Raw genomic sequence first — 45,798 nt, forward strand, 5'->3', positions numbered from 1 at the left:
ACCCTATCAGGCCACCGACAGTAAACAGGATCTCTTTATCCTGCTCGATGCCACCTGGCAGGAAGCGCGGAAAATGGTCCGCAAAAGTCCATGGCTGGCTCAGTTGCCACGCCTGAGCCTGACCCCAACGAAAGAATCCGGCTACCAGCTCAGGCGCAACCAGCAGGAAGGCAACCTGTGCACCTGTGAAGCGGGGATAACCCTGCTTGAGCTGACCGGGCATCAACCACAAGCAGCGGCACTTCAGCACTATTTCGATGCTTTCATCGACACCTTCCATGCAGATAAGAGCGGCCACGCCCGACGCTGATTTTATCGACTATACTTAAAACCGACTGACTGGTCGGTTGAAAAGGAAACCGCCTCGGGAACACTGGCAGCGAAGGAGAAAGGCCATGACCGCAGCAGAGAACTTCACCCCGGAAAGCCTCGACAGTGCCATTATGGAGAAAACCCTGCAGGAGCAACGGGACAGCTTTATAGCTGAGCCTATGCCTTCACTGCAACAGCGGCGTGACAAGCTCAACACCCTGAAGCGCAATCTGCTGGCAATGAAAGAGCCGCTATGTGAGGCTCTCAGCCAGGATTACGGCCAGCGCAGCCATCATGACAGCCTGATGGCCGATGTCCTGCCCTGTGTCATGAATATTAACTACAACCTCAAGCACCTGAAAAAGTGGATGAAACCGTCGCGCCGCCATGCCGGAATCCTGCTGGCACCAGCGAAAGTCGACGTCATTTACCAGCCGTTAGGGGTGATCGGTATTGTGGTGCCGTGGAACTTCCCGGTCATGCTGAGCATCGGACCGCTGATCTCAGCGATTGCTGCCGGTAACCGGGCAATGATTAAGCTCAGTGAATTCACCCCGAACACCAACCAGGTGCTGCGCCAACTGGTGGCCGAGACCTTCAGCCATGATGAGGTCGCGGTATTCGAAGGTGAAGCCGATACCGCCGCAGCCTTCACGAAACTACCGTTTGACCACCTGTTGTTTACCGGCTCCACTACCGTCGGCCGCCATGTCATGCATGCTGCCGCCGACAACCTGACGCCGGTAACCCTGGAGCTCGGCGGCAAAACCCCGACCCTAATCGCCCCGGATATACCACTCGAACTGGCAGTTGAACGAATGATTTACGGCAAGAGCATGAATGCCGGGCAGATCTGTGTCGCTCCGGATTATGTGCTGGTTCCCGAAAAGAAAGTCGATGATTTTGTGGCGGAATACCAGAAACAGTTCGGTGCAATGTACCCGGACGGCGTGGCCAGCTCCGACTTTACTTCTGTCGTCAATAAGCGGCAGTACCAGCGGCTGCTTGACTGGCTCGGCGATGCAGAAAACAAAGGTGCCAAAGTCATTCCCTGTCACAAGCAAGCCCGCAATGACCGCCAGCACCGGATGATCACCCACCTGGTTCTAAATACCAGTACCGATATGACGCTGATGCAGGAAGAAATCTTCGGGCCACTACTTCCGATCGTCCCGTATAAACAGCTCGACCAGGCCCTGGACTATATTCGCCAACGCCCTCGTCCGCTGGCTCTCTACCTGATGAGCCTGGATCCGGCCCTGCAAAAGAAAGTCACCGAAACAACCCATGCCGGCGGGATGTGTATCAATGAATCCCTGTTCCATGTTGCCGCTGATGATGCCCCCTTCGGCGGTATCGGTCATTCCGGCATGGGTCACTACCATGGCCGGGAAGGGTTTGAAACCTTCTCGAAGGCAAAAACTGTGCTCCGCCGCGGTAAGTTCAGCACCGGGAAGCTCGTTACCCCGCCATACGGCAACTGGATCCAAAAACTGATGCTGGCGATGTTCCTGCGTTGATTCAGTCGGCCCCGGTAGCCGGGGCCACAAAACCTTACCGGACAGGCACGATGGAAAAGAGCAAAAAACAGCGCATCCTCGACAGTGCTCTGGAGCTGTTCGTAAACCAGGGGATCCAGTCCACATCTACCGCCAGCATCGCCAATCTGGCCGGGGTTGCAACCGGTACCCTGTTTCACCATTTTTCCAGTAAGCAGGCACTGGTCCTGTCCCTTTACAGTAACATCAAACAGGAACTAAGCGGTGCCATGCAGATGCGCCAGCCGGGATTGAATGCTCAGGAAAAAGCCATTCAACGAAAGCAAGAGCGTCAACAGAAACAAAAGCTGAAACAGTGCAGCCCTCAAGCCCTCCGCGGTCAGGTACAAGATTACTGGCAACAGGCGCTGAGGTGGGCTCAAACCAATCCGGATAAGCTGAAATTCCTACAGCAAATCCCCCTGGACCCGCAATTTGACGCCAGTCAGCACCGGGAGCTGATGATGGCAACCATGGCTTTTCTGGTCGATCTAATTAAACAGGGTCAGGAACAACACCTGCTGGCTCCATTGCCGCTGGAGCTGGTGCTGTCGTTCTGCCACAGCCATTTCCTGACCTGCGCCGGTTTGTTTGCCGAACAACCGGAGCTGGCCGAACAATCAGACTATCAGAACGGTGCATTCCAAATCCTGTGGCAGGGGCTGTCTCCGCAAACAGACACAGAGTTCAGCACATATAAAACCGGCTCCTAAAACACTCTCCCAGAATAAATACCCAAAAGCGGGAGACCAGCTCCCGCTTCAGCAATAACACTGTGCTCTAACTGGCTTACGCCAGGTTATCGGCATACTGGCTCAATTCGTCCAGGTTAACCGCAGAAATAAACTCACCATCTAGGTAAAAATTCACCACCTCACCGGCTTTCTCACCTCGCAGCACGGCAGTACCACCATTACGATAAGCTACTGTCATTTCAAGTGTCTTGTCATCCAACTGACGAAAACTGGCTGATTCAATGTCGCTGTTCTTAACGCTGGCCAGCGGCACGGTTGTCATCGACTTATCCAGCTTACTGTTGACCTTAAAAATGGCATCAACCGGCTGATCGGCCACCGCCGGGGACTTGCCGGTGATCGGGTTCTTACCAGTCCAGAATTCAATGGTGTTGAAGATGAACAGATCAGCGGTCGCCGCCAGGCCATACACCGGGCTCAACAGCACAAACAGACCGGCACGACCGTAGCGGTTATCCACCGCACTCAGATTAGCTTTGGTCACTAGCTGAGAAGTCCCCATCTGGCCAATACAGCCAGACAGCGAAGTGACAAGTACTGCCACTGCGGCAATTTTCAAAGAGGTTGTTTTCATATCCGGCTTACTCCAGGAATGGGATTGGTAAAAAAGCCTGCGGATTATAGAGATTTCCACCACGCCGAAAAGAGGGGTTTTCTATGAAATTTTCTGAATTTTCACTGATGTTCGCAGCCTGTTCATTCATGGTGAAAGCACGGTAAACACCATCCTGAAAACCGTATCAATCCGCTTCACTCTCATTCACTCAACAGATACAAAAACGGCGCCTAAGGCGCCGCTTGTGACTTTTTCAGCTTTTTTTAGTTATGCCGAAACAGCTATCAGGCGTTCTGACCAGCAACATAACCTGAGCTCCAGGCCCACTGGAAGTTATAACCACCCAGCCAGCCGCTGACGTCCATCACCTCTCCGGCAAAGAACAGACCCGGTACTTTCTTCGCTTCCATCGTCTTGGAAGACAGCTCATCCGTATCTACCCCGCCCAACGTCACTTCCGCGGTTCGGTAACCTTCGGTGCCGTTCGGCGCGATCTGCCACTGATGGAAATAGGTTGCCATAGCGGTAATTTCTTTCGGGTTGAACTGCTTCAACGGCTTGTCATGGATGTCACCACGGGCAATCAGAACTTCAATCAGACGTTTAGGCAGCAGACGGGACAGTGAATTCTTCAGGCTTTGGTTCGGGTGCTTCTCTCGCATCGTCGTCAGCGTTTCCGCCAGTTCCAGATCAGGCAACAGGTCAATCGTCACCTTCTGACCCGGCGTCCAGTACGAAGAAATCTGCAGGATCACCGGCCCGGACAGGCCGCGGTGGGTAAACAGCAGATTTTCTTTAAATGTAGTGCCGTCTTCTGCTTCCACTACCGCAGGGAAGGCAATGCCTGACAGTTCAGCAAATGCCTCTTTCTCTTCCTTATGCAGGGTAAACGGCACCAGACCGGCAGTGGTCGACACCATCTTCAAGCCAAATTGCTCGGCAATCTGATAACCGAACGGTGTCGCCCCCAGTTTAGGCATCGACAGACCACCGGTCGCCACCACCAGGGATTCACACTCCACGGTGTCGGTATTGAGTGTCAGGCTGAAACCGGAGTCAGTCTTGCGGATATCATGAACATCGCAACGGTAACGCTGCTCCACTGTCGGCGAGTCACACTCAGCCAGCAGCATGTTAACGATATCTTTGGCTGAATCCTCACAGAACAGCTGACCATGCTCACGCTCTTCATAGGCAATATCATGTTTGGCAATCATCGCTATGAAATCCCACTGGGTGTACTGGGACAGTGCCGATTTAACAAAATGCGGGTTACGGCAAACATAGTTATTGGCATCCACATCGTAGTTGGTGAAATTACAGCGCCCGCCACCTGAGATCAGGATCTTACGCCCCGGTTTCTTGCCATGGTCAACCACCAGCACCGAGCGCCCCCGCTTGCCGGCTTCTGCCGCACACATCAACCCGGCGGCACCTGCCCCTATAATTACCACATCAAACTTGTCTGCCATCTCTGTACCGTTTTTGCTAAACCGTATGTCAAAACGCTTTTTGCTAAGCAATGAAAAAGGGATGCCAGGACCGACTGGCCTGCATCCCTCTAAGCCCGGCTATTCTACCTACCCGGACGCCGAACACCAAACGAAATCCCGCGACAAGCTAACCGATATCGCAGGTTACATATTTAGTATGCCACCCAACCCACCGAAAAATGCCAGATGGAAAGTAGAGCCGCTTGGATATCTCAAATACCGAGATAAGCGACGACAAAAATCGATACAAAAAAGACCATCAGGTAAGTGCTGGCCAGAACAAACAACTTCCGAACCTTCACGCACTTTTGCATGAATACCGGATCATGGTGGTTCTGGTACTGCTGACCACGGATGTAGTGAAACAGGCGGATCTGCTTGGAGACATTACCATGAGAGGTAAAAAATCCCGGACCGTCGACCTGTTGGTAGAGAAGTGGGTCACATTCACGCATTACCGCCAGTAACGTACGCAAAGTACTGACATAACGTGAAACATTAATGACTGCGACCAGAAAGAGAGCGAATAGAAGTGCATCACCACTAATCATAAACAACCCCCGAAACTAAGCTGCTGGCAGGGTCATTGGGGGGCGTGCCCGGCACGCCCTTCACCATGATTAGCCAGCCTGTGTATCCATAACCGATGTAGACTCAGCTTTTGCCATCTCGGCAAGATCTTTATCGATGAAGAACAGAGCCTTGCCGTCTTCACCCACCAGTTCAATCTTATCTAGAATGCCTTTAAATAGTTTTTCTTCTTCATGTTGCTCTGCCACATACCATTGTAAGAAGTTAAATGTTGAGTAGTCCTGGGTAGTAAACGCAACATGAGCCAGCTTGTTGATCTTGTCGGTAATAAACTGCTCGTGTTCATACGTTTCGCGGAATACTTCACCCAGTGATGCGAACTCATGCTTCGGCGCTTCAATCGAACCCAAAATCGGCATCGCACCGGTTTCGCTGACATAAGTAAACAAACGCTGCATGTGTTCCATTTCCTCAACGGCATGAGCGCGCAGGAATGCTGCGGCTCCCTCGAAGCCCTTGTCTTCACACCAGGCACTCATTTGCAAGTAAAGGTTTGAAGAAAAGAACTCCAGGTTGATTTGCTCGTTAAGTTTTTCAACCATTGCTTGAGCTAACATCGCACTACTCCTATTTATTTTAGTTTATACCAATCTCAAAAATCGGTATGAGATCGCTGATAAGTCATTGTCACCGCGCAAAATTGAGAATGCAACTTAAAGGAATCACCGGTTTAAAATATCCGGCTCACCCTCCCATTTTGCGCATCAGCGCCACTCTAGCCGCTTTTCGTTAAGAATTTGACCTGCCTCCTGAACCTGATACTGAAACGCTGCCAGGATGGGATCTGAGCGATATTATTCGGGAAAACTCAGTGCTAGCATGAAAGTTATAAAGAATAAGGATTTAAGGAGCAAAAGGTATGGCATATAAACACATTATGGTCGCTATCGACCTCTCAGATGACAGCTTTGTCCTGGTCAGAAAAGCGGCGGATCTTGCCCGCAAACTGGATGCCAAACTATCCCTTATCCACATTGACGTTAACTACGCCGAGCTCTACACCGGGCTGATCGATATTAACCTGTCCGATGCCCAGCATCGGATGGCTGAAGATGCCCAAAAACAGCTTCAGGCCCTGGCTAACCAAGCCAACTATCCGGTCTCCCATACCCTGGTTGGCAGTGGCGACCTCAGCGACGAAATCTGCCACGCGATCAATGACATTGATGTCGAACTGGTTGTTTGTGGCCATCATCAGGACTTCTGGAGCAAAATCCTGTCTTCAGCCAAGCAGTTACTCAACCAGACCCCTGTCGATTTACTGATGATCCCGCTGAAATAAACACCCATAAATCATCTTACGCTTCCTGACCGGCCGGCGATCACAGAACTGATCGCCGACAGACTCCCCCGACCACCAATACCCACACCCGTTATCCATATTTCCCCGCAGCGAATTCCGGTAAACTACGCCAAATTTTGAATGGATGTTAACTGGTTATTGATATGGGATATTTATCTGCTGTCACCCTGCTCTGGGCCTTTTCTTTCAGCCTGATTGGGGTTTACCTGGCAGGCCAGGTTGATGCCTGGTTTTCCGTGCTGACCCGGGTTGTCCTGGCGGCTCTGGTTTTCCTGCCGTTCCTGCGCAAGCAGCACCTGCACCCGAAACTCGCAGTTAAACTGATGATAGTCGGCGCCCTTCAGCTCGGGCTGATGTACTGCTTCTACTACCAGTCGTTCCTCTACCTGAGCGTCCCGGAAGTGCTGCTGTTTACAATATTCACCCCGATTTATGTCACCCTGATCTACGATCTGCTGCATCGTCAGTTCTCGGCCTGGTACCTGCTGACGGCTGTTATCGCGGTAATTGGTGCTGCGGTGATCAAATTTGAAGGCATCAATGAAGACTTCATCATCGGCTTCCTGATTGTTCAGGGCGCGAACCTGTGCTTTGCCATCGGTCAGGTCGGCTATAAGCGAACCATGGAGCAGGAAAAAGCCCAACTGCCGCAGCATACTGTTTTCGGCCTGTTCTACCTCGGGGCGATCTGCGTTGCGTTGCCAATGTTCCTGCTGTTCGGCAATGTCGATAAACTGCCGACAACCAACACCCAATGGGGGATCCTGATCTACCTTGGCACCATTGCCTCAGGGCTTGGTTACTTCATTTGGAACAAAGGGGCGACCATGGTCAACGCCGGTGCCCTTGCCATTATGAATAATGCCCTGGTCCCGGCCGGCCTTATCGTCAACATCGTGATTTGGAACCGTGATGTCGACTACCCGCGCCTAATCATCGGCGGAGTGATCATCATGGCATCACTATGGGTTAACGAAACCTGGGTGAAAAAGAAGGTCGAGATGACGAGAGCTTAGTTTCTGAAACCTGAGACAAAGAGCCAGAACCGAGTTACAGATAGAACAAAGGCGAGCTCAATGAGCTCGCCTTTCGCATCTAACAACTTAACAGTAAGCCATTAATTTCAGCAATTAGATAAACGCAAACGCGTCAGCAAACATCCGCTCGCGCTCAGCACCTTTTTCAGCCGTGAATTGCTCACGAGCCGCCCCGGCCATTTCAAAACGGCCGCACAGGTAAATATCGTAAGCCGACAGGCTGACGAAATCTTCATTCACCGCTTCCAGCACATTGCCAGTTTTGCCCTGCCAGCCTTCCGGTGCACTTTCTACAACTGGCACATAAGTCAGGTTACTGTGTTTGCCTGCCAGCGCCTGCAGCTCTTCATGGGCATACAGCTGGCACAGGTCACGGCCGCCCCAGTACACAAAAATCGGCTGGGTCACGCCACGGCTCAGGCAGTTATCCAGGATACTGCGAACATAAGAAAAACCGGTTCCGCCGGCAATCATCAACAACGGCTTGTCGCTGTCTTCACGCACCCATGCCTCACCATGCGGCGCTTCAATTTCAAACTGACGGCCGTCCTGCATGGCGGCTTTCATGGTTTCTACCACTTCAATCGCATACGGGTTATGCTCGGCCGCACCGATATGGAGCTCCAGCTCGCCGTCACGGCAAGGACTACTGGCAATTGAGAACGGGCGCTTGTCGCTCTCTCCCATCACCGCCAGCAGGTACTGACCCGCTTTAAATTCAATTTTTTCCTCGGGCTGCAGCAGAATACGGTAGGTATTGCATGCCAACGGTTCTACTGACTTTACTTCACATTTGATGGACATTGTCTTCCTCTAGTCTAACTCCAGCACCAGATCACTCCTGGCCGTCGCCTGACAGGTAAAGATCCAGCCTTCAGCCTGCTCCTGTTCAGTAAGCATAGGCTCAAGATGATAACTTATCTCGCCAGACAGTTTGCGGCACAGGCACATGGCACAAGCCCCGACCTGACACCGGTTAGGAAATGCGACGCCTGCGTTGAGCGCAGCCTGCAGCACGGTTTCCTGCTCTGAGGCAGAAAAAGTGATGTCATGGGGCAACAGGCGTATTTGATGCATGTTAGGTTCTCATTATGCCGGGCGATAATGCAGCCCGGCTTGGTTTTTATCGGACTAACTCAGGTAGATTACCCCAGAATTTGCAGCTGGTCCCAGATGGCATCGACCCTGGCGACCACATCCGGTTCTTTAGTGATCGGCGTACCCCATTCGCGCAGGGTTTCACCCGGCCACTTGTTCGTCGCATCCATCCCGATCTTAGAGCTTGTCTCCGTCACAGCGACATCACCAGAATCATCTCGGGCCGGGTTAACCATCAGGGTATCCCGGCTCGGATCCATCCGGGTGGTCACCGCCCAGATCACGTCATTCCAGTCACGGGCATTGATATCATCATCACAGACGATGATGAACTTGGTCTCGGTATGCGGTTCCAGCAACGCCCAGATGCCGTCCATCACCTGCCGGGCATGGCCCGCAGCGGTTTTCTTGATGGTCACAATGGCCATACCGCCAGCTGCCGCTTGCGATGGCAAATAGCAATCTACAATCTCCGGAAACGCATCCAGAACAGAACGGGTCAGCGCTTCGCGATCCGGTTGTCCTGCTGACAGGCTCACCGGCTCCTGCGTATTGGCAGTTTCAGCTTCCCACTTCATGGTGGCATCCAGACCCATCTTGGAGCCCAGCCCCACCACCGGCGAAGCAAAGTCCAGCGAGTCAATCGGCGTATTATCAATCATCACCGTATCGCGCACCGGATCCATGCGAGTAGTCATGGCATGGATGACGCTGTTCCAATCCCTGGCGTTGACATCATCATCACAAACAATCACGAACTTGGTGTACATGAACTGCCGCAGGAAGGACCATACTCCCATCATCACCCGCTTGGCATGGCCCGGATACTGTTTCTTCATCGTCACCACAGCCATGCGGTAGGAACACCCTTCCGGCGGCAGGTAGAAATCCACAATTTCAGGGAATTGCTTTTGCAGGATCGGAACAAATACCTCGTTCAGCGCCACGCCCAGCACAGCTGGCTCATCGGGCGGACGACCGGTATAGGTGCTGTGATAGATGGGTTCCTTGCGCATCGTAACGTGAGTAACGGTAAACACATGGTGGCGCTCGACCTCGTTGTAGTAACCGGTGTGGTCACCATACGGGCCTTCATCGGCAAATTCATTCGGGTCGATATAACCTTCCAGTACAATTTCGGCACTGGCCGGCACTTCCAGATCATTACTGATGCTCTTGACGACTTCAGTCTTGCTGCCACGCAACAAGCCGGCAAAAGCATACTCCGACAGCGTATCCGGCACCGGCGTTACCGCGCCGAGGATAGTCGCCGGATCTGCACCGAATGCAACAGATACCGGGAAAGGCTCACCCGGATGGGTTTCCATCCAGTCACGCAAATCCAGCGCACCGCCACGGTGAGCCAGCCAGCGCATAATGATCTTGTTCTTGCCCAGCTTCTGCTGGCGGTAGATCCCCAGGTTCTGGCGCTTCTTGTGCGGACCTTTGGTAATCGTCAGGCCCCAGGTCAGCAGCGGAGCCACATCCCCCGGCCAGCAGCTCATCACCGGGATCTTATCCAGGTCGACGGCATCACCTTCCCAGACAATCTCCTGGCACGAAGCCTTGCGCAGGCGTTTCGCTGGCATATTCAGTACCTGCCTGAATACCGGCAGCTTATCCAGTGCGTCACGAAAGCCACGCGGCGGTTCAGGTTCTTTCAGATACGCCAGTAACTTACCGACTTCACGCAGCTCACGGACATCCTGCCGGCCCATCCCCATCGCCACCCGCTCAGGGGTGCCGTACAGGTTAGCCAACACCGGCATGTCATAACCCACCGGGTTTTCAAACAACAGGGCCGGACCGCCCGCACGCAGTGTCCGGTCACAAATCTCGGTTATTTCCTGGTTCGGATCGACAGGCTGCTTTATGCGTTTGAGCTGACCTTCCTGCTCCAGGTAGTCAATGAACTCTCGCAGATCCTTAAATTTCATAGGCTCGTTGTTATCCACTCTGCAGAACGCGACAATTCCCGGCTGATCACATAACCTGCCGGGAAATTTAGAAAAACAGAATCATTATAACGAGTTGTTAACCTGAGAACACCGTAAAATCAGTGAGGTTTCTATTATGGAGCAAGGGCCTGTACCGCCCTGAAGTTATTCTGTAAAACCTTGCTGTGACTGGCTGATGCCAGCTGCTCCAGCCAGTCGAGATACCCCTGCTGCGCCAACTCCAGTGCCACCATCTGACCGTCATCGACCTCTCCGAGCTTCTGGATCAAAAACTCACGGGCAGTAACTGGCAACGGCTTGAGATTTATCAGTGCTTTATACGCACGGGACTTAAGAGAGGGGTTTTGGGTGGCCGCCATCAGCTGGGCAACCGCCTCCGGTGCCGGAGCCAATGCTGCCAGACGGTTCAATTCCGCTAGGCTGAAAGCATCGGTACGGCGCCGCCATAGCAGGCGATAAAGCTCCTCATCTCCGGAGACTGCCGCCAGATGAGCAATGACTGCATTGTCCGGGAGCCACATTAGTTTGGGATCAGAGACAAACTGCGCCACCAGGTTTTCAACCGCCGCATCAGACAATTTCGGTAACTGGCTGATGAAGATATCCCGACGGGTTGTCTGAGTTTGAAGATCGCCAGCCAGCCAGGAAGAAAGTTTCAACTTGTCGCCTTCAGCCAACACCAGCATTTCTCCCGCCAGCAGATGTTGCTGCCATTTCGACACCATCCCACGGGCCTTGGCGCCATAGTAGAAGGCAGATTTTGTAACCAGGTAGCCATCACCCTGTTCAATCACGGTAAATTCCGGCTTACGCTCAGCTTGCGCCTTTAGCCAGTCGGCTTTGGCCTGGTTCAGCTCGCTGCTTTGTACCGCGTGATCCACCAGCAAGGTACGGATGGCTTCCTGCTCTAATCGAGGTAATTGGGAAAGATTGAACTCTAGTGCGCGAAAGTCACTTTTGTCATAAAGGGTCTGAAGTGCCGAGGCCCGCAACCGAACCTGAGGAGAAGAGACAGCCTGAGCTACCTGTTGTTCCGTCACTTCTGCCGCCGATGCCGGATTCCAGGCCATCGCCAGCAGCAATATCAGCATGCACCATCCTTGTCGCATGTCACCTCCTTATGGTGAAAACCTGCTTTCCGCAGTCACGCCCCGTCCTGGTTAGCTAAACACTGCGGATTCAGTGTCACGGCCACACACAATGTAATCGTGTTCCGAATGATATGTTAATTAAATATTATTTAACTCAATTATGCAGAAACCAACGCCAATAAAAAACGCCACACAAGGTGGCGTTTTCAAAAACTGTGACGTTATACCAGCAAATTTTTACGACTTCTGGCGACGCATCGCATCGAAGAACTCGTTGTTGGTCTTGGTCATCGACAGCTTATCAATCAGGAATTCCATGCTATCAGTTTCGCTCATCGGGTGAACAATCTTACGCAGGATCCACATCTTCTGCAGTTCATCCGCTTTCGCCAGCAGTTCTTCACGGCGAGTACCTGAACGGTTGAAGTCAATCGCAGGGAAGACACGCTTCTCAGCAATCTTACGAGACAGGTGCAGTTCCATGTTACCTGTACCCTTGAATTCTTCGTAAATCACTTCGTCCATCTTCGAACCGGTATCAACCAGTGCCGTTGCGATGATTGTCAGGCTGCCGCCTTCTTCAACGTTACGTGCTGCACCGAAGAAACGCTTAGGACGGTGCAGTGCGTTAGCATCCACACCACCAGTCAGTACCTTACCTGATGAAGGAACCACTGTGTTGTAAGCACGCGCCAGACGAGTGATGGAATCCAGCAGGATAACAACGTCTTTCTTGTGCTCAACCAGACGCTTAGCCTTCTCGATAACCATTTCTGCAACCTGTACGTGACGGGAAGCTGGTTCATCAAACGTTGAAGCAACAACTTCACCTTTAACCAGGCGCTGCATTTCTGTTACTTCTTCCGGACGTTCGTCGATCAGCAGAACCATCAGCTCACACTCAGGGTGGTTGTGGGCAATGCTCTGGGCAATGTTCTGCAGCAGCATAGTTTTACCCGCTTTCGGCGGTGCTACGATCAGACCACGCTGGCCTTTACCAATCGGTGATGCCAGATCCAGTACGCGAGCGGTAATGTCTTCAGTTGAACCGTTACCACGCTCCATGCGCATGCGAGAGTTAGCATGCAGCGGCGTCAGGTTTTCAAACAGGATCTTGTTACGGGCGTTATCTGGCTTGTCGTGGTTAACTTCGTTAACTTTCAGCAGGGCAAAGTAGCGCTCGCCATCTTTAGGAGGACGGATCTTACCGGCAATGGTGTCACCAGTACGAAGGTTGAATCGGCGGATTTGGCTAGGAGAAACGTAGATGTCGTCTGGGCCGGCAAGGTAAGAACTGTCTGCAGAGCGAAGGAAGCCGAAGCCATCTTGAAGGATCTCTAGAACACCATCGCCAAAAATGTCCTCACCACTTTTTGCATGTTGCTTGAGAATGGAAAAGATAATGTCCTGTTTTCTCAAGCGCGCTAGGTTTTCTAATCCTAAGCTTTCGCCAAGCGCAACCAACTTGGAAATAGGTTGGTTTTTAAGTTCAGTAAGATTCATAGTGGTGGGTTTCTTGTCAGTCAAAATCGGGGTTCTATGTTAGGTTGAGATAGAATCGACCAATGGGGCTGGTCAAGGAATGAACAAATATACAATTTACGTGCAATAAGTTAGCACTAAACATTTCTTCCGTCTAGCATAGACGGAAGTAAAACCATGCACAACTGAGAAATTGCGCACGGTTCGGGAAAAAGCTTGCTTACAGGTTCGCGTCCAGGAACTCTTTCAGCTGGCTCTTAGACAATGCACCTACCTTAGTAGCTGCCACTCCACCGTCTTTGAACAGCAGTAGTGTAGGAATACCACGGATACCGAACTTAGGCGGTGTCGCTGAGTTCTGATCGATATTCAGCTTGCCGATAGTCAGCTTGCCTTCGTACTCGTCCGCGATTTCGTCAAGAATTGGGGCAATCATTTTGCAAGGACCACACCATTCAGCCCAAAAATCTACTAGTACAGGGCCAGCAGCATTGATTACGTCGCTATCAAAAGTTGCGTCTGTAAGCTGCACAATCTTGTCGCTCATCTTCCACTCCAATGGTTGATTTTCTTGGCTGATTTTATTTTAACCAGCAAATCGTTGCCCTATTTGAATGGAATCCGTTTCGTAATGCAACCCTAAGCTGATATTCTATACGAATGAAGACGACTCACATCACAGAGCAGAAATTTGCCGACCTGGGTTTACACCCTAAGGTTTTACAAGGCCTGGAAGCCAAAGGTTTCCACAATTGTACACCGATCCAGGCCCTGGCATTGCCGGTAGTGCTCACCGGCCGAGACATTGCAGGTCAGGCCCAAACTGGTACAGGGAAAACCCTGGCGTTCCTGACTGCGACTTTTAACCATTTGCTGCTGACTCCGCCTGCGGAGGATCGCAAAACTAACCATCCCCGTGCCATCATTATGGCACCTACACGTGAACTGGCAATCCAGATTTACAATGATGCTAAGCCGCTGATTGAAAGCACCGGTCTGACCGCTGGCCTGGCTTACGGTGGTGAAGCCTACGAGAAGCAGCAGAAAACACTGGAAGCAGGTGTAGACATCCTGATCGGTACCTGTGGCCGTATCATCGACTTCTACAAACAGCGCGTTATCGACCTGCGTTCGATCCAGGCTGTTGTACTTGATGAAGCTGACCGTATGTTCGATCTGGGCTTTATCAAAGATATTCGCTTCCTGTTCCGCCGCATGCCAACGCCAAAGGCACGCCTGAACATGCTGTTCTCTGCCACGCTGTCCTACCGCGTGAAAGAACTGGCTTTCGAGCACATGAACAACCCGGAAAGCGTAGTTGTCGAGCCGGAACAAAAAACCGGTCACCGTATCCGTGAAGAGCTGTTCTACCCGTCCAACAAGGACAAGATGCGCCTGCTTCAGACTCTGATTGAAGAAGAATGGCCGGATCGCGCTATCGTGTTTGCCAACACCAAGCACCGCTGCGAAGACATCTGGGCACACTTGGCCGCCGACAACCACCGTGTTGGCCTGCTGACCGGGGATGTACCGCAGAAAAAACGCGTCCGTATCCTGGAGCAGTTCACGCAGGGCGACCTGGATATCCTAGTGGCGACTGATGTGGCAGCCCGTGGCCTGCACATCCCGCAAGTAACCCATGTCTTCAACTACGATCTGCCTGATGATGCCGAGGACTATGTTCACCGTATCGGCCGTACCGGTCGTGCCGGTGCAAGCGGTCACTCTATCAGCTTTGCTTGTGAAGAATACGCCATTAACCTGCCAGCGATCGAAACCTACATTGAGCATGCGATCCCGCATTCCAAGTATGATGCTGATGCTCTGCTAGACGATTTGCCTGCACCGGTAAGTGTACAACGCGCACCACGCCAGGGCGGCAACCGTCGCAGCAACTCATCGCGCCAGGGCCAATCACGCCAGCGTGGCCGCCGTCGTCCGCAGCAACCAAAGCCGCAACAGAAGCAGAAACAGCAATAAATTATGCCTATGGAAAGAACAGTATCTCCCCTGTACGCCGCGATTGATTTAGGCTCAAACAGCTTTCACATGTGGATCGTGAGGGAAATTGCCGGCAGTGTGCAGACACTGGCTAAAATCAAACGCAAAGTCCGACTTGCCGCGGGCCTCAACAGCCAGAACGAGCTGAGTGAGGAAGCCATGCAGCGTGGCTGGGACTGCCTGAGCCTGTTTGCCGAGCGCCTACAGGATATTCCGGCTGATAACATCCGGATTGTCGGCACCGCAGCACTACGTACAGCGGTTAATTCCGATGCTTTTCTTTCCAAGGCCCGGGAAATCCTCGGCCACAGCGTTGAAATCATTCCCGGCGAGGAAGAAGCCCGTATCATCTCCCAGGGTGTAGCCCATACTTCCGGGGGCTGCGGCAAGCGACTGGTCGTGGATATCGGCGGAGCCAGTACTGAAGTCATTATCGGTGAAGGATTTGATACCAGCGCACTGACCAGCCTGAAAATTGGCTGTGTGACCTGGTTGGAACGCTACTTTAAAGATCGCTGCCTGACCGAAGAAAACTTCAATGCGGCCATCAATGCAGCCAAAAGCGCCATTGAACCAATTATTGAAGACTACCTCAAACTGGGCTGGGAAACCTGTGTCGGTGCCAGCGGCACGGTACAGGCCCTGCAAGAAATCATGTTGGCGCAGGGAATGGATGAAATCATTACCCTGCAAAAACTGAAGCGGATGCAGCGCCAGGCCATGCAGTATGAGCGCCTGGAAGATCTGGATATTGAAGGGCTGACCTTAGAGCGAGCCCTGGTATTCCCGAGCGGCCTGTCAATTCTGATCGCCATCTTCGAAAGCCTGGGAATTGAGTCAATGACCCTGGCTGGCGGTGCCCTACGCGAAGGCATGGTCTATGAGATGATGACCCAGATGCGCCACAATGATGTTCGTGAGCGTACCCTGATGAGCCTGCAATCCCGCTTCCTGCTCGACAGCCAGCATGCTGATAACGTCGCCCAAACGGCCCTGTCACTGCTCGACAGCTGTGACCAGTCCTGGCAATTGGAACCACAGGCAAAATATCTGCTCCATGCCAGCGCGTCACTGCATGAAATCGGTACTACCATCGAATTCAAAAAGAGCGGTGAACACGCGGCCTACCTGATCCAAAACAGTGATCTGCCAGGTTACACCCGCGCCCAAAAGCACCTGATCGCCGAGCTGCTGCGTCGTTTCCGCGAACAGCTCACCAGCCTGCCGGAGCAACACGCCCTGTCGGCACACAGCGCCACCCGCCTGCTGCGCCTGCTTCGCCTGGCCGTGATCCTGTGCCATCGCCGCGACCATAACCACCAGCCGTCATTTGCTATCACTGCCGATGACAATACGCTGACCCTAAGCCTGTCGACCAGCTGGCTCAATGCCAACCCGCTAACCAAAGCAGAGCTGCAACAGGAAGCAACCCGCCAGACAGATATGGGCTGGCCACTGATAATTGCCGAAACCGACTAACCCGGCAAAACCACCTATTGCAACAAATTAATGCGATCAAAAAAGGCTCCCCAAGGAGCCTTTTTTATTTTCACGACTGCGCATCTATGGCGCTGGACTTTCATTTCATAGCTAAGAGGGCGCGCAGAGTGGATAAGTATCAATGAGCCCCCCTTATGTTCACGAAGCCCTAATTGGCAATTCAAACGCCGGAATTTAGCCCGGATTCAAAGAGAAAGCGCAGAGTTGATGGTAATCAATGAGCACTTTCGATGCAGAAGCAGGGCTAAATCACCAGTTTGAAAACCAATTAACCAGTGATGCCGGAATGACGAAGCAACGCATCAATCTGCGGCTCTCGACCACGGAAACGCTTGAACAGATCCATCGGCTCCTCACTGCCACCGCGCTCGAGGATGCAATCCAGGAAGTCGGCTCCGGTTTCGGTATTGAAGATCCCATCTTCCTCGAAACGTGAGTAGGCATCGGCTGACAATACTTCTGCCCACAGATAGCTGTAGTAACCGGCACTGTAGCCACCGGCAAAGATGTGGCTGAAGCTGTGCGGGAAACGTCCCCATTCAGGGCTTGGCACTACAGATACGCGCGATTTGATGTCGTGCAGGGTTTCCAGCACCTGGGCTCCGGCTTCCGGATCGTAGTTGGTGTACAGAGTGAAGTCGAACAGGCCGAACTCCAGCTGACGCAGAATCGCCATCGCGGACTGGAAGTTTTTCGCCGCCAGCATCTTATCAAGCATTTCTTTCGGCAGCGGCTCTTCGCTTTCATAATGACCGGAGATAAACGCCAGCGCTTCTTCTTCCCAGCACCAGTTTTCCAGGAACTGGCTTGGCAGCTCAACCGCATCCCACGGCACACCATTGATACCGGATACAGCCGGTGCATCCACTTTGGTCAGCATATGGTGAATACCATGGCCGGTTTCGTGGAACAGGGTAACCACTTCATCATGGGTGAACAGTGCCGGCTTGTCACCGAGCGGTTTGTTGAAGTTACAGGTCAGGTAAGCCACCGGCTTCTGCAGGCTGCCGTCCTGACAGGTACGGCGCACAATGCACTCATCCATCCAGGCCCCGCCGCGTTTATTTTCACGGGCATACAAATCCAGGTAGAAGCTACCGCGCAATTCGCCGTCTTTGTCGAAGATATCGAAGAATTTCACCGACTCATGCCAGGTATCAACACCTTCTCGCTCTTTCACATCCATACCAAACACACGTTTGATCACTTCAAACAGGCCGGATATCACCTTGTGCTCGGGGAAGTAAGGACGCAATTGTTCATCTGAAATGCTGTAACGGTGCTGCTTCAGCTTCTCGGCATAGTAGGCAAAATCCCACGGCTCCAGTGACTCGGCACCGTATTCTTTGGCCGCGTATTCGCGCAGCTCAGCAACTTCGCGCTCACCCTGCGGCTTGGCCCGGGTTGCCAGATCATTCAAAAAGCCCAGTACCTGCTCCGGCGTTTCTGCCATTTTGGTTGCCAGCGACTTTTCACTATACGTGTTAAAGCCCAGCAGGCGAGCAAGCTCGTGGGTCAACTTCAGTTTTTCGGCAATGATATCGGAGTTATCCCACTTGCCGGCATTCGGGCCGCGATCTGAAGCACGGGTCACGAACGCTTCATACATTTCATGGCGAAGCTCACGATTGTCACAGTAAGTCATCACCGGCAGGTATGACGGGATTTCAAGGCTGAACAGGTAACCTTCCACTGATTTTGCCTCAGCGGCGGCTTTGGCAGCCTGCAGTGCAGATTCAGGCAGACCACCCAATTCAGCTTCATCGGTGATCTGTTTGGTCCAGCCCATCGTGGCATCCAGCACATTATTGCTGAACGTTGATGACAGCTCAGACAGACGCTTGCTGATCTCGCCATAGCGCTTCTGCTCAGCCGCAGGCAGGCCGATACCGGACAGCTCGAACTCTTTCAGCGCATCGGTAATGGTTTTCTGCTCCGCCTTACTCAGCGAGCTAAAGCTCTCATCATCTTTGATTGCCTTATAAGCTTCGTACAAGCCTTTGTGCTGGCCAACCCAGGTACCGTAATCCGACAGCAAAGGCAGGCAGCTTTCATATGCCTTACGCAGAGCGTCGCTGTTTTTCACGGCATTGAGATGACCAATAGGCGACCAAATGCGGCTCAAGCGATCATCGCTTTCTGCCAGCGGCGCACAAATCGTTTCCCAACTCGGCGCTGCCTCGTTAGCCAAGACGGCTTCGACTTGTGCACGGCAATCTTCAATCGCCTGCTCCACCGCAGGCTTGACATGTTCAGGCTTGATCTGGGAGAACGGAGGCAGATCCGTCATTGATAGTAATGGGTTCGACATGTGCTAATCCTTAATTCGTTTATCCTTTATTAAATGTGTCTTGCCGCTCGTAAATTCAATCCCTTAACGGGGATTTTGCGAAGGCTTATCCCTATAGTCTAAACGTTGAAAGCGTCTGTTCCGATTAAAGTTCATACCGCTTTCTGGATATTCGCCAGCAATTCGCCATAATATGCCCCCTATCCCAACATTGACTACCTGTAGAGACCGCATTCATGCTGAGCTACCGCCACAGTTTCCATGCCGGCAACCATGCCGACGTGGTAAAGCACATTGTACAAAGCCTGATCCTTGATGCCCTGAAGCAAAAAGAGAAGCCTTTTGTCTACCACGATACCCACTCAGGCGTAGGACGTTACGATCTACAGGACGAGCGCAGCGAAAAAACCGGCGAATTCAAGCAAGGCATTGCCCGTCTGTGGTCCCGGGATGATATTCCGGCAGAAATTGCATCTTACATTGAAGCAATCAAAACCCTGAATGACGGTGACGAGCTGCGCTATTACCCAGGCTCGCCGAAAGTGGCCCGCGCCCAAATCCGCGAGCAAGACCGTATGGTTCTGACCGAGCTGCACCCGGCTGACTTTCCGCTGCTGCTGCAGGAGTTCCGTGGTGACCGCCAGGTGCGTATCTATAAAGAAGATGCGTTTGCCCGTCTGAAAGCCAGCCTGCCACCGAAAGAACGCCGCGGTGTGGTACTGATCGACCCGCCTTACGAACTCAAGCATGAGTACATGGACGTGGTCAAAGCGATCAAAGAAAGCTACAAGCGCTGGGCAACAGGTACTTATGCGATTTGGTATCCGGTGGTTTACCGCGAAAACATCGATAAGATGCTAAAAGGACTGGAAGATCTGGGGATCCGCAAAATCCTGCAAATCGAACTGGGCGTAGAACCAGATACAGAAGAGCGTGGCATGACCGCATCAGGCATGATTGTGATCAACCCGCCATGGAAGCTGGAAAGCCAGATGAAAACTATCCTGCCATGGCTGCAACAGGTAATTGCACCGAACCATGGCCACCACACAGTTGAGTGGGTTGTGCCGGAGTAAGCCGACAGCTTTGCTTAATGCGATTACGTTACCAAGGCGGCCTCTGTGCCGCCTTATTCTTTCCCGCTATTTTAACGTCAATAAGTTATTCCGAATCCGTTTCTGTTTCTCGATCACGCCCACTCGTAAGTCGCCACATTCTTGATTACACTAGGTCGAGCTAAATAAATCGTAAAATAAGCGGAGAAAGTCATGGCTAAGCATTTTGATTACATTTGTATCGGTGGTGGCAGCGGCGGTATTGCATCGGCAAACCGTGCTGCAATGTATGGTGCCAAAGTTGCGCTGATTGAAGCCAAGGCGCTGGGCGGTACATGTGTGAACGTCGGTTGTGTGCCTAAGAAAGTGATGTGGCACGGCGCGCAGATTGCTGAAGCCATGCATCTGTACGCCAAAGATTACGGTTTCGACGTTGATGTGAAAAAGTTCGACTGGAGCAAGCTGGTTGAAAGCCGCGAAGCTTATATTGGTCGTATCCACACCGCCTACAACAATGTATTGGGCAACAACAAAATTGAAGTTATCAATGGCTTTGCCCGCTTTGTCGATGCCAAAACGGTTGAAGTAGACGGCGAGCACTACACCGCCGATCACATCCTGATCGCCGTCGGCGGCGAACCAACAATCCCAGCGATTCCGGGTGCCGAGTACGGTATCGATTCCAACGGCTTCTTCGAGCTCACCGAACAGCCAAAACGCACCGCTGTTATCGGTGCTGGTTACATCGCAGTTGAAATTGCCGGTGTCCTGAATGCCCTGGGTACCGAGACTCACCTGTTCGTCCGTAAAGAGTCGCCGCTGCGCAGCTTCGACCCGATGATCATCGAAACCCTGGTTGAAGTGATGGATGCCGAAGGGCCGACTCTGCACACCCACTCGATTCCAAAAGAGGTGGTTAAAGAAGCTGACGGCTCAATCACCCTTCACTTCGAAAACGGTGAATCCCACAATACCGACGTCCTGATCTGGGCCATTGGCCGTCACCCGACCACAGACAAAATCAACCTTCAGGCGACGGGTGTCGAAACCACTGAGCGCGGTTACATAAAGGTCGACGAATACCAGCAAACCAATATTGAAGGTATCTACTGTGTCGGCGATATCATGGATGGCGGCATTGAGCTGACCCCGGTTGCTGTTAAAGCCGGTCGCCAACTGTCTGAGCGCCTGTTTAACAACAAGCCAGAAGCCAAGATGGACTACAACCTGGTACCGACCGTGGTATTCAGCCACCCGCCAATCGGTACTATCGGCCTGACAGAACCTGAAGCTATTGCCAAGTATGGCGAAGAAAACATCAAAGTGTACAAGTCCGGCTTTACCGCAATGTACACCGCTGTTACCGCCAACCGCCAGCCATGCAAAATGAAGCTGGTTTGCGCCGGACCGGAAGAAACGGTTGTCGGCCTGCACGGTATCGGCTTCACGGTGGATGAAATGATCCAGGGCTTTGGTGTGGCAATGAAGATGGGTGCCACCAAAGCGGATTTCGACAGCGTGGTTGCTATCCACCCAACCGGCTCAGAAGAATTCGTTACTATGAGATAAACTAACGAAAACAAATACAAAGAAGGAGGCATCAGCCTCCTTCTTTTATTTCTGTCTCAGATGACTACTTTTGGGTTTCAGCTCAATCAGAACATAAACGCCAGCTGGGCAGCAACACCATAGTGCTCATCTTCGCCGTACTGACCGGCCAGCTCAAGTCCGAACAAGCCAAACGGGGTCAAGCCCAGACCTGCCGTTACCACATCTTCCGAGTAATCCGTCATACTGTGGCTGTAACCTGCTCTCAGCTGAACCCAGCTCCAGGCATCCAGCTCAACACCCACCCGGGCAAACTGAGTCTCGTAGTCAGCACCGGTAAAGTAGCGTTGCTTATTCAAATCCAAATCCGCTGCCAGCAGGAACCAACCATTGTCATATGCCATACCTGCAGTGTACTTCGGCTCAACCAGGAAAGTCGCTTTGGTGCCCTGAGATACATTGGTATCCAACTCTTGCTCCAGCAGGTTCTTCGCCGCCAGAGCGAATGTCACCGTATTGGCTGGCTTATAAGCCAAACCGACATCGACGTTGAACGTATTTTCTTCATTGCGATCATCTAAATCAAAGTCGTTGTCATCAAACTGGCTGACCTTCGCCAGGTAATTCAATGCCATAACTTTCTGGAACTTAGGTGAAACGCCGATTGACAGGCGATGGCCCTGAAACGGCAGGGCAAATTCTCTTGCCAGGGTGATACCCATATCGACCGTACCGCCAGCCAGTCCCTGCACTGATGATGCTAGGTTGTCCGGATCCGGTGTCACTAGATCGCTTTCAACAATATTGGCCTTAGCCATGCTGGCAACTTGAGCACTCAGGAACAGGTTGGCACTGGCGTAACGGTTCGGCAGCGCCACTGACGCCCCGACACGGGCATCCACTTCCACTTCACCGTTATTCAAAGCCAGTAAAGCCTGTTTCCACTCTTCCAGTGTTTCCAGAGAGGGATTATTACTCAGACGGTCATTGACCTTCTGGAATTCATCAATCTTGTCGTACAGTTCATCGCTATCATGCACGCCTGCCGCAACCATCGGCAGGATCATGCCAAAATCATCGCCTTTGGTGTAATTGGTCGCCATCGCCGGGTTATAGAAGCTGGCCGTCAGGTATTGGGCTGAGGCAACTCCCGTCCCCCCCATTGCACCACCACGTGCGTCCGCTCCGTTAAACATAGCCACTGACGAAAAGGAGATAAAAGGCAGTGCAGCAGCAACTGCCAGAGATAGTCCTTTAAGAGATGTTTTCATAATTATCTTGCTTATCGTTGAAGGTATTCCCGCTATTGAGCGGTCACTTTATAGGCAGAGCAACTGGTCAAACAATAAGCAACAGTGATATTTAATAACACTGTAATCAATAAATGGAATGGCGATCATATATTGCTCTTTGGTGGCTCTCCTATAATGACAGCACTTGAAGTACACATCACTGCATAGGCGCCTTCACACAGAACAAAATGAATAAATACACAAAGAATCAAACAAAGTATTCCAATCGTGGCATAAAAACTGTAATCTTCCACATGCTGATTATGAACGAGCAGTGAATATTTATTCACGAGAGCAGCAAAGCCATTATTACCTCCTCAACTGAAGTAATGAACTAAAGGTCATTTATGCAGGAACAGGCAATTTCCATTTCAACCGGTAACAGAGCCAACTGGCTGATGTTCCTTATTCCTTCACTACTGGGCGTGTTCCTATTTATGGCACCGATCCAGTATCAGGACACCCTGACGATTCCAATTGCCGTATTGGCAAAATCGGTTCAAGGCCTGCTGGACGGTATGCTGACTGCAATCGTCACTTTCGTGATCTCGCTGACTGCCGGAGCATCCATCCTAACCAAACTTTTCAAACCTCGTGCGATTACTGAAAATGGTTTCCTGAACGGCCTGCTGAACCCGAGCCTGCCATGGTTTATCGTCCAGCAACTGGGTGCGGTATTCGTGGTTATGACTTACTTCAAGATTGGCCCGGCCATGATCTATGACGGCGCTACCGGCGGACTGGTACTGAATGACCTGCTTCCTGTGCTGTTTTCTGTATTCCTGTTTGCAGGCCTGTTGCTGCCGCTGCTACTAAACTTCGGTCTGCTGGAGTTTGTCGGTGCGCTATGTACCCGCATCATGCGCCCGATCTTCAATCTGCCTGGCCGCTCAGCGGTGAACTGTATTGCTTCCTGGCTGGGTGACGGTAGTGTCGGCGTTCTGATGACCAGCAAACAATACGAAAGTAAGATTTACACCGAGCGTGAAGCGGCAGTGATCGGTACCACTTTCACCGCAGTTTCTATCACGTTCAGCCTGGTAGTTATCGCCCAAGTTAACCTGGAGCACATGTTTGCCCCGTTCTATCTGACCGTCTGCCTGGCTGGTCTGGCTGCGGCTGTTATCGTTCCGCGCCTGCCGCCACTTTCGTGGAAGAAAGACATCTACATTGATGGTTCAGATCTGGGTAAAGACTGCGAAGCTGTTCCGGCCGGAAAAAGTGTTGCCAGCTTTGGCCTGGAGCAGGCACTGAATAAAGCCAGCGAAGTAACCAGCCTGCGTAATGTAGTTACCGAAGGCATTAAAAATGCGGTTGATATGATTTTCGGCGTGCTGCCGGTGGTGATGGCTATTGGTACGGTTGCCCTGGTAATTGCCGAGAATACCCCAGTATTTGAAATCCTTGGCCTGCCGTTTATTCCATTCCTGGAACTACTACAGCTACCGGAGGCGGCTGAAGCATCGAAGACCATTGTGGTTGGTTTTGCAGATATGTTCCTGCCATCAATTCTGGCATCGGGCATTGAAAGTGACCTGACCCGCTTTGTAATTGCTGCTATGTCGGTTACCCAGCTGATCTACATGTCGGAAATCGGTGCCCTGCTGATCGGCAGCAAAATCCCGGTAAAACCGTGGGAGCTGTTCATGGTTTTCATCCTGCGTACCTTGGTTACCCTACCGGTTATCGCCCTGATGGGTCACCTGTTCTTCTAAGGCAAAGTCGATTCCAAACAAAAGCCAGCAGCTATGCTGGCTTTTTTGTGTCCTTTTCTTGTACGCATATTAATGCATCCATAGTTCCAACTCCGCCCCCTCTTATCAGATAAAATAATAAGCACCACAAGCATTTACGGGCAAATAATAGTCAGAAAACACGGCCAAACCAGTCAAAATCACACGCATTGGGGTGAGCGGTTGCTCACATAACGCAACCTGTTATATATGCATTGCCATTAATAATGGGTGTCAATATTGATAGGTGAATCAATATTGTTAATTAATGAATAAAAAAGCATTAAATAGGAAAAAAATGCACTTTAAATATTCTGTTTTAGCAGCGTCAATGGCGGCGGTTCTATCTGTAACTGGTTGTAATGGTAGCTCATCAGGCAACAACACATCCACCGATGGTAACAAACAACCTGCAACTCTGACGCAAGGCAAGTTCATTGATGCTCCGGTTGAAGGGCTATACTACGTTACCAAGCCAAGCGGTAAATCAGGTTATACTAATCACGAAGGTACCTACGATCTGGCTGAGGGCGATACCATCACCTTCTACCTAGGTGGAGAACACGGCCTGCGTATCGGCAGCACGTCTGCCCGCGCGATCACCTCACCATTTGAAGCGACCGGCAATTACCAGAAGGCCCTTAATCTTGCCCGTATTTTGCAGAGCATGGACAATGCAGATGACGGTGCCATCACCTTGCCAGACAGCATCAAGGCCCCAGGAGCGGCAATGTTAGCCGCCCTGAACGAAGTTCAGTTACATGACATGGCTTCCGCAACGGATCTGAAAAAAGAGCTGAATATCAGTGACTGGGTTTCAGAAGACAAAACACTGGCACACCTGAACAACTCACTTAAAGGCCTGGAACGTGGCAGCAAAGAAGTACTCACTGACTGGCAGCGCGGTTCCGGCAAACTATTCCGCTACATTGATACAACGCTAACCGCTCAAAATAGCCCAACTAGTGAACCTTCACTATATGTTCAGGCTGATAAGACACTGGCTCCTGAGTTGTTCGAAGCAACGCGTGGTATGTCACACTTAACCTTCCGCTTTGATAAAGAGCACTTAGCTGTGCTGAAGGGCTCCAACGACTCAACACTCAGCGAGTCATATGCAAAGTACTACCTCACCTGTAAAGCAGGTAATGCCAGCAATATATTCACCCATCGTGAATCCGGTTTCCATGAATGTAATAGCACGCAAATGGTTACAACTGATAACCAATTTAACCTTGGTAATACCTTTGCCTACAACCTGCTATCACCAGAAGAAGTACAAACTAAAGACGCACAATACCCTTGGGATCTACTTGGATTCGAAGGCGTTTTTAGCTGCATTGCTAACAGCAGCTGTTCCGAAGCATCAATGACAGGCTTTGAAATTGTTGAAGAAGATGACAGTGAAGAGCAAGATGGCTCAGCACTGCAGCGAAACGTTAATTCCAACAGCTATGATGCTGTCACCGGCATTTTCACAACCGTAACGAAGAAAACGATCTTGTCAGGCATGCACAAAGGTCGAGTTTCAGAATCTCTGACCTTTATGTACCCAATCGACGACGCTGAAGCCGAACGCTATGTTGAATTCACAGGAACCTGGAAAGCTATCGAGACCCTCCCAGGTTGTGATGAAGTCGCTGAGTCGACTTACGTCTTTAATGACAAAGGCGCAACAGTAAGTGGAGCAAGGTTTTATGGTGACTGTGCGGTGATGACAGTTATTGCTGAGCCCCTATCCATAAGTTATCAGGAGCTATCAGACATGGACTTCTGGTGGTTTACCACCAACGGCAACGGTAATGATGCTAAAGCGACACTGACCCAGTTGAACACCACTGTTCGCTGGTGTGATGATGACAATTACCAGCCAGGCAAAGCTTGCACAAACATCAAGTACAACCGCTGGGAATACGCGCCGGCAGGTAAGAACTGGGACGAAGGTGTACTGCATCGTCGCACCCTGGATAGCAATGGTAACGTGGTATCAACCATTTCTTTCCAGAAGCAGTAAAACAAAGGCGGCCAATCGGCCGCCTTTCCATTTCTAACTCTTACCTTCCGTTTGGGTAACTCGTCCCTAGCCCTTATAAATCTTCGGGTTAAAGACATCACGTAGCCAGTCACCCAGCAGGTTGATAACCAGCACCAGAGCCACCAGCACCAGACCTGGGAAAGCGGTGATCCACCAGGAACCGGAGAATATATAGTTAAAGCCGATACTGATCAGTGAGCCCAGTGATGGCTGATCGACCGGCAAACCAAGGCCGAGGAAGGACAACGCCGCTTCCGACATAATAGCGTTCGCCACCTGTACGGTTGAAATCACCAAAATCGGAGACAAACAGTTGGGCAGGATATGGCGGAACATTACCCGCGGAGCCTTAAAGCCCATCACCCTTGCCGCTTCCACATACTCTTTCTTCTTCTCAGCCAGCACCGATGCCCGCACGGTTCGTGCATACTGCGGCCATTCGGCAATACCGATGATCACCACCAGCATCACCACCGCATACTGGGCATAAAGCTCCGACCCCAAAGCTGTGCGGAAAATCGCCGAGACAATAATAGCCACCATCATGGTCGAGAACGACAACTGCACATCGGCAAAACGCATCAGGAAGCTGTCTACCCGGCCACCGAAGTAACCAGCACTCAGGCCGATTACCACCCCGAGGATCAACTGCAGCCCTACCGCCAGCAAGCCGATTGTCAGTGACAAGCGCGAACCGTAAAGAATGGTCGAAAAAATGTCACGGCCCTGATCATCCGTACCCAGCAAGAAGCGGCTGTCACCCTCTTCCATCCAGGACGGCGGCAGCTCCGAGTCCATAATATCGATGGTCGACAAATCATACGGATCAGTCGGAGATATCACCGGAGCCAGCAATGCTGAGACCAAAAACACCATAAAGACAGCGAAGCTGGCCATCGCCACTTTGTCTCTAAGGAAGTAATACAGAAAATCTGATTTCTTAAAACGCTCCCAACGGCTCGGAGCGGCTACTGTCGTGTTACTCATGACTTACTCTCCTTTGCCAGTCAGGTTTACAGTCGGGTTAACCAGGCCATACATCAGGTCAACAATAGTATTGGTCACCACAAAAATCAGGCCGACAAAAATAACGTAAGCCGTGATCAACGGGGTATCAACACGGTTAATTGCTTCAAGGAACAGAAAGCCGGTTCCCGGCCACTGGAAAACAGTCTCGGTCAGAATGGTATAAGCCACCATGGTCCCAATCTGCACCCCACCGACCGTCAGCACCGGCAGCATGGTGTTTTTCAGAGCGTGGCGGTAATAAATCTTATTCATTGCCAACCCCTTGGCCTTGGCAAACTTGATGTATTCCGAGCTCAGCACTTCCAGCATTTCCGAGCGCACCAAACGGATAAACAACGGCAACATAATCGACGCCAGTGCAATACAAGGCAGCACTAAATGCTTGAGACCATCGAGGGTGAAAAAGCCCGACTCCCAACCGAGCAGGTTATAAGTCTCGCCCCGGCCATAAGAAGGCAGCCAGCCGAGCTCAATCGAGAATACATACATCAGCATGATCGCGGTCAGGAACACCGGAATAGAAATCCCAACACTACTGAAGGCCATCACGGTTTTGGTAAACAGGTTATTGGGGTGAATCGCACAATAAACCCCGAGCGGTATCGACACGACAATAATGATCAGCGTTGCCCCGAATACCAGCTCTAATGTCGCCACCAGCTTGTCGAGGATCACGTCGACAGCCGGACGCTTGAAGAAATAGGATGTTCCCAGATCCCCTTGTACCGCATTGCTAAGAAAACGGCCGTATTTTGTCAGAAACGGATCGTTCAGACCCAGCTCATCACGCAATTGTTGACGCTCTGCTTCTGATACCGACTGCCCCACCAGCTCACGCAATGGGTCACCCAGGTTATCCTGAATGGCAAACGCCACCAGACTGATCACAAACATCACTATCAGTGCCTGAAACAGGCGCTTGACCAGAAACGTAAACATTCCCTGCCCCTTTTATCTTCCTGAAAATCAGTGCCGGAGATTCCTCCGGCACTGAAGAGCCCAATTCTAAAACCAGGCTCAGTTCCTTATTTCTCTTTTACTACCAAATCGCCGAAGTACGGGAAGTTCATCGCGTTGACGATTGGCTTGATATCCAGCTTGTCGCTGGCACCCCATGCCAGGTTCTGCCAGTGCAGCGGTACAAAGGCAGCCTCGTTATACAGGGTGGCTTCCACTTGCTGCAGCATCTTGGCACGCTTGGCCGGATCGGTTTCGACATTCGACGCTTCGACCAGTTTGTCGACTTCCGGGTTCGAGTAGTGACCACAGTTATACTGGCCCTTACCGGTTTCTTCGTTACGGGTCATGGTCAGGAACTCAGAGAAATTCGCCGAATCTTCCGTATCCGAGTGCCAGCCAATCATCATCATGTCGGCAGCACAAACATCAAACTCAGGCCAGTACTGAGCCTTAGGCAATGTCTTCAAATCCACCTTGATGCCGATTTTCGACAGCATCGCCGCAGCAGCCTGCGCCACTTTGGCATCGTTTACATAACGGTTGTTCGGCGCCATCATCGTCAGGGTAAAGCCCTTCTCATAGCCGGCTTCTTTCATTAGCTGCTTGGCTTTTTTCAGATCATAACGCGGTACCAGCTCCTCGCTGTAACCAGAGTAGCCCGATGGTCCCTGCTGGCCGGCAGCCGTAGCAAAGCCCTTCATGATCTTCTTAACGATGCCTTCGTTATTGATGGCATGAACAATTGCTTGGCGAACACGGACATCTTTCAGCGCTTCATTGCTGTTCTGGTTCATCTGGAAGGTAATGATACGAGTACCCGGCAACGTCACCAGATCGATACCTTTTGCCTGCTTCACACGCTTGTGGTCGTTAGGTGCAACCGGAGCAATCATATCGACACCGCCGGACAGCAGTGCAGCTACCCGGGTTGCATCTTCTTTGATCGGCACCAGCGTCAGCTTGTCAACATTACCTTTAGAGCCCTTATCCCAGTAGTCTTTAAAGCGCTCAAATTCCACCTTCACGCCCTGCTCACGCGCCGTCACGATAAACGGACCGGTACCGGAAACATGGGTTGAGGCGTAAGAATTACCGTGCTTAACCAGCTCAGCCTTGTCTTTGCCGTCTGCTGTCTTGCCGGTATAGAACTTACTGTCCATCGGGAAAATGTAGGTCGCGGTCTGCAGTACCAGCGGATAAGGACCTTTGGAGATCAAATCAACCGTGTAATCATTAACTTTCTTCAGCTCGGTATACGGTTCGAAAATCGCCTTAAAATCCGGAGAGTCTTTCAGGCGCTTGAACGTCCAGACCACATCATCGGCAGTCATGGTATTGCCAGAATGGAACTTCACGCCTTTGCGTAGCTTAAAACGGAAGGTCTTATCATCAACACGCTCCCAGCTTGCAGCCAAACGCGGCTCAAAATCCAATTCCTGGGTGTAACGAACCAGCGGGTCAAAAACCATGTGAGACATTTGCAGCGTACCGCCAGACAGCTGCTCATGGGGATCAAGCGAGACCGGATCGGCATCATAAGCCACTTTGATATCGGCAGCGAGGGCACTAAAGCTCAGGCCCGCGGCCATTAAAGCGACTGCCAGCTTGGTCTTAACTGTTTTCATTGCATAGCTCCTTTATGCGTCGGGAGATAACTCCCTGCTGTTGTGTTTGCTTGTTTTGGTTATTCGGATACCTCTCCCGGCCTTTTTCTTCAGGTAAAGCACATTACTTGAGCTAAAGAAAAACCGGGGATTAAGCTAACTTCAATCCTTCCTGGCTCATGCCTTTGAATTCAGGCATCAGCGAAATCAGTTGTTTGCTGTATTCATGCTGCGGCGCGGTGAACAGCTGCTCGGTCGGAGCCACCTCCAGCAAGGTTCCCATCTGCATCACCCCAATACGGTCACACATCTGGCGGATCACAGGCAGGTCATGGCTGATAAACAACATGGTCAGGTTCAGCTCATCCTGCAGATCTTTCAGCAGGTTCAGGATTTGCGCCTGAACCGATACATCAAGCGCTGATGTCGGCTCATCACAAATCAGCAAGCGGGGGCGGGTCGCCAGGGCGCGAGCAATCGAAATACGCTGGCGCTGACCACCGGAAAATTCATGTGGATACTTCACCCCGGAAGCCCGGCCTAAACCGACATGATCCAGCAAGTCTCCCACGATTTGGCGGGTCTGGGCTTCGTTATCGGTCAGCTTGTGGAAACGGATCGGCTCTGCAATGATGTCAGCGATTTTCATCCGCGGGTTCATTGATGAGTAAGGATTCTGGAACACCATCTGCATCTGGCGGCGCAGCGGTCGGCGCTCAGCCTCATTCTTGAGAGCAGTCAGGTCGATACCCTCGAATACCACCTGACCGGAATCCGGTGGATAAAGGCCGGCGATCACCCGGGCAATAGTCGACTTACCGGAGCCGGACTCACCCACCAGGCCAAAGGTTTCACCTTCGTAAATTTCAAAGCTGACATGATTCGACGCCTGGACGTATTCGCGGCGGCTCTCAAAAAACGAATCTTTAGTGACAAAGCGCAGATTGACATCTTTGACCTGCAACAATGCCCCGGAATAACTGCGCTGATCTTCACTCTGCCCCAGCCAGTGATTTTTCACATCCAGCTGAGTCATTTCCTGAGCTTCCTCAATATAACTCACCAGCGGGAACCGCTTGAGCTTAATATCGGAGCGGGGAACGGCAGAAATCAGGCTCTGGGTGTAAGGGTGATCGGGATGGCTCAGTACCTTTTGGGTCGGACCGATTTCAACCAGATCACCACGGTACATCACCGCCACACGATCGGTGACGTTAGAAACCACCCCCATGTCGTGGGTGACCAGCATACAGCCGACGTTTTTCTGGACACACAAATCACGGATAAGATTGAGGATTTGATCCTGAATAGACACATCCAGTGCAGTTGTCGGCTCATCGGCGATGATGAGATCCGGCTCACCAGCCAGGGCAATCGCAATCACCACCCGCTGGCGCATACCACCGGAAAACTGGTGTGGATACTGCCTGATACGTACTTTGGGCTGAGGAATACCGACCTGCTCCATCAAGCTAAGGGCACGGTTAAAAGCCTCTTCTTTGCTGACCCCGAGGTTGGTGATGATGGTCTCAGTCAACTGCTGCTCAACAGTAAACAGCGGATTAAGTGAGGTCATCGGATCCTGGAAAATAAAACCGATTTTCGATCCGCGGACCTTTCTCATCTGCTCCGGCGAAAGGCCGGAAATTTGCTCGCCGTCGAGATACACATCACCGCTGGCAATCCGCCCCGGCGGACTCAGCAGATCAATAACCGCGTTCCCAACGGTTGATTTACCGGCGCCGGACTCACCAACGACGCCGACTATTTCGCCGCGCTCGATCGAGAACGACAGCGATTTCACCGCAGCGTGTACCCCATGACGAGACGGGTATTCGATGCGGAGATTTTTCACTTCTAATAATGCCATTACCAGACCCCAACTGCTTGGCAGTGTTCTGCCCTGTCTGAAAACTGAATCCTTTCATAATCAGCATAATTTGCTGAATAAATGTTCAGCACACAATCTGTCAAATATTTCACACAAAATCAACAAAATAAAGTAAAAAACCAGAAAACCGAATAAAACTCGAATAAACAGTCATAAAGCAGAACGCATAACAAAGCACACCAAACGGAACTTCGAATGCAAAACTGGCTATAAGTATTAGCCAGGCCGGAACAACACGCTATAAAAATGGTTATAAGTTATTATTCCAAAAGTGATGAGCTCGCATAAATAGTCAAAACACCCAGAACTCACATTAACATTTGATAAACAAAGCTCGGTGATAAATCAAATCTACAGTTTGATCGGTTGGACTATAGCGATATTTACCAAACAGAAATCTAAATTTAGGTACATCTTGCAGTGAATAACACTAACAAAATTAATGGGTGTCATTGGCAGTTCGCTGAGACTGGTAGATTGGGGTTCGGTGGAAAAACCTGAGCATCCGGATTGGCATTAAAAACAGCAGAAAGAAGATAGAAATGGCATTGAAAATACATTAACAGCCGCGAAAACACTGTAAATCTATAAAGTTATAAAATCCGCAGATAGAAGAAAGAAGGGAAAGAACAGGCATAAAAAAACCAGCTCGAAAGCCAGGGGGTCATGTAGTGGTCGGCGAAAGGGATTCGAACGGGGCGGCCTTCCGCACCCGGCCTGATGCACTTCCTTACCAGTTTGCAGGCATAAAAAAACCCTAGCTCGAAAGCTAGGGTTTCATGTAGTGGTCGGTGAAGAGGGATTCGAACCCCCGACCCTCTGGTCCCAAACCAGATGCGCTACCAAACTGCGCTATTCACCGACTTGTTGCTTCGGCGTACCGAAGTCTTTAAATAATGGGGTGGCTAACGAGATTCGAACTCGCGACAACCGGAATCACAATCCGGGACTCTACCAACTGAGCTATAGCCACCATTGTTAGTGGTCGGTGAAGAGGGATTCGAACCCCCGACCCTCTGGTCCCAAACCAGATGCGCTACCAAACTGCGCTATTCACCGACAAATTCTGTTGAGGTTTTCACCCCGAGATACTGATATTATAATCAATACCCTAAAATATGGGGTGGCTAACGAGATTCGAACTCGCGACAACCGGAATCACAATCCGGGACTCTACCAACTGAGCTATAGCCACCAAAATATATTGCCTGCCGACATTGTTCCATGTTTCCGGAATGGCGCGCCCGAAAGGATTCGAACCTTCGACCTTTGGCTCCGGAGGCCAACGCTCTATCCAGCTGAGCTACGGGCGCTTCGCCCTATCGGCGGAGGTGAATATTACGGATCACACTGCCCCTCGTAAAGTCTTTTTTTTAATTTTTTTCTCGTTCGCTGCAAATATAGGCAAATATCTGTTGATTAGTATCATACAAATACAGCCACCTAGTTTATCACTGCTAACTTAGCGGATATAATCACTTTGTTTTTACAATTTAAACATTCTGTAAATATTCACTGCCTTGTCTCAACAGTTACATAAATAACAACGCAAACCGATGACTGTGGCAATCGCATTAACATCTGGAAGTGTAAGGTGAGCTCAATGGAACTATCTCTTCGACAACTTATGGTAGCCGCGGTAGCAGCAATGACGTTTGCCGGCTCCGCCATGGCCGCTGATATGTCAGACGAAGCTATTGCAGAAAGAATCAAACCTGTCGGCTCGGTCTACCTCGAAGGCGATGCCCCGGCAACAGCCGCTGTAGCAACAGGCCCTCGCAGTGGTGATACCGTTTATAACACCTTTTGTTCCGCCTGCCATGGTGCCGGCGTGATGGGCGCACCGAAAATTGGTAATGCCGGAGACTGGGCACCGCGTATCGCGCAAGGTAAAGATATTATGACCGACCACGCCATCAACGGCTTTAACGCCATGCCAGCCAAGGGCTCATGTATGGACTGTAGCGATGATGAAATCATTGCTGCGATCGATCATATGATTGAAGGGCTGTAAGCGAGAAAAACTAAACTAAAGGGGTGATGCCAACGCATCACCCCTTTTATGTATTTAAAACTCGTGCCTCATCTCTCTCGGTACTCTGTCATTATTTTTTAAACATCGCCCGGATATTGGCAATGTGAGCCTGGCCTTTCTGCATTCGCTCCTGCTGGGTCATCGGCTTTTTATCCGCTTCCCACGCCAAATCATCCTGCGGCAACTCGTACAGGAACCGACTTGGTTCCGGCTTTAGCAGTTCACCAAACTGACGGCGCTCCTTACATAAGGTAAAGGTCAGCTCTTTCTGGGCTCGGGTGATCCCCACATAAGCCAATCGGCGCTCTTCCTCGACATTGTCTTCATCGATACTGGTCTGATGCGGCAGGATCCCCTCTTCCGCCCCGATCAGGTACACATACGGGAACTCCAGACCTTTGGATGCATGCAGAGTCATCAGCTGAACCTGATCGGCATCATCGTCATCTTCGCCACGCTCCATCATGTCGCGCAACGTCAGGCGTTGTACCACTTCTTTCAGTGTCTTCACTTCCTGATCATAGTTGTCACCTTCAAGGTCAGCGGTGATCCAGCTATACAGATCAGAAACGTTCTTCATCCGCATCTCGGCCGCTTTCGGGCTTGCAGAGGTTTCATAGAGCCAGTCTTCGTAGTTGATATCACGGATCAGCTGGCGCACAGCCGCCACGGTATCACCGCGCTCAGCATTATCCGACAACTCGACTATCCAGCGAGTAAAGCGCTGCAAAGATTCCAGACCGCGGCCACTGAGGTGCTGCTCTAGTCCAAGCTCAAAGCTGGCTGCAAACAGGCTCTTGCCGCGCATGTTGGCATAAGTCCCCAGCTTCTCCAGTGTCACCGGACCGATTTCACGGCGCGGAGTATTCACAATACGCAGGAACGCATTGTCATCATCCACATTGGTCAGCAAGCGCAGGTAAGCCATGATGTCTTTGATTTCCGCCCGAGCAAAGAAAGAGGTGCCGCCGGAAATCTTGTACGGGATCCGGTTTTGCATCAGTGCCTTTTCAATCAGGCGTGACTGGTGGTTCCCCCGGTACAGCACGGCATAATCTTTATAGGCTGTGTTGTTCAGGAAACGGTGAGCGATCAGTTCACCAACCACTTTCTCGGCCTCATGGTCTTCATTCTTGGCAGTGATCACTTTCAGCAGCTCACCGTCTGGAATTTCCGAGAACAGGGCCTTGTCAAACAAGTGCGGGTTATTGGCGATCAGGATGTTGGCGGTACGCAGAATACGGCTGGTCGAGCGGTAATTCTGCTCCAGCTTGATCACTTTCAGGCTCGGGAAATCTTTGTTCAGCAAAGCCAGGTTTTCCGGCTGAGCACCACGCCAGGAGTAAATCGACTGATCATCATCGCCAACCACGGTAAAGCGAGAGCGCTCACCCACCAGCAACTTCACAAACAGGTATTGGCTGGTGTTGGTATCCTGATACTCATCCACCAGCAGGTAACGAATACGGTTCTGCCAGCGCTGGCGCACTTCCTGGTTATCACGTAGCAGCAACACCGGCATCAGGATCAGATCATCAAAATCCAGCGCGTTATAGGCTTTCATCTGCTTCTGATACATGTCGTAACAGTGAGCAAATAACTGGTCACGCTCTGATTTGGCATAAGCCGCCGCTTCACCCGGCGACAACATGTCGTTCTTCCAGTTGGAAATCGTCGACAGCAACTGCTTGAGCAAATCTTTGTCGCCTTCAAGTTCCGTTTCTGTCAGCTCCTTGAGCAACGCCATCTGATCCTGGTCATCAAACAAAGAGAAACTGGCCTTCAGCCCCAGCGCCTTATATTCCCTGCGGATAATGTTCAGGCCAAGGGTGTGGAAGGTCGACACCATCAGCCCCTTAGCTTCCTGGCGTCCCAGCGTCTGGCCGACACGCTCTTTCATCTCGCGGGCCGCCTTGTTGGTAAAGGTCAGCGCCGCAATGTTACGCGCCTTGTAATCACACTGCTGAACCAGATACGCAATCTTGTTGGTGATCACCCTGGTTTTGCCTGAACCGGCTCCGGCCAGCACTAAACATGGCCCAGATACATATTTTACCGCTTCAGTTTGCCTTGGGTTCAGTTTCATCAGCGTATCCTGTGTCGTATTTGATCATCTAGAGGTCAGCAGGCGCATTGTAGCGAGTTATCGCCGCTTGTCTATCAGACCTGATGATACGCAAACAAAGCAGTCAGCAGTAAGAAAATACTTGCATAACAACTTTTGCTGCCTAGAATAATGAATGAACATTCATTCATTATCTTTTTTTACATTTGTGGCCTCTATGAATGACAAAAAAACACGCATCCTGAAAGCAACGGAAAAGCTATTGGCGATATACGGCTTCCACGGCCTGTCAATGCAGATGGTTGCTAAAGAAGCCGGCGTAGCGGCAGGGACGATTTATCGCTACTTCGAAGATAAAGACGATCTCCTCCATCAGCTGTATGACCATATTTTGAACCATGTGGCGAACAAAGTGACTCAGAATGTGTCAGATGACATGCCTCTAAAAGATCGCTTCCGAACTATGTGGCTCAACATCTGGAATATGGCAAACCAAGAAGATGCCCCGCTGATTAACCGTGGTCAGTTTGAAAACCTGCCCCGCCGTAACGGAACGGAACAACGTCAGATGGAGCAGAAACTGTTTGCCAAAGTTAACCAGCTGTTTGATGAGGGAAAGGCCAGCGGCCTATTCAAACAACTCGATAATGAAATTTTAAGTGTATTAAGCCTTGAGCCGAGCGCATGCCTGGCTCGTAAACACATCAACGGTGTCTTCAGAGTCGACGAAACCAGCCGCGAAGCGGCAATCGACGCCTGCTGGGATGCCATAACACAGCATTAACGTTAGTAATTTCGGAGCACACCATAAAATGAAAAAATGGATAGTGATGCTATTTCTCGCACTACTGTTATTCGGCACTGTAATAGGGTGGAACTTGGCCAAGCAGAAAGGTATCGCAGAATACATGGCTAACATGCCTGAACCAGCGTTTCCTGTCACCGCGTCAGAAGCCAAGCCTGCTAACTGGATACCGGCCATTGAAGCAATTGGCTTCATTGAACCAAACCAGGGTGTCACCATCACTTCTGAAGTGTCCGGCGTAATCAATAAGATTGATTTCGAGTCCGGCTCAATTGTGAAAAAAGACCAGCTGCTGGTGAGCCTGGATTCTGACGTTGAAAAAGCCAACCTGAAGAGTGCCGAGGCTCGCCTGCCGGCAGCTAAAGCCAAGTATGCCCGCTACCAGGGCCTATACAAGAAAGGCTCTATTTCCAAAGAAGCCTTTGATGATGCTCAGGCAGCCTACTTCTCGCTGTCTGCCGATATCGAAAGCCTGAAAGCGACGATTGACCGCCGCACTATCCGCGCACCGTTTGATGGTGTGGTCGGCCTGCGTAATGTTTTCATGGGTCAGTACATCCAGCCGACCGATGACATAGTGCGTCTGGAAGATACAACTCTGATGAAGCTGCGCTTCACTGTACCGCAGACAGATATCTCTGATATCTACCTGGGTCAGGACGTGGAAATCTTTGTTGATGCTTACCCTGAAATTCCGTTCAGCGGCAAAATCAGCGCTATTGAACCAGCGGTGAACTACCAAAGCGGTCTGGTACAGGTTCAGGCAGATATCCCAAACAACGAAGGTCAGCTGCGCAGCGGTATGTTTGCCCGTGCCCACATCATCCTGCCGACGCTGGAAGACCAAATCATCCTGCCACAGACAGCGATCACCTATACCCTTTATGGTGACAATGTTTACCTGGTTAACAAAGATGAAAAAGGCGATCTGCGTGTCCGCCAGTCTGTGATTAAAGCCGGCGAGCGCAAAGGCGAAACTGTTCATATCCTGGACGGCGTAAAAGCCGGTGACATGGTAGTCACCTCAGGTCAGGTTCGTCTGAGTAACGACGCTAAAGTGCGCATTGTCGAAAGCAATGCACTTCAGGCGCCAGCAGAAACCCCAATGCTGTAATCCGGAGGATTAATGCGCTTTACTGATGTTTTTATTAAACGTCCTGTCCTAGCGGTCTCAATCAGCTTTCTGATTGCCCTGCTCGGCCTGCAGGCTATCTTCAAGATGCAGGTTCGTGAATACCCGGACATGACTAACACCGTAGTAACGGTGTCTACCAGCTATTACGGGGCCAGTGCCGACCTGATCCAGGGCTTTATTACCCAGCCGCTGGAACAGGCCATTGCCCAGGCTGACAACATTGACTTTATGACCTCATCATCCGTATTGGGCCGCTCTACCATTACGGTAACGATGAAGCTGAACACCGATCCGAACGCTGCCCTGGCAGATATCCTGGCGAAGACCAACTCGGTCCGCTCCCAGTTACCGAAAGAATCGGAAGACCCGACAGTAACCATGTCGACAGGTTCGACAACAGCGGTAATGTACATCGGCTTTACCAGTGATGAGCTGGCTTCAAGCCAAATCACCGACTACCTGGAACGAGTGATCAACCCACAGTTCTTCACAGTTAACGGTGTCTCTAAAGTCGACCTGTATGGTGGTATGAAGTATGCCCTGCGTGTCTGGCTGGATCCGGCCAAGATGGCGGCGTACAACCTGACCGCAACCGATGTGATGGGCGTTCTGAACGCCAACAACTACCAGTCGGCTACCGGCCAGGCTACCGGTGAGTTCGTACTTTATAACGGTACGGCAGATACTCAGGTTTCTAACACTGATGAGCTGGAAAAGCTGGTTGTTTCCACCAAAGATGGTCAGGTGATCCGCCTGGGTGACATTGCCAAAGTATCACTGGAGAAAAGTCACGACATGTACCGTGCATCGGCAAACGGCGAGGAAGCTGTGGTAGCTGCGATTAACGCGGCCCCAAGCGCCAACCCGATCAACATTGCTGCCGATATCATGGAGCTGTTGCCGCAACTAGAGCGCAACATGCCAAGCAACATCAAGATGAACGTGATGTATGACTCCACTATCGCGATCAACGAGTCCATCAACGAAGTTATTAAAACTATCGCTGAGGCGGCACTGATCGTACTGGTGGTGATCACCCTGTTCCTCGGTTCATTCCGTGCGGTAATAATCCCTATCGTTACCATTCCGCTATCGCTGATTGGTGTTGCGATGGTGATGCAAAGCTTTGGTTTCTCCTGGAACCTGATGACCCTGCTGGCCATGGTACTGGCCATCGGCCTGGTGGTAGATGATGCGATCGTTGTACTGGAAAACGTCGACCGTCACATCAAGCTGGGTGAATCGCCGTTTCGTGCCGCGATTATCGGTACCCGTGAAATTGCAGTACCGGTTATCGCCATGACCCTGACACTAGGCGCGGTATACGCACCGATTGCAATGATGGGCGGGATCACCGGCTCACTGTTCAAGGAATTTGCACTGACCTTGGCAGGTTCGGTATTTGTATCGGGCATCGTGGCACTGACACTGTCGCCTATGATGTGTTCGAAAATGCTGAAAGCCCATGAAGAGCCAAGCAAGTTCGAAGTAACTGTTCACAACTTCCTGGACCGCATGACCAACCGCTACGAGAAAATGCTGGGCGGTATCATGAAGATGCGTCCGGTGGTGATTGTGTTTGCGATTATCGTGTTCTCCAGCCTGCCGATGTTGTTTAAGTTCATCCCTAGTGAACTGGCACCGTCAGAAGATAAAGGCGTACTGATGATGATGGGTACGGCACCGTCAAACGCCAACCTGGATTACATTGAAAACACCATGGACAAAGTTAACCAGATCCTGTCCGACCAGCCTGAAGTTGCTTTTGCCCAGGTATTCTCAGGTGTGCCTAATTCGAACCAGGCATTTGGTATCGCGTCAATGGTGCCTTGGAGTGAGCGTGAAGCAAGCCAGGCCGAAGTGGTTAAGCGTGTAACCGGGCTGGTTAACGAAGTACCGGAAATGGCGGTAACTGCATTCCAGATGCCTGAACTGCCAGGTGCCGGTTCCGGTCTGCCAATCCAGTTTGTTATTACTACACCGAACCAGTTCGAGAACCTGTTCCAGGTTGCGACTGATATTCTGGCTGATGTGAAAACGAACCCGATGTTTGTCTACTCGGATCTGGATCTGAACTACGATTCAGCAACGATGAAAATCCATATCGATAAAGACAAAGCAGGTGCCTACGGCGTGACCATGCAGGATATCGGTATCACCTTAAGTACCATGATGGCTGACGGCTACGTTAACCGTATCGACCTTAACGGCCGTTCATACGAAGTGATCCCTCAAGTAGAACGTAAGTACCGCCTGAATCCGGAATCCATTAAGGGCTACTATGTACGAGCAGCTGACGGTAAAGCTATCCCGCTGGGTAGCCTGATCACCATTGATGTGATCGCAGAGCCACGCGCCCTGCCTCACTTCAACCAGCTGAACTCAGCAACTATCGGTGCTGTACCTGCACCGGGTACAGCAATGGGTGATGCTATCACCTGGTTCCAGAACGATGCGGCAGGCAAACTGCCATCAGGCTACCAGTACGACTTCATGGGTGAGGCCCGTCAGTTTGTTACCGAAGGTAATGCACTGTACACCACCTTTGCACTGGCACTGGCTATCATCTTCCTGGTTCTGGCGATTCAGTTTGAATCACTGCGTGACCCGCTGGTTATCATGGTGTCGGTACCGCTGGCAATCTGTGGTGCCCTTATTGCTCTGGCATGGGGTGCAGCTTCGATGAACATCTACTCCCAGGTCGGCCTGATCACCCTGATTGGTCTTATCACCAAGCACGGTATCCTTATCTGTGAGGTAGCAAAAGAAGAGCAGCTGCATCATAAGAAAGACCGCATGGCAGCAGTAATGGAAGCGGCCAAGGTTCGTCTGCGTCCAATCCTGATGACAACTGCAGCGATGATTGCCGGTCTTATCCCACTGCTGTACGCAACAGGTGCAGGTGCCGCCCAGCGCTTCAGTATCGGTATTGTTATCGTGTCTGGCCTGGCTATCGGTACTATCTTCACCCTGTTCGTACTGCCAGTGATCTACACCTACCTGGCGAGCATTCACAAACCGCTGCCGGTATTTGTGGAGGACAAAGATCTGGAAAAGTTGAAACGAGCTGACGAAGCACGGGCAGCTTTGAAAGCTCACGACGCCTAATCCCGAAAAAATCATCAAGGCCGCCCTGTGCGGCCTTTTTTATTTCGCGATTATCGACGACAATCAGTAATGATTTGAATAAAATAACGACAACAGATTTAAGCCGTTACGGAGTTAACTCAGCTATGTTTGACCCAAAGAAACTTGAGCAGGTAGCCAAGCAGATCCATGAGTCTATGCCTCAGCCAGTCAAAGAGCTGGGCAATGACGTCGAGCAAAAAGTTCGTCAGGTGATCCAATCACAGCTTAACAAGCTGGATGTCGTCAGCCGTGAAGAATTTGATGTCCAAACTCAGGTACTGCTACGCACCCGCCAGAAGCTAACCGAAATGGAACAGAAGCTGGCAAAGCTGGAAGAAAAGCTGGCAGAGAAAGAATAACCGCTTCAAGGTTAGAAATAGAATAATGAAAGGCCGGGTCAAATGACCTGGCCTTTTCTTTTCTCAGCGTCTGCAACGCTCAGTCCGTTGTGCTGATTGATATGGATAAAACAGAGCCCGGCTAAAAACCGAGCTCTGTTCCACGTGAAACATCAATGTGGATGTGATTAACCGCCGACAGCAATGCGCTTCATGTCTGTCATGTAACCGCGCAGCTCCTGGCCTACCCACTCAACCGGATGGTTGCGCACGGCTTCATTCACATCAATCAGTTGCTGGTTATCAACCTGATTACTGGTTTCAGCCAGTCCTTTACCAATGACTTCTGTGCCGACATAAGGCATAAACTTCTCACGCAGCAATGGTACCGCAACATTGGCAAACAGGTAGTTACCGTATTCGGCTGTATCAGAAATCACGACGTTCATCTCATACAGGCGCTTACGGGCAATCGTGTTGGCAATCAGCGGCAACTCATGCAGAGATTCATAATAAGCCGACTCTTCAATGATGCCAGTTTCCGTCATTGCTTCGAAAGCCAGTTCAACCCCAGCACGTACCATAGCCACCATCAGAATACCGTTATCAAAATACTCCTGCTCTTCAATATTGATATCTGAATCCGGGTAGTTTTCAAAATCCGTTGCTGCCGTTTCTGCACGCCAGCCCAGTAGATTCGCATCATCATTCGCCCAATCGGCCATCATGGTACTGGAGAACTCACCGGTAATGATGTCATCCATGTGCTTGTAGTAAAGCGGACGCATCAGTTCTTTCAACTCTTCAGACAGTTCGAACGCTTTAACCTTCGCAGGGTTAGACAAGCGATCCATCATGTGGGTAATACCACCGAACTTCAGTGCCTCGGTAATGGTCTCCCAACCATATTGCAGCAGCTTACCGGCATAGGCAGGTTCAACGCCCTCGGCTACCATCTTCTCGTAACACACCACAGAACCGGCCTGCAGCATACCGCACAAGATAGTCTGCTCACCCATCAAATCCGATTTCACTTCAGCCACGAATGAAGATTCAAGCACACCTGCACGATGACCACCGGTTGCAGCAGCCCACGCCTTAGCGATGTCCAGACCCTCGCCCTTAGGATCATTTTCAGGGTGAACCGCAATCAGGGTCGGCACACCGAAACCGCGCTTATACTCTTCACGCACTTCAGTACCCGGACACTTAGGTGCCACCATTACCACTGTCAGATCATCACGAACCTGCATGCCTTCCTCAACAATGTTGAAGCCATGGGAGTAACCCAATGCTGCGCCCTCTTTAATTAGCGGCATCACACTTGCCACCACATTGGAGTGCTGTTTATCCGGCGTCAGGTTAACCACCAAATCTGCATACGGGATCAGCTGCTCGTAACTGCCGACTTCAAAGCCGTTTTCCTTTGCATTTTTATAAGACTGGCGCTGCTCATCAATTGCAGCCTGACGCAATGCATAAGCCACATCCAAACCAGAATCACGCATGTTCAGGCCCTGGTTAAGACCCTGAGCACCACATCCTACAATTACGACTTTCTTACCTTTGAGGTACTCCGCTTCAGTTGCAAACTCCGAACGGTCCATAAAGCGACAGCGACCTAGCTGATCCAGCTGCTGACGTAGATTTAGGGTATTGAAATAATTAGCCATAATTGCAAACTCCGTGAATTCTGTTCCTTGGGTCGACTTCAACTTGTCGAATATCTTGATACTAGAACAGGCACCTGGTTGCGCAAAGTGATATATTCACAATAACTTCTTGCAAAAAGTGCAACATGGACGATGAACATCAAGAACTTGCAACTTTTCCTGCATCTCTGTGACTCAAAGAGTTTCAGTCAAACCGCACAGGCGATGCATGTCAGCCCATCCGCTCTCAGCCGCATTATCCAGCGTCTTGAAGAAGATACCGGGCAACCATTATTCATTCGCGACAACCGTAGCGTAGAGCTGACCTCTGCGGGCCAGACGATGCTGCCTGTTGCCGCCCAGATAGTTTCCAGCTGGCAGGAACTTAAAATGCAACTCAAGGAACAAGAACAGCAACTACAAGGAAAACTGAAGCTATTCTGTTCGGTCACCGCCAGCTACAGTCACCTGCCGGGGATCCTTAACCGATTTCGCCAACTGCATCCTCAGGTAGAAATCCAGCTACTTACCGGCGATCCTGCGCAGGCAATAGAGAAAGTACAGCACGATGAGGCTGATATTGCCATTGCCGCTATGCCAGATCAGTTGCCCGGTAAATTAACTTTTTTGGAACTGGATAAAGTCACCCTGTCTGTGATCACGCCACTGGTGCCGCCACCCGGATTACAAAAATACCTATCAGATACTCCGGACTGGGCACTGCTGCCTTTCATCTTGCCAGAATCCGGCACGGCAAGGACCCGCGCAGACAAATGGCTCAGACATAAAAAAATCAAACCCAACATTTACGCTCAGGTCGGCGGCCATGAAGCTATCGTCAGCATGGTTGCCCTGGGCTGTGGCATCGGTATTGCCCCGGATGTTGTTATTGATAACAGCCCGGTAGGCAATAAAGTCAGACGTATTGATAAAGAAAAAATCCCGCCCCTTGTCCTCGGTTTATGCTGCAAGCAAAGCCGCCAGCAAGAGCCATTGCTTCACGCACTGTTACAACTTTTCTAACGCGTTCAATCAGAGATAAACGGAATAATAATGTCTCAGCCAATCTTAACTCATACATACTATTCAGATTTTTTCGCAGCTAAAGGTTACGACTTTCTCAAAAAGATTGCCGACCAATTCACTGTCCCGAAAAACCTGGTCATTTTCTCTGTCATGCATTGCTATGAGGGTTCACTCCCTTATATCAATGTGCTGGCAGAAGTTGCCGATAAGCTGGTTTTTATCCCTAAAAGTGCCACTGCGCTTTGCAATCAGGACATAACCAATACCATCCGACAACTGCCTCACTGCCATGTTATCGGTAAAGACTGCAATTGCGGAAAAGAGCAGCTAAAAGATCCTGCGACTGCCGAACACCTGATCCGAAGCCATCTTGATAGTGACAGTCAATTTCTGATCCTGGATCACGGCGGCTACTTTGCCCATGCTATTGAGCATATTTGTGAAACCTTCCCGGATCAGTGCCTGGGGATCACCGAACTGACAGCAAATGGGCTCTACAAGTACCTCAACCGCCAGTTAGACAGACCTCTGGTTACAGTTTCTCACTTAAGTATCAAAGCCCCGGCAGACTATGAAGCATCTGAGTGTATCGTCCATTATTCGGATCAGATCCTGAGAGAAGAGTTTGGCCTCAAACTCAACAATGATGAATTTCTGAAAATCGGCGTAATTGGAGCCGGGAATTTAGGTCAGGGCGTAATCAAACACCTTAAAGGCAAGGCAATCAGCCAAATCCTGGTGGCTGATATGGATCCGCGCAGGCTGACACACTTCCCTCGCAACGGGGTCCAGGTAGGGTCGATTGAACGTATGGTTACTGAGTGCAATATGATTTTCTGCTGTACCGGCAATGGAGCTCTACCAAGCGAGCTACTAGACAACCTCAGTGACAGCCTGTTTATAGCAACAGTAACCTCTGCGGACGACGAGCTCAAGCTACCACAATTAATCGCCAGCGGTACCCTAACAGAAGTTGGTGGTAACCGTCTGGTACGCGAATACCGCACACGCAATGGCCAAAGCCTTTATCTGTTAGCTGGCGGGGAATCAGCTAACACCCCATTCAAAACCGGCATGGGTGACCCGACACTCTACCTTTTCGAAGCCGCCCACATGCTTGCCGGCTTACAAATAGCCACCCGTTCTCAACCATTTAAACCGGGGATCCAAGCATTATGCGAAGATGATGAAAAGCATATTGCCGAGAAGTGGCTTCGCCATTTCTATCGCTACCATTGACAACTTTTAGAATTAACAAAGCCCGGCGCTCAAGCCGGGCTTTTTGTATCAGGTAATCCGCTCACACAAAAAGTCTTTCGACGGGGACACGTATTTTGAGGCTGATTAATAAATGGCGGAGCGGCTGGGCCGGCACTCCGGTGGGGCTCAATCATCCGTGAGACAGACATGGAATAAAAAGGTCCAAACGTAAAAAAGCCCCAGCATTTCTGCTGAGGCTTC

36 protein-coding genes and 5 tRNA genes (1 of these 41 only partly in view) are annotated in these 45,798 nt (G+C 51.0%); 18 read left to right on the forward strand and 23 right to left on the reverse strand.

Annotated elements, in window-relative coordinates; translation table 11 throughout:
* The 3 genes from C942_RS19885 to C942_RS19895 form a co-directional block, all read left to right on the forward strand.
* Positions 1-310: the 3' portion of a tRNA-uridine aminocarboxypropyltransferase gene (locus C942_RS19885; RefSeq protein ID WP_007469582.1), read on the forward strand. Its footprint begins 269 nt before the window's first position; only the last 310 of its 579 coding nucleotides appear in the window; the start codon falls outside the window, past its left edge; the stop codon is at positions 308-310.
* An 85-nt stretch (positions 311-395) separates the two neighbouring features.
* Entirely contained in the window at positions 396-1,832 is a 1,437-nt protein-coding gene (locus C942_RS19890) for a coniferyl aldehyde dehydrogenase (protein ID WP_007469584.1), read from the forward strand.
* Positions 1,833-1,882: 50 nt separating this feature from the next.
* The gene (locus C942_RS19895) at positions 1,883-2,563 is read left to right on the forward strand and encodes a TetR/AcrR family transcriptional regulator (RefSeq protein WP_007469586.1); all 681 of its coding nucleotides are present in this window, start codon (positions 1,883-1,885) and stop codon (positions 2,561-2,563) included.
* Positions 2,564-2,639: 76 nt separating this feature from the next.
* On the opposite strand, the gene C942_RS19900 is transcribed toward C942_RS19895, so the two are convergent.
* The 4 genes from C942_RS19900 to ftnA form a co-directional block, all read right to left on the reverse strand.
* On the reverse strand, positions 2,640-3,179 hold the full coding sequence (locus tag C942_RS19900; RefSeq protein ID WP_007469589.1) for a DUF3332 domain-containing protein: 540 nt from the start codon (positions 3,177-3,179) through the stop codon (positions 2,640-2,642).
* Between the two features lie 266 nt (positions 3,180-3,445).
* Positions 3,446-4,633, reverse strand: coding sequence for a BaiN/RdsA family NAD(P)/FAD-dependent oxidoreductase (locus tag C942_RS19905; protein ID WP_007469591.1), 1,188 nt, complete (start codon positions 4,631-4,633; stop codon positions 3,446-3,448).
* Positions 4,634-4,866: 233 nt separating this feature from the next.
* On the reverse strand, positions 4,867-5,205 hold the full coding sequence (gene uspB / locus C942_RS19910) for a universal stress protein UspB (protein ID WP_007469593.1): 339 nt from the start codon (positions 5,203-5,205) through the stop codon (positions 4,867-4,869).
* Between the two features lie 69 nt (positions 5,206-5,274).
* Entirely contained in the window at positions 5,275-5,802 is a 528-nt protein-coding gene (gene ftnA, locus C942_RS19915; RefSeq protein ID WP_007469595.1) for a non-heme ferritin, read from the reverse strand.
* 302 nt (positions 5,803-6,104) lie between these two features.
* Here ftnA and C942_RS19920 point away from each other — a divergent pair, with 302 nt between their 5' ends.
* The gene (locus C942_RS19920; RefSeq protein WP_007469597.1) at positions 6,105-6,527 is read left to right on the forward strand and encodes a universal stress protein; all 423 of its coding nucleotides are present in this window, start codon (positions 6,105-6,107) and stop codon (positions 6,525-6,527) included.
* Positions 6,528-6,691: 164 nt separating this feature from the next.
* Positions 6,692-7,564 carry a carboxylate/amino acid/amine transporter gene (locus C942_RS19925; protein WP_007469599.1) on the forward strand — a complete coding sequence of 291 codons (873 nt, stop codon included), beginning with the start codon at positions 6,692-6,694 and terminating at the stop codon, positions 7,562-7,564.
* A gap of 114 nt (positions 7,565-7,678) precedes the next feature.
* On the opposite strand, the gene fre is transcribed toward C942_RS19925, so the two are convergent.
* From fre to trxA, 6 genes are all read right to left on the reverse strand, one after another.
* Entirely contained in the window at positions 7,679-8,389 is a 711-nt protein-coding gene (gene fre, locus C942_RS19930) for an NAD(P)H-flavin reductase (protein WP_007469601.1), read from the reverse strand.
* A 9-nt stretch (positions 8,390-8,398) separates the two neighbouring features.
* The gene (locus tag C942_RS19935; protein ID WP_007469603.1) at positions 8,399-8,662 is read right to left on the reverse strand and encodes a 2Fe-2S iron-sulfur cluster-binding protein; all 264 of its coding nucleotides are present in this window, start codon (positions 8,660-8,662) and stop codon (positions 8,399-8,401) included.
* A gap of 68 nt (positions 8,663-8,730) precedes the next feature.
* Positions 8,731-10,620, reverse strand: a complete 1,890-nt coding sequence (gene ubiD, locus C942_RS19940) for a 4-hydroxy-3-polyprenylbenzoate decarboxylase (protein WP_007469605.1) — start codon at positions 10,618-10,620, stop codon at positions 8,731-8,733.
* A 134-nt stretch (positions 10,621-10,754) separates the two neighbouring features.
* A complete protein-coding gene (locus C942_RS19945; protein ID WP_036801262.1) occupies positions 10,755-11,750 on the reverse strand; it encodes a hypothetical protein in 996 nt (331 codons plus the stop codon).
* A gap of 219 nt (positions 11,751-11,969) precedes the next feature.
* A complete protein-coding gene (gene rho, locus C942_RS19950) occupies positions 11,970-13,235 on the reverse strand; it encodes a transcription termination factor Rho (protein WP_007469609.1) in 1,266 nt (421 codons plus the stop codon).
* Between the two features lie 199 nt (positions 13,236-13,434).
* On the reverse strand, positions 13,435-13,761 hold the full coding sequence (trxA, locus tag C942_RS19955) for a thioredoxin TrxA (protein WP_007469611.1): 327 nt from the start codon (positions 13,759-13,761) through the stop codon (positions 13,435-13,437).
* A 113-nt stretch (positions 13,762-13,874) separates the two neighbouring features.
* On the opposite strand from trxA, the gene rhlB reads away from it, so the two are divergent.
* Together rhlB and gppA are read left to right on the forward strand one after the other, a co-directional pair.
* Positions 13,875-15,194 (forward strand): ATP-dependent RNA helicase RhlB, encoded by a 1,320-nt coding sequence (gene rhlB, locus C942_RS19960; RefSeq protein WP_007469613.1) that lies wholly within the window; start codon positions 13,875-13,877, stop codon positions 15,192-15,194.
* Positions 15,195-15,203: 9 nt separating this feature from the next.
* On the forward strand, positions 15,204-16,694 hold the full coding sequence (gene gppA, locus C942_RS19965; protein ID WP_036801292.1) for a guanosine-5'-triphosphate,3'-diphosphate diphosphatase: 1,491 nt from the start codon (positions 15,204-15,206) through the stop codon (positions 16,692-16,694).
* Between the two features lie 289 nt (positions 16,695-16,983).
* Here gppA and prlC read toward each other — a convergent pair whose 3' ends face one another.
* Positions 16,984-19,026 (reverse strand): oligopeptidase A, encoded by a 2,043-nt coding sequence (prlC, locus tag C942_RS19970; RefSeq protein WP_007469616.1) that lies wholly within the window; start codon positions 19,024-19,026, stop codon positions 16,984-16,986.
* A gap of 215 nt (positions 19,027-19,241) precedes the next feature.
* Here prlC and C942_RS19975 point away from each other — a divergent pair, with 215 nt between their 5' ends.
* Both C942_RS19975 and gorA read left to right on the forward strand, forming a co-directional pair.
* Positions 19,242-20,081, forward strand: a complete 840-nt coding sequence (locus tag C942_RS19975; protein WP_007469618.1) for a 23S rRNA (adenine(2030)-N(6))-methyltransferase RlmJ — start codon at positions 19,242-19,244, stop codon at positions 20,079-20,081.
* Between the two features lie 192 nt (positions 20,082-20,273).
* Positions 20,274-21,629 (forward strand): glutathione-disulfide reductase, encoded by a 1,356-nt coding sequence (gene gorA, locus C942_RS19980; RefSeq protein ID WP_007469620.1) that lies wholly within the window; start codon positions 20,274-20,276, stop codon positions 21,627-21,629.
* Positions 21,630-21,715: 86 nt separating this feature from the next.
* Here the strand turns inward: gorA and traF are convergent, their stop codons facing one another.
* A complete protein-coding gene (gene traF, locus C942_RS19985) occupies positions 21,716-22,879 on the reverse strand; it encodes a conjugal transfer protein TraF (RefSeq protein WP_007469622.1) in 1,164 nt (387 codons plus the stop codon).
* Between the two features lie 368 nt (positions 22,880-23,247).
* Between traF and C942_RS19990 the strand changes: the two genes are divergently transcribed.
* Together C942_RS19990 and C942_RS19995 are read left to right on the forward strand one after the other, a co-directional pair.
* Positions 23,248-24,615 (forward strand): YjiH family protein, encoded by a 1,368-nt coding sequence (locus C942_RS19990; RefSeq protein ID WP_007469624.1) that lies wholly within the window; start codon positions 23,248-23,250, stop codon positions 24,613-24,615.
* A 316-nt stretch (positions 24,616-24,931) separates the two neighbouring features.
* On the forward strand, positions 24,932-26,647 hold the full coding sequence (locus C942_RS19995; RefSeq protein ID WP_007469626.1) for a hypothetical protein: 1,716 nt from the start codon (positions 24,932-24,934) through the stop codon (positions 26,645-26,647).
* Between the two features lie 66 nt (positions 26,648-26,713).
* On the opposite strand, the gene C942_RS20000 is transcribed toward C942_RS19995, so the two are convergent.
* From C942_RS20000 to C942_RS20040, 9 genes are all read right to left on the reverse strand, one after another.
* Positions 26,714-27,655: an ABC transporter permease gene (locus tag C942_RS20000; protein ID WP_007469628.1), complete on the reverse strand. Its 942-nt coding sequence runs from the start codon at positions 27,653-27,655 to the stop codon at positions 26,714-26,716.
* 3 nt (positions 27,656-27,658) lie between these two features.
* A complete protein-coding gene (locus C942_RS20005) occupies positions 27,659-28,636 on the reverse strand; it encodes an ABC transporter permease (RefSeq protein ID WP_007469631.1) in 978 nt (325 codons plus the stop codon).
* Positions 28,637-28,722: 86 nt separating this feature from the next.
* Positions 28,723-30,282: an ABC transporter substrate-binding protein gene (locus tag C942_RS20010; RefSeq protein WP_007469634.1), complete on the reverse strand. Its 1,560-nt coding sequence runs from the start codon at positions 30,280-30,282 to the stop codon at positions 28,723-28,725.
* A 130-nt stretch (positions 30,283-30,412) separates the two neighbouring features.
* Positions 30,413-32,131 (reverse strand): ABC transporter ATP-binding protein, encoded by a 1,719-nt coding sequence (locus C942_RS20015; RefSeq protein ID WP_007469635.1) that lies wholly within the window; start codon positions 32,129-32,131, stop codon positions 30,413-30,415.
* 806 nt (positions 32,132-32,937) lie between these two features.
* Positions 32,938-33,014 (reverse strand) — tRNA-Pro (locus tag C942_RS20020).
* Positions 33,015-33,049: 35 nt separating this feature from the next.
* Positions 33,050-33,125 (reverse strand) — tRNA-His (locus C942_RS20025).
* 9 nt (positions 33,126-33,134) lie between these two features.
* Positions 33,135-33,211 (reverse strand) — tRNA-Pro (locus tag C942_RS20030).
* A gap of 60 nt (positions 33,212-33,271) precedes the next feature.
* Positions 33,272-33,347: transfer RNA gene (locus C942_RS20035), tRNA-His, on the reverse strand.
* 41 nt (positions 33,348-33,388) lie between these two features.
* A tRNA-Arg gene (locus C942_RS20040) sits at positions 33,389-33,465 on the reverse strand.
* Positions 33,466-33,755: 290 nt separating this feature from the next.
* On the opposite strand from C942_RS20040, the gene C942_RS20045 reads away from it, so the two are divergent.
* Positions 33,756-34,166: a c-type cytochrome gene (locus tag C942_RS20045; protein ID WP_007469638.1), complete on the forward strand. Its 411-nt coding sequence runs from the start codon at positions 33,756-33,758 to the stop codon at positions 34,164-34,166.
* 91 nt (positions 34,167-34,257) lie between these two features.
* Here the strand turns inward: C942_RS20045 and rep are convergent, their stop codons facing one another.
* Complete coding sequence (gene rep / locus C942_RS20050) at positions 34,258-36,273, reverse strand: DNA helicase Rep (RefSeq protein WP_007469640.1); 2,016 nt, start codon at positions 36,271-36,273, stop codon at positions 34,258-34,260.
* Positions 36,274-36,469: 196 nt separating this feature from the next.
* Between rep and C942_RS20055 the strand changes: the two genes are divergently transcribed.
* The 4 genes from C942_RS20055 to ubiK all read left to right on the forward strand — a co-directional run bounded on the left by C942_RS20055 (position 36,470) and on the right by ubiK (position 41,680).
* The gene (locus tag C942_RS20055; RefSeq protein ID WP_007469642.1) at positions 36,470-37,036 is read left to right on the forward strand and encodes a TetR/AcrR family transcriptional regulator; all 567 of its coding nucleotides are present in this window, start codon (positions 36,470-36,472) and stop codon (positions 37,034-37,036) included.
* A gap of 28 nt (positions 37,037-37,064) precedes the next feature.
* Positions 37,065-38,171, forward strand: a complete 1,107-nt coding sequence (locus C942_RS20060) for an efflux RND transporter periplasmic adaptor subunit (protein ID WP_036801266.1) — start codon at positions 37,065-37,067, stop codon at positions 38,169-38,171.
* A gap of 12 nt (positions 38,172-38,183) precedes the next feature.
* Positions 38,184-41,300 (forward strand): multidrug efflux RND transporter permease subunit, encoded by a 3,117-nt coding sequence (locus C942_RS20065; protein WP_007469646.1) that lies wholly within the window; start codon positions 38,184-38,186, stop codon positions 41,298-41,300.
* Between the two features lie 125 nt (positions 41,301-41,425).
* Positions 41,426-41,680: a ubiquinone biosynthesis accessory factor UbiK gene (ubiK, locus tag C942_RS20070; protein WP_007469648.1), complete on the forward strand. Its 255-nt coding sequence runs from the start codon at positions 41,426-41,428 to the stop codon at positions 41,678-41,680.
* Positions 41,681-41,847: 167 nt separating this feature from the next.
* On the opposite strand, the gene ilvC is transcribed toward ubiK, so the two are convergent.
* Positions 41,848-43,332, reverse strand: a complete 1,485-nt coding sequence (ilvC, locus tag C942_RS20075) for a ketol-acid reductoisomerase (protein ID WP_007469650.1) — start codon at positions 43,330-43,332, stop codon at positions 41,848-41,850.
* A gap of 132 nt (positions 43,333-43,464) precedes the next feature.
* Between ilvC and ilvY the strand changes: the two genes are divergently transcribed.
* The gene (gene ilvY / locus C942_RS20080; RefSeq protein ID WP_007469651.1) at positions 43,465-44,334 is read left to right on the forward strand and encodes an HTH-type transcriptional activator IlvY; all 870 of its coding nucleotides are present in this window, start codon (positions 43,465-43,467) and stop codon (positions 44,332-44,334) included.
* A 30-nt stretch (positions 44,335-44,364) separates the two neighbouring features.
* Complete coding sequence (locus tag C942_RS20085) at positions 44,365-45,576, forward strand: NAD(P)-binding domain-containing protein (RefSeq protein ID WP_007469653.1); 1,212 nt, start codon at positions 44,365-44,367, stop codon at positions 45,574-45,576.
* Positions 45,577-45,798 lie beyond the last annotated feature (222 nt).

Origin of the sequence: Photobacterium marinum (genome assembly GCF_000331515.1) — a bacterium.
GTDB lineage: Bacteria > Pseudomonadota > Gammaproteobacteria > Enterobacterales > Vibrionaceae > Photobacterium > Photobacterium marinum.

Bases quoted from the DNA above. Each gene is read 5' to 3' on its own strand.
- C942_RS19890 (WP_007469584.1), top strand. From the start codon at position 396: ATGACCGCAGCAGAGAACTTCACCCCGGAAAGCCTCGACAGTGCCATT.
- C942_RS19895 (WP_007469586.1), top strand. From the start codon at position 1,883: ATGGAAAAGAGCAAAAAACAGCGCATCCTCGACAGTGCTCTGGAGCTG.
- C942_RS19900 (WP_007469589.1), bottom strand. From the start codon at position 3,179: ATGAAAACAACCTCTTTGAAAATTGCCGCAGTGGCAGTACTTGTCACT.
- C942_RS19905 (WP_007469591.1), bottom strand. From the start codon at position 4,633: ATGGCAGACAAGTTTGATGTGGTAATTATAGGGGCAGGTGCCGCCGGG.
- uspB (WP_007469593.1), bottom strand. From the start codon at position 5,205: ATGATTAGTGGTGATGCACTTCTATTCGCTCTCTTTCTGGTCGCAGTC.
- ftnA (WP_007469595.1), bottom strand. From the start codon at position 5,802: ATGTTAGCTCAAGCAATGGTTGAAAAACTTAACGAGCAAATCAACCTG.
- C942_RS19920 (WP_007469597.1), top strand. From the start codon at position 6,105: ATGGCATATAAACACATTATGGTCGCTATCGACCTCTCAGATGACAGC.
- C942_RS19925 (WP_007469599.1), top strand. From the start codon at position 6,692: ATGGGATATTTATCTGCTGTCACCCTGCTCTGGGCCTTTTCTTTCAGC.
- fre (WP_007469601.1), bottom strand. From the start codon at position 8,389: ATGTCCATCAAATGTGAAGTAAAGTCAGTAGAACCGTTGGCATGCAAT.
- C942_RS19935 (WP_007469603.1), bottom strand. From the start codon at position 8,662: ATGCATCAAATACGCCTGTTGCCCCATGACATCACTTTTTCTGCCTCA.
- ubiD (WP_007469605.1), bottom strand. From the start codon at position 10,620: ATGAAATTTAAGGATCTGCGAGAGTTCATTGACTACCTGGAGCAGGAA.
- C942_RS19945 (WP_036801262.1), bottom strand. From the start codon at position 11,750: ATGCGACAAGGATGGTGCATGCTGATATTGCTGCTGGCGATGGCCTGG.
- rho (WP_007469609.1), bottom strand. From the start codon at position 13,235: ATGAATCTTACTGAACTTAAAAACCAACCTATTTCCAAGTTGGTTGCG.
- trxA (WP_007469611.1), bottom strand. From the start codon at position 13,761: ATGAGCGACAAGATTGTGCAGCTTACAGACGCAACTTTTGATAGCGAC.
- rhlB (WP_007469613.1), top strand. From the start codon at position 13,875: ATGAAGACGACTCACATCACAGAGCAGAAATTTGCCGACCTGGGTTTA.
- gppA (WP_036801292.1), top strand. From the start codon at position 15,204: ATGGAAAGAACAGTATCTCCCCTGTACGCCGCGATTGATTTAGGCTCA.
- prlC (WP_007469616.1), bottom strand. From the start codon at position 19,026: ATGTCGAACCCATTACTATCAATGACGGATCTGCCTCCGTTCTCCCAG.
- C942_RS19975 (WP_007469618.1), top strand. From the start codon at position 19,242: ATGCTGAGCTACCGCCACAGTTTCCATGCCGGCAACCATGCCGACGTG.
- gorA (WP_007469620.1), top strand. From the start codon at position 20,274: ATGGCTAAGCATTTTGATTACATTTGTATCGGTGGTGGCAGCGGCGGT.
- traF (WP_007469622.1), bottom strand. From the start codon at position 22,879: ATGAAAACATCTCTTAAAGGACTATCTCTGGCAGTTGCTGCTGCACTG.
- C942_RS19990 (WP_007469624.1), top strand. From the start codon at position 23,248: ATGCAGGAACAGGCAATTTCCATTTCAACCGGTAACAGAGCCAACTGG.
- C942_RS19995 (WP_007469626.1), top strand. From the start codon at position 24,932: ATGCACTTTAAATATTCTGTTTTAGCAGCGTCAATGGCGGCGGTTCTA.
- C942_RS20000 (WP_007469628.1), bottom strand. From the start codon at position 27,655: ATGAGTAACACGACAGTAGCCGCTCCGAGCCGTTGGGAGCGTTTTAAG.
- C942_RS20005 (WP_007469631.1), bottom strand. From the start codon at position 28,636: ATGTTTACGTTTCTGGTCAAGCGCCTGTTTCAGGCACTGATAGTGATG.
- C942_RS20010 (WP_007469634.1), bottom strand. From the start codon at position 30,282: ATGAAAACAGTTAAGACCAAGCTGGCAGTCGCTTTAATGGCCGCGGGC.
- C942_RS20015 (WP_007469635.1), bottom strand. From the start codon at position 32,131: ATGGCATTATTAGAAGTGAAAAATCTCCGCATCGAATACCCGTCTCGT.
- C942_RS20045 (WP_007469638.1), top strand. From the start codon at position 33,756: ATGGAACTATCTCTTCGACAACTTATGGTAGCCGCGGTAGCAGCAATG.
- rep (WP_007469640.1), bottom strand. From the start codon at position 36,273: ATGAAACTGAACCCAAGGCAAACTGAAGCGGTAAAATATGTATCTGGG.
- C942_RS20055 (WP_007469642.1), top strand. From the start codon at position 36,470: ATGAATGACAAAAAAACACGCATCCTGAAAGCAACGGAAAAGCTATTG.
- C942_RS20060 (WP_036801266.1), top strand. From the start codon at position 37,065: ATGAAAAAATGGATAGTGATGCTATTTCTCGCACTACTGTTATTCGGC.
- C942_RS20065 (WP_007469646.1), top strand. From the start codon at position 38,184: ATGCGCTTTACTGATGTTTTTATTAAACGTCCTGTCCTAGCGGTCTCA.
- ubiK (WP_007469648.1), top strand. From the start codon at position 41,426: ATGTTTGACCCAAAGAAACTTGAGCAGGTAGCCAAGCAGATCCATGAG.
- ilvC (WP_007469650.1), bottom strand. From the start codon at position 43,332: ATGGCTAATTATTTCAATACCCTAAATCTACGTCAGCAGCTGGATCAG.
- ilvY (WP_007469651.1), top strand. From the start codon at position 43,465: ATGAACATCAAGAACTTGCAACTTTTCCTGCATCTCTGTGACTCAAAG.
- C942_RS20085 (WP_007469653.1), top strand. From the start codon at position 44,365: ATGTCTCAGCCAATCTTAACTCATACATACTATTCAGATTTTTTCGCA.